General features: G+C 42.5%; 58 protein-coding genes (1 of these 58 running past the window's edge). 41 read left to right on the forward strand and 17 right to left on the reverse strand.

Annotated features, from left to right (window positions below):
* Positions 1-347: 347 nt before the first annotated feature.
* From AC0YOD_RS22275 to AC0YOD_RS22295, 5 genes are all read left to right on the forward strand, one after another.
* Positions 348-1,781 (forward strand): stalk domain-containing protein, encoded by a 1,434-nt coding sequence (locus AC0YOD_RS22275; protein ID WP_475801530.1) that lies wholly within the window; start codon positions 348-350, stop codon positions 1,779-1,781.
* Between the two features lie 439 nt (positions 1,782-2,220).
* A complete protein-coding gene (locus AC0YOD_RS22280; protein WP_475801531.1) occupies positions 2,221-2,760 on the forward strand; it encodes an RNA polymerase sigma factor in 540 nt (179 codons plus the stop codon).
* Positions 2,750-3,673, forward strand: coding sequence for a hypothetical protein (locus tag AC0YOD_RS22285; protein ID WP_475801532.1), 924 nt, complete (start codon positions 2,750-2,752; stop codon positions 3,671-3,673). Before AC0YOD_RS22280 ends, AC0YOD_RS22285 begins: the two co-directional genes overlap by 11 nt.
* A gap of 244 nt (positions 3,674-3,917) precedes the next feature.
* The gene (locus AC0YOD_RS22290) at positions 3,918-4,376 is read left to right on the forward strand and encodes a hypothetical protein (RefSeq protein WP_475801533.1); all 459 of its coding nucleotides are present in this window, start codon (positions 3,918-3,920) and stop codon (positions 4,374-4,376) included.
* A gap of 178 nt (positions 4,377-4,554) precedes the next feature.
* Entirely contained in the window at positions 4,555-5,094 is a 540-nt protein-coding gene (locus AC0YOD_RS22295; RefSeq protein ID WP_475801534.1) for a DJ-1/PfpI family protein, read from the forward strand.
* Positions 5,095-5,652: 558 nt separating this feature from the next.
* On the opposite strand, the gene AC0YOD_RS22300 is transcribed toward AC0YOD_RS22295, so the two are convergent.
* Together AC0YOD_RS22300 and AC0YOD_RS22305 are read right to left on the reverse strand one after the other, a co-directional pair.
* A complete protein-coding gene (locus AC0YOD_RS22300) occupies positions 5,653-6,327 on the reverse strand; it encodes a DUF4097 family beta strand repeat-containing protein (RefSeq protein ID WP_475801535.1) in 675 nt (224 codons plus the stop codon).
* 282 nt (positions 6,328-6,609) lie between these two features.
* Positions 6,610-6,879, reverse strand: coding sequence for a hypothetical protein (locus AC0YOD_RS22305; protein ID WP_475801536.1), 270 nt, complete (start codon positions 6,877-6,879; stop codon positions 6,610-6,612).
* A gap of 83 nt (positions 6,880-6,962) precedes the next feature.
* On the opposite strand from AC0YOD_RS22305, the gene AC0YOD_RS22310 reads away from it, so the two are divergent.
* Positions 6,963-7,757 carry a MerR family transcriptional regulator gene (locus AC0YOD_RS22310; RefSeq protein ID WP_475801537.1) on the forward strand — a complete coding sequence of 265 codons (795 nt, stop codon included), beginning with the start codon at positions 6,963-6,965 and terminating at the stop codon, positions 7,755-7,757.
* Positions 7,758-8,285: 528 nt separating this feature from the next.
* Here the strand turns inward: AC0YOD_RS22310 and AC0YOD_RS22315 are convergent.
* Complete coding sequence (locus AC0YOD_RS22315) at positions 8,286-9,143, reverse strand: SDR family NAD(P)-dependent oxidoreductase (protein WP_475801538.1); 858 nt, start codon at positions 9,141-9,143, stop codon at positions 8,286-8,288.
* Positions 9,144-9,317: 174 nt separating this feature from the next.
* On the opposite strand from AC0YOD_RS22315, the gene AC0YOD_RS22320 reads away from it, so the two are divergent.
* From AC0YOD_RS22320 to AC0YOD_RS22330, 3 genes are all read left to right on the forward strand, one after another.
* Positions 9,318-9,824, forward strand: a complete 507-nt coding sequence (locus AC0YOD_RS22320; protein ID WP_475801539.1) for a MerR family transcriptional regulator — start codon at positions 9,318-9,320, stop codon at positions 9,822-9,824.
* Positions 9,825-10,042: 218 nt separating this feature from the next.
* Entirely contained in the window at positions 10,043-10,495 is a 453-nt protein-coding gene (locus AC0YOD_RS22325; protein WP_475801540.1) for a hypothetical protein, read from the forward strand.
* A 129-nt stretch (positions 10,496-10,624) separates the two neighbouring features.
* The gene (locus tag AC0YOD_RS22330; RefSeq protein ID WP_475801541.1) at positions 10,625-11,008 is read left to right on the forward strand and encodes a hypothetical protein; all 384 of its coding nucleotides are present in this window, start codon (positions 10,625-10,627) and stop codon (positions 11,006-11,008) included.
* Positions 11,009-11,115: 107 nt separating this feature from the next.
* Here AC0YOD_RS22330 and AC0YOD_RS22335 read toward each other — a convergent pair whose 3' ends face one another.
* From AC0YOD_RS22335 to AC0YOD_RS22345, 3 genes are all read right to left on the reverse strand, one after another.
* Complete coding sequence (locus AC0YOD_RS22335; protein ID WP_475801542.1) at positions 11,116-12,072, reverse strand: ABC transporter permease; 957 nt, start codon at positions 12,070-12,072, stop codon at positions 11,116-11,118.
* Positions 12,065-12,985, reverse strand: a complete 921-nt coding sequence (locus AC0YOD_RS22340) for an ABC transporter ATP-binding protein (RefSeq protein ID WP_475801543.1) — start codon at positions 12,983-12,985, stop codon at positions 12,065-12,067. Before AC0YOD_RS22340 ends, AC0YOD_RS22335 begins: the two co-directional genes overlap by 8 nt.
* 751 nt (positions 12,986-13,736) lie before the next feature.
* The gene (locus AC0YOD_RS22345; protein ID WP_475801544.1) at positions 13,737-14,579 is read right to left on the reverse strand and encodes an NAD-dependent epimerase/dehydratase family protein; all 843 of its coding nucleotides are present in this window, start codon (positions 14,577-14,579) and stop codon (positions 13,737-13,739) included.
* A gap of 52 nt (positions 14,580-14,631) precedes the next feature.
* Between AC0YOD_RS22345 and AC0YOD_RS22350 the strand changes: the two genes are divergently transcribed.
* The 7 genes from AC0YOD_RS22350 (at position 14,632) to AC0YOD_RS22380 (ending at position 21,724) form a co-directional block, all read left to right on the forward strand.
* Positions 14,632-15,543, forward strand: a complete 912-nt coding sequence (locus AC0YOD_RS22350; RefSeq protein WP_475801545.1) for a helix-turn-helix transcriptional regulator — start codon at positions 14,632-14,634, stop codon at positions 15,541-15,543.
* A 126-nt stretch (positions 15,544-15,669) separates the two neighbouring features.
* Positions 15,670-16,227 carry a DEAD/DEAH box helicase family protein gene (locus AC0YOD_RS22355; protein WP_475801546.1) on the forward strand — a complete coding sequence of 186 codons (558 nt, stop codon included), beginning with the start codon at positions 15,670-15,672 and terminating at the stop codon, positions 16,225-16,227.
* Positions 16,228-16,379: 152 nt separating this feature from the next.
* Positions 16,380-16,931: a CPCC family cysteine-rich protein gene (locus tag AC0YOD_RS22360; RefSeq protein ID WP_475801547.1), complete on the forward strand. Its 552-nt coding sequence runs from the start codon at positions 16,380-16,382 to the stop codon at positions 16,929-16,931.
* Between the two features lie 68 nt (positions 16,932-16,999).
* Positions 17,000-17,461 (forward strand): GNAT family N-acetyltransferase, encoded by a 462-nt coding sequence (locus AC0YOD_RS22365; RefSeq protein ID WP_475801548.1) that lies wholly within the window; start codon positions 17,000-17,002, stop codon positions 17,459-17,461.
* A 405-nt stretch (positions 17,462-17,866) separates the two neighbouring features.
* The gene (locus tag AC0YOD_RS22370) at positions 17,867-18,907 is read left to right on the forward strand and encodes a cation diffusion facilitator family transporter (RefSeq protein WP_475801549.1); all 1,041 of its coding nucleotides are present in this window, start codon (positions 17,867-17,869) and stop codon (positions 18,905-18,907) included.
* Positions 18,908-19,238: 331 nt separating this feature from the next.
* Complete coding sequence (locus AC0YOD_RS22375) at positions 19,239-19,880, forward strand: hypothetical protein (RefSeq protein WP_475801550.1); 642 nt, start codon at positions 19,239-19,241, stop codon at positions 19,878-19,880.
* Positions 19,881-19,894: 14 nt separating this feature from the next.
* Positions 19,895-21,724: a cyclic nucleotide-binding domain-containing protein gene (locus AC0YOD_RS22380; RefSeq protein ID WP_475801551.1), complete on the forward strand. Its 1,830-nt coding sequence runs from the start codon at positions 19,895-19,897 to the stop codon at positions 21,722-21,724.
* A gap of 109 nt (positions 21,725-21,833) precedes the next feature.
* Here the strand turns inward: AC0YOD_RS22380 and AC0YOD_RS22385 are convergent, their stop codons facing one another.
* The 3 genes from AC0YOD_RS22385 to AC0YOD_RS22395 form a co-directional block, all read right to left on the reverse strand.
* Positions 21,834-22,955 carry an ABC transporter permease gene (locus AC0YOD_RS22385; RefSeq protein WP_475801552.1) on the reverse strand — a complete coding sequence of 374 codons (1,122 nt, stop codon included), beginning with the start codon at positions 22,953-22,955 and terminating at the stop codon, positions 21,834-21,836.
* Positions 22,956-23,885, reverse strand: a complete 930-nt coding sequence (locus AC0YOD_RS22390) for an ABC transporter ATP-binding protein (RefSeq protein WP_475801553.1) — start codon at positions 23,883-23,885, stop codon at positions 22,956-22,958.
* Between the two features lie 279 nt (positions 23,886-24,164).
* Positions 24,165-26,255: a beta-galactosidase gene (locus AC0YOD_RS22395; protein WP_475801554.1), complete on the reverse strand. Its 2,091-nt coding sequence runs from the start codon at positions 26,253-26,255 to the stop codon at positions 24,165-24,167.
* Positions 26,256-26,412: 157 nt separating this feature from the next.
* Here AC0YOD_RS22395 and AC0YOD_RS22400 point away from each other — a divergent pair, with 157 nt between their 5' ends.
* Positions 26,413-27,261, forward strand: coding sequence for a helix-turn-helix transcriptional regulator (locus AC0YOD_RS22400; protein ID WP_475801555.1), 849 nt, complete (start codon positions 26,413-26,415; stop codon positions 27,259-27,261).
* Here the strand turns inward: AC0YOD_RS22400 and AC0YOD_RS22405 are convergent.
* Both AC0YOD_RS22405 and AC0YOD_RS22410 read right to left on the reverse strand, forming a co-directional pair.
* Positions 27,258-28,130 (reverse strand): VOC family protein, encoded by an 873-nt coding sequence (locus AC0YOD_RS22405; RefSeq protein ID WP_475801556.1) that lies wholly within the window; start codon positions 28,128-28,130, stop codon positions 27,258-27,260. The two genes, AC0YOD_RS22400 and AC0YOD_RS22405, sit on opposite strands and share 4 nt — an antisense overlap.
* A 183-nt stretch (positions 28,131-28,313) precedes the next feature.
* Positions 28,314-29,501, reverse strand: coding sequence for an acyltransferase (locus tag AC0YOD_RS22410; RefSeq protein WP_475801557.1), 1,188 nt, complete (start codon positions 29,499-29,501; stop codon positions 28,314-28,316).
* A 221-nt stretch (positions 29,502-29,722) separates the two neighbouring features.
* Between AC0YOD_RS22410 and AC0YOD_RS22415 the strand changes: the two genes are divergently transcribed.
* The 4 genes from AC0YOD_RS22415 to AC0YOD_RS22430 all read left to right on the forward strand — a co-directional run bounded on the left by AC0YOD_RS22415 (position 29,723) and on the right by AC0YOD_RS22430 (position 33,070).
* Positions 29,723-30,673, forward strand: a complete 951-nt coding sequence (locus AC0YOD_RS22415) for an EamA family transporter (RefSeq protein WP_475801558.1) — start codon at positions 29,723-29,725, stop codon at positions 30,671-30,673.
* A gap of 122 nt (positions 30,674-30,795) precedes the next feature.
* Positions 30,796-31,575: an amino acid ABC transporter substrate-binding protein gene (locus AC0YOD_RS22420; protein WP_475801559.1), complete on the forward strand. Its 780-nt coding sequence runs from the start codon at positions 30,796-30,798 to the stop codon at positions 31,573-31,575.
* 80 nt (positions 31,576-31,655) lie between these two features.
* Entirely contained in the window at positions 31,656-32,315 is a 660-nt protein-coding gene (locus tag AC0YOD_RS22425; protein WP_475801560.1) for an amino acid ABC transporter permease, read from the forward strand.
* A 14-nt stretch (positions 32,316-32,329) separates the two neighbouring features.
* Positions 32,330-33,070 carry an amino acid ABC transporter ATP-binding protein gene (locus AC0YOD_RS22430; protein WP_475801747.1) on the forward strand — a complete coding sequence of 247 codons (741 nt, stop codon included), beginning with the start codon at positions 32,330-32,332 and terminating at the stop codon, positions 33,068-33,070.
* A 127-nt stretch (positions 33,071-33,197) separates the two neighbouring features.
* Here the strand turns inward: AC0YOD_RS22430 and AC0YOD_RS22435 are convergent, their stop codons facing one another.
* On the reverse strand, positions 33,198-33,908 hold the full coding sequence (locus AC0YOD_RS22435; protein WP_475801561.1) for a DUF421 domain-containing protein: 711 nt from the start codon (positions 33,906-33,908) through the stop codon (positions 33,198-33,200).
* A gap of 211 nt (positions 33,909-34,119) precedes the next feature.
* Here AC0YOD_RS22435 and AC0YOD_RS22440 point away from each other — a divergent pair, with 211 nt between their 5' ends.
* The 11 genes from AC0YOD_RS22440 to AC0YOD_RS22490 all read left to right on the forward strand — a co-directional run bounded on the left by AC0YOD_RS22440 (position 34,120) and on the right by AC0YOD_RS22490 (position 46,877).
* A complete protein-coding gene (locus tag AC0YOD_RS22440) occupies positions 34,120-35,253 on the forward strand; it encodes a sugar ABC transporter substrate-binding protein (protein WP_475801562.1) in 1,134 nt (377 codons plus the stop codon).
* A 119-nt stretch (positions 35,254-35,372) separates the two neighbouring features.
* On the forward strand, positions 35,373-36,863 hold the full coding sequence (locus tag AC0YOD_RS22445) for a sugar ABC transporter ATP-binding protein (protein WP_475801748.1): 1,491 nt from the start codon (positions 35,373-35,375) through the stop codon (positions 36,861-36,863).
* Complete coding sequence (locus AC0YOD_RS22450; protein WP_475801563.1) at positions 36,860-37,849, forward strand: ABC transporter permease; 990 nt, start codon at positions 36,860-36,862, stop codon at positions 37,847-37,849. Before AC0YOD_RS22445 ends, AC0YOD_RS22450 begins: the two co-directional genes overlap by 4 nt.
* A 243-nt stretch (positions 37,850-38,092) precedes the next feature.
* Entirely contained in the window at positions 38,093-39,139 is a 1,047-nt protein-coding gene (locus tag AC0YOD_RS22455) for a LacI family DNA-binding transcriptional regulator (protein ID WP_475801564.1), read from the forward strand.
* 49 nt (positions 39,140-39,188) lie between these two features.
* Positions 39,189-40,265, forward strand: a complete 1,077-nt coding sequence (locus tag AC0YOD_RS22460; RefSeq protein WP_475801565.1) for an ABC transporter substrate-binding protein — start codon at positions 39,189-39,191, stop codon at positions 40,263-40,265.
* 102 nt (positions 40,266-40,367) lie between these two features.
* Positions 40,368-42,014 carry an ABC transporter permease gene (locus AC0YOD_RS22465; RefSeq protein WP_475801566.1) on the forward strand — a complete coding sequence of 549 codons (1,647 nt, stop codon included), beginning with the start codon at positions 40,368-40,370 and terminating at the stop codon, positions 42,012-42,014.
* A 12-nt stretch (positions 42,015-42,026) separates the two neighbouring features.
* Entirely contained in the window at positions 42,027-43,112 is a 1,086-nt protein-coding gene (locus tag AC0YOD_RS22470; RefSeq protein ID WP_475801567.1) for an ABC transporter ATP-binding protein, read from the forward strand.
* Positions 43,113-43,117: 5 nt separating this feature from the next.
* Entirely contained in the window at positions 43,118-44,035 is a 918-nt protein-coding gene (locus tag AC0YOD_RS22475) for a ComEC/Rec2 family competence protein (protein WP_475801568.1), read from the forward strand.
* A complete protein-coding gene (locus AC0YOD_RS22480) occupies positions 44,032-44,850 on the forward strand; it encodes a Cof-type HAD-IIB family hydrolase (RefSeq protein WP_475801569.1) in 819 nt (272 codons plus the stop codon). Before AC0YOD_RS22475 ends, AC0YOD_RS22480 begins: the two co-directional genes overlap by 4 nt.
* Before the next feature lie 96 nt (positions 44,851-44,946).
* Positions 44,947-45,456, forward strand: a complete 510-nt coding sequence (locus tag AC0YOD_RS22485) for an MgtC/SapB family protein (RefSeq protein ID WP_475801570.1) — start codon at positions 44,947-44,949, stop codon at positions 45,454-45,456.
* 71 nt (positions 45,457-45,527) lie between these two features.
* Positions 45,528-46,877 (forward strand): C2 domain-containing protein, encoded by a 1,350-nt coding sequence (locus AC0YOD_RS22490; RefSeq protein ID WP_475801571.1) that lies wholly within the window; start codon positions 45,528-45,530, stop codon positions 46,875-46,877.
* 69 nt (positions 46,878-46,946) lie between these two features.
* Here the strand turns inward: AC0YOD_RS22490 and AC0YOD_RS22495 are convergent, their stop codons facing one another.
* Together AC0YOD_RS22495 and AC0YOD_RS22500 are read right to left on the reverse strand one after the other, a co-directional pair.
* On the reverse strand, positions 46,947-47,111 hold the full coding sequence (locus AC0YOD_RS22495) for a hypothetical protein (RefSeq protein WP_475801572.1): 165 nt from the start codon (positions 47,109-47,111) through the stop codon (positions 46,947-46,949).
* A gap of 55 nt (positions 47,112-47,166) precedes the next feature.
* Positions 47,167-47,328, reverse strand: a complete 162-nt coding sequence (locus AC0YOD_RS22500; RefSeq protein ID WP_475801573.1) for a hypothetical protein — start codon at positions 47,326-47,328, stop codon at positions 47,167-47,169.
* A gap of 392 nt (positions 47,329-47,720) precedes the next feature.
* Here AC0YOD_RS22500 and AC0YOD_RS22505 point away from each other — a divergent pair, with 392 nt between their 5' ends.
* The 8 genes from AC0YOD_RS22505 to AC0YOD_RS22540 all read left to right on the forward strand — a co-directional run bounded on the left by AC0YOD_RS22505 (position 47,721) and on the right by AC0YOD_RS22540 (position 54,574).
* On the forward strand, positions 47,721-48,674 hold the full coding sequence (locus tag AC0YOD_RS22505) for an ABC transporter permease (protein ID WP_475801574.1): 954 nt from the start codon (positions 47,721-47,723) through the stop codon (positions 48,672-48,674).
* Positions 48,664-49,605 (forward strand): iron chelate uptake ABC transporter family permease subunit, encoded by a 942-nt coding sequence (locus tag AC0YOD_RS22510; protein ID WP_475801575.1) that lies wholly within the window; start codon positions 48,664-48,666, stop codon positions 49,603-49,605. Before AC0YOD_RS22505 ends, AC0YOD_RS22510 begins: the two co-directional genes overlap by 11 nt.
* Positions 49,602-50,360 (forward strand): iron ABC transporter ATP-binding protein, encoded by a 759-nt coding sequence (locus AC0YOD_RS22515; protein WP_475801576.1) that lies wholly within the window; start codon positions 49,602-49,604, stop codon positions 50,358-50,360. The genes AC0YOD_RS22510 and AC0YOD_RS22515 overlap by 4 nt, the downstream gene beginning before the upstream one ends.
* A gap of 72 nt (positions 50,361-50,432) precedes the next feature.
* Positions 50,433-51,410, forward strand: a complete 978-nt coding sequence (locus AC0YOD_RS22520) for a siderophore ABC transporter substrate-binding protein (RefSeq protein ID WP_475801577.1) — start codon at positions 50,433-50,435, stop codon at positions 51,408-51,410.
* Between the two features lie 137 nt (positions 51,411-51,547).
* A complete protein-coding gene (locus AC0YOD_RS22525) occupies positions 51,548-52,300 on the forward strand; it encodes an ABC transporter ATP-binding protein (RefSeq protein WP_475801578.1) in 753 nt (250 codons plus the stop codon).
* Positions 52,288-53,049, forward strand: coding sequence for an ABC transporter permease (locus tag AC0YOD_RS22530; RefSeq protein WP_475801579.1), 762 nt, complete (start codon positions 52,288-52,290; stop codon positions 53,047-53,049). Before AC0YOD_RS22525 ends, AC0YOD_RS22530 begins: the two co-directional genes overlap by 13 nt.
* Before the next feature lie 157 nt (positions 53,050-53,206).
* On the forward strand, positions 53,207-53,668 hold the full coding sequence (locus AC0YOD_RS22535) for a divergent PAP2 family protein (RefSeq protein WP_475801580.1): 462 nt from the start codon (positions 53,207-53,209) through the stop codon (positions 53,666-53,668).
* 99 nt (positions 53,669-53,767) lie between these two features.
* Entirely contained in the window at positions 53,768-54,574 is an 807-nt protein-coding gene (locus AC0YOD_RS22540) for an alpha/beta hydrolase (protein WP_475801581.1), read from the forward strand.
* A 19-nt stretch (positions 54,575-54,593) separates the two neighbouring features.
* Here AC0YOD_RS22540 and AC0YOD_RS22545 read toward each other — a convergent pair whose 3' ends face one another.
* The 3 genes from AC0YOD_RS22545 to AC0YOD_RS22555 form a co-directional block, all read right to left on the reverse strand.
* Positions 54,594-55,547 (reverse strand): TRM11 family SAM-dependent methyltransferase, encoded by a 954-nt coding sequence (locus AC0YOD_RS22545; RefSeq protein ID WP_475801749.1) that lies wholly within the window; start codon positions 55,545-55,547, stop codon positions 54,594-54,596.
* A gap of 108 nt (positions 55,548-55,655) precedes the next feature.
* Complete coding sequence (locus tag AC0YOD_RS22550) at positions 55,656-55,934, reverse strand: hypothetical protein (RefSeq protein ID WP_475801582.1); 279 nt, start codon at positions 55,932-55,934, stop codon at positions 55,656-55,658.
* Positions 55,935-55,992: 58 nt separating this feature from the next.
* Complete coding sequence (locus tag AC0YOD_RS22555; RefSeq protein ID WP_475801583.1) at positions 55,993-57,042, reverse strand: glycosyltransferase family 2 protein; 1,050 nt, start codon at positions 57,040-57,042, stop codon at positions 55,993-55,995.
* 536 nt (positions 57,043-57,578) lie between these two features.
* Here AC0YOD_RS22555 and AC0YOD_RS22560 point away from each other — a divergent pair.
* On the forward strand, positions 57,579-57,671 hold the 5' portion of the coding sequence (locus tag AC0YOD_RS22560; RefSeq protein ID WP_475801584.1) for a 5'-nucleotidase C-terminal domain-containing protein. Its footprint extends 5,520 nt past the window's final position; 93 of the gene's 5,613 nt are visible here — the first part of the coding sequence; the start codon lies at positions 57,579-57,581; its stop codon lies beyond the right edge, outside the window.

A 57,671-nucleotide genomic window follows, 5' to 3' on the forward strand; every position in this document is an offset into this window, starting at 1 on the left:
AATAGCTTTCAAGTTGGTAAGTTCAAAATATCAAAGTTGATCATTGGTGTTGAAAATCCTGAAGAAATAAGTAAAAATATTTCCGAAAGAGTGAAGTGATAATTTGTTGATGAACTGTTCTTTGAACTAACGGGGAACGATAGTTGAATAACACACATGATGAGCAGGCGCTACGGTGGCCTGCTCTTCTTATTAGGCTAACGGGCAGGATAGTTTAATAAAACGCCTTTTTTAACAGAAAAATATCTCTCTATGCAACTTGAAGGAAAAAAGTGAATCGCAACCTTTATCGATTAGGAACGTCAAACCATGTATAGACACCAATAGAAGAGGAGATAGGAAACGTAATGAGCAAGGTTATAAGTAAACTCTTATCAGGGCTATTGTTGGTCCTCGTCGTTTGTCTTAGCTTGCCTGGACAGGCATCTATGGAGCAGGCTTCTTTGGAAGTAAACTTTCAGGACGAGCAATTGGAGCGAGCTATCAAACAAGTATTACAAAAGAATGAAAATGAAGCCGTTATGCAGAAAGATATGGAATCCTTAACCGTTGTTGATCTTTCAAATCGAAGAATTAAAAGCCTGCATGGCTTGCAATACGCTTCTAATTTGACGCACCTTGATTTATCTAATAATGAAATTAATGATATTGAACCGCTCAAATCATTGACTAAGATTCGGGGTCTCGATATTTCGAGGAATCAGATCGTTTCAATCGAGGCTTTATCCTCGATGACGGATATGGGTAGTTTGCAAGCGAACTCGAACAAAATTGCGTCAATTGAGGTCGTTAAGAGTTTTCCGCGATTGCATACGTTCGAAGCGAATGATAATCAAATCTCGAGCATACAGGCTTTATCGACGGCTACACAAATAACATGGCTAGAAATGAACGGGAATCAGATTGAGAATATTGGGCCCTTAAGCAAATTGATCAAGCTAAAGAATTTGGATCTCGCGAACAATCGGATCACGGACCTGAGTTCGCTTAAACCACTGTCCAAAAGCATGATGAATCTTAACATCGGGAGCAATCGGATTTCAGATATTGGCGCACTTGAAGGAATGACTCTAATGAGATCTCTTTATGCGGAGAACAATCAAATCAAGGAGCTTGCCCCTTTGAAAAAGCTGACGAACCTGGATACCTTGAATCTCACGTCTAATTTGGTTTACAATCTGGAGCCTTTGAAACCACTTTTGCAAATAAGAAACTTGTACTTATCTGATAACCGAGTATGGAACTTGGAGCCGATTAGAAACCATAAGTTCGATACACATTATGATACAGGAGCGATAAGATATGGTTTGCAATTAAATGATAACTACTTGGACCTGGGGAATACAACCAAAACGTATCAGCTTCTTAATAAGCTTTCTGGGGAAGGATACCCTAGTAATCAGCTGAAAGCCCAACGATTAGTAATCGGCAGCACGACCGCTTACGTAGGGGAAAGTGCTTTTAAGCTCAGCACAGCCCCATTTATAACGTCGAGCCGTACTTATGTACCGATTCGATTTGTGTCTGAACGGCTTGGTTCTGAAGTATCTTGGAACCAAAGCAAAAAAGAAGTAACGATCCACAAAAACAACATGACAATCCGCTGGGTCGTAAATGAGAAGAAAGCGGTCGTGAATGGACAAACGGTTTCTTTTGATACGCCATTGCTGTTGAAGAAAGGCAGTACGTTTGTACCAGTACGTTTTGTGTCTGAGCTGCTGGAATCGACCGTAGAATATATGGCGAATCCCAAAACTGTAATCATATTCGAGAAAAAATAACTCTGCATATTCCAGCTGTTCTTACCCGCATAAATTGCGGGTTTTTGTTTTCAATTAGACATGTTCTTGGAACATGCTAATGTGGCGTCCTTTTCTACGGAACTAACAAAAAGGAAATATAGTATGAGCTTACAATGTCGTTAAACTAAACGGTAACGATAGTTGAATAACAAAAGGGCTGCCAGGTGGCAGCCCTTCGTCGTTAAATTCAGTTTTTATCAAACGATAGTCCATCAGCAAAGGTTAGTGGTATTATATTTTCTGTATATAAAGAGTATCAAAGCCACTCACCTCCACTATATTAACCCCGACTGCAAGAGGTCGGGGTTTTGCTTTTTTACACAACTTAGCTAGCTCCAAGTTTTCTTTCAAAATTACTTAGGAACTTAGGGAACTTTGGGCACTTAATCTTGTCTAATAGGTTGAGAGGAGGAAAAACATGGAATCCGAATACTTGAAATATATACAAGAAGTCGAAAGTACCGAATTGTATAATCTTATGACTCAATACGGGGACGATGTGTGGAGATATGCCTACGCATTAACCAAGAATTACGAACAATCAAAAGATATTGCACAGGAAGTCTTTATTAAGGTTCATTACAAAATGTCTACGTTTCGGGGACAATCATCTTTCAAAACGTGGTTATTTTCCATTACAAGAAACATTGCGATTAATGAGATGAAGTCTAGCTACTTTCGCAGGATTCTGTTGTTCGAGAATGTGAAGTACAAACAGAATGTTCAGTCAGCCGAGGTTGCATATATGGGGAATCAGGCGGCTGTGGAAATCCGAGAAATTATTTTGGGTTTATCACGAAAGCTACGAGAGGTTCTTATTCTGAATTTGGAGCATGAATTGACTATTCAAGAAATGGCAAAATTGCTCAATATACCCGAAGGGACGATAAAGTCCAGACTGAACAGAGCGCGTAAGGAAGTTGAAAAGAAATGGGGGAATCTGGTCGATGGAAACTGAGAAACGGAATTGGTCAGCAATGGTTAAGGCAAGTGTAGTAGGAAAAGGAGTATTCTCTGAGGAGATGAAACAAAGGGTAATTACACGGGTTGAGCAGAATCAGAGGAAGAATATGACCAGACCTCTCTTCTACATTGTTGCACCGCTAATTGGTCTTATGATCTGCATATCAATTCTACCTCTCTTTGATCAGCTGCCTTCTGCCTTTCAATTTATAAAGTTAACAGACACAGAAGCGACAATGGGTTCGGAAGCTACCTCTATTGATGAGATTGTACTGAATTATGAGCCTGCTAAGGTTCTAAGTGTCATTCCTGATACAGATAAGGCAGTTAGAGGATGGACTTTACAACGTGTAGCGTTAAACTCTATAGAAATTAAGGAATCAGTCTCCTTAGATGATTTAGGGGTATATATGGATTACACAAAATCAGAGGATGCACCAATTTCATATTTTGGATTCCAGCTTACAAACGAGGAGTTTTACGAGATTGGTTATGGGAAAATGAGTGAAGTGAAACTTCAGAAAAGTGATGCTTTTGGATTGGCTGATTTTCGATTGGATGGTAAATGCGGCCCTGAGAGAAGATGTGTGTATTGGATTTCCTCAAATCAAGATGGGGTTGTAGTATATGAACAAATGGATGCAGAGCACATTTATGAACAAGATCTGGACGGTGATGAAGTAACGGAGGCTATTGTTCTGACCCATGCACAGGAAATTTATATTTTTAAAAACATAAATGGTCAGATCAATTCTGTACATGTTCAAGAGGCATTAAAGACGGAATATGCGGATACAGTAACTTTTAATCCCGACAATCAAGTATTTCAGCTAAGCAATAAGTATGAAACGAAAAGCTATCGATATGCAGCTGGAGCGGATACGCTAAGCCAATTGCATGAACAATGAGATTGATAGTACAAAAAAATAGTATCATGATGCGAAAAATTACGAATTTTTAACGCCAAAAATAAAAGGCTGATGTATTAATAAATACATCAGCCTCTTTATTTTATAATTAACACTGCAAAATTCAACAAAGGTGATTTATTCAATATCCAAAATGCTCATCTTATCGCTGTTCGTTATTGATTTGAAGAAATTTGTAATCGTTTAGTATAAATATTAGTATATGACTAGGAGGTTGATTACTTTGTTAAGGAAAATCTGTGTCATTTTCGTCTTCGTTTTAAGCACCTTGACTTTAGGGTGTTCACGAGAGGAATCAAAACCATTAGTTGTACCAAGCGAATATCAACATGCTAAGGATATGCTCGATCATTTATACCAAGAGGGGCTCAACATTCAAGAAATACATAACTCTAAGTACACTGCATTTTTTAATACGAATCCAAATTACTCGATGTACATTAAAACAGATAGTGGCATATTCGAGCTTGTACATCTTGAACATAAGAACGGTAAAGAAATTGATATTGTAGAACAGGAAGCTAATGATAATGGGAAATATAAATATGTAGTTTCAGAAAATGGTGAAGACCAACTATTAATACTAGGTTCAAAAAACTATTTTAATAAATCGGACGAATACATTACTATCGCGAGAGATAAAGATTTAAATGATAAAATTAAAAAAGCTCTAAACAATTAATAAACCTGATTGTATATTCGGGAATTGTAGACATTGGCTCACAGTTTGCTACGTTTAGCTGCTCCCCTTCGTTATTAAGATAACGGGTAGTTTAATTAATGAAAGAAAGTGTACTTTTACGTATAATTGAAATACATTGTATCGTTAAACAGAGATATTTGGTAGGGAGAGAATTTTAGTGAAAAAAACAGCTGTTTTATTATATCCTCAATTCAGCGAATATGAATTAACTGTAGCGTTATCCATTCTAATGCAAGGAAAGAAACCAGTTGTTACGGTTGGATTAAACAACCAATCGATAAAAGGTGAGTCAGGGTTATCATGTGTAGCTGATGCTACTGTTGATGAAATTAACTTTGAAGAAATAGATAGCCTCTTGTTACCGGGTTGTATGGATATTACGTCGCTATATGAAGAAGAAAAATTATTTGATTTCATAAAACAAGTAGCTACTAAAGAAACGGTGATTGCAAGTATATCTAGCTCTCCATTCCTATTAGCAAAAGCAGGCGTTTTAATAGGTAAAAAATATACTGTAGGGATGACAAAAGAAAATATGGAGAAGTCTGGCGTATTCGAAATAGAAAATTACTCAGAAGATATGGTAGTGCAAGATGGAAATATAATTACAGCAAGAGGACGAGGGTTTGTTAGATTTGGGAACTATTTAGGAAAAGCTTTAAACCTTGAATTTGATGAAAGATGGTATCAAGAATAACGTAATAGGCTTCTTAACAAAAGGTTAGTTTAATAAGGAATGTAAAAGTATTTTTAAAAGCAATAAGAAGTGCTGATCATTAAGCTAACGGGGAACTTTAGTTCAACAAACAAGGCGCAGTTTGCTACGGTGAACTGCTCCTCTTCTTTATTAAGCTAACGGGCAGGATAGTTTGAATATCCAATATACGGTATTATTTTAAATATATCAATAGTAGTACTTTTTATATGCATCGGATACATTCAGTTCCAAAGGACGGTTCAAGACAGTCAAACAAAATCATGAAGGTATAAGCCGCTGTAATGCGGCTTATACTTTTTTTTGATGGAAGTCACGATTAAGCTTAATTTTGGTCCTCGGGTACATCATAAGATAATCGATTTAAGAGTCGGATCAACAATTTTATCAAGGTGATTTTCCATTACAAGAGGGATTTTTTATCGGTCATAGGCCGTTGGAATAGTCGAAGAGGTAGGACCAGAAGTTTCAAAAGTGAAACAGGGGTTATTCCTTTCAATATTGTATCTGACTTCATACGAGCTAATATTTAACTACTGGCTACTCAGAAAATTGTAAGGTAATATCGCCGTTATTTGTATAAGCAGATAATTTTTTTGAACCATTCTCTTTATTGGCAGGCAAATTGCTATCTCCTTTCTTTACCTTGCTTAAGATCGTGAAATCATCATATGACCCTAAGATTGAACCGCTAATATTTCCGTTTTTTGTTTCAAGGGTTATAGCCGTCCCTACATTCAATTTGTCCAGTTGGATATTTCCGTTATTTATGTTTACTTCCACTGTCCCTAAAAACACGATTGTTGGTAATACAATACTTTCATTTGATGTTTTTAAAGTCAAATTTTTTAAAGTTGCATCAGGTATCCATACCTGAATAGTTCTGGTTACTTGCGAGCCTTTTCCTCCGATATAGTCGTTCCATTCCTTATTACTGTCACTTACCATTGACAGTTCTTTATCGTCAGATAGATCAATCTTGTAAAAATCTTTCTCATTTTCATAGTAAACAATATGAATTTGTTCATCTTTAGATTGGAGGATATTTATTTTTTTGTCCTTTACATCAATTGTTAAGGTATCAATCTTTTGGGCAGGGATGATGTAATTTTTTTCCTCCATGGAATTGGAGTCGGAGGAACATCCTGCCAATGATATCAATAGTGTCACCAATATGCCTATAGTAGTTAGTAATTTTTTTGCAGTACTTTTCATTATAAAATGCTCCTTCGTTAAATCATTTTTCTTTTTAATATAACCAGTCCTACGAATGCCAATCCTAAGCTGCTATGCAGACAAATTCCGATATGCAACAAAGCATTAGAGTTGAACATAATGATCGTGAAAAAGTCTACCCAAATATGTTGCAAGGGTTGGATTGAAATAAATACACAAAATGATAGTCACTAAAGTAGGATCTGTCAGCCAACCATACCAATATGACTGCATAGACAGCAATCCATGCAGGAATATAGCCGTCAATAGCAAAAAGGCAAACTACTGAAGAAATGCAAGGATAACACCATTTTCCCACCAGCGGCAAAGTTCAAGCAGATTGACTATGATTTGTGTCTTATTGATGGGGTCAACTACCAGATGGATAAATGTATTCACCATTGATACCAAAACTGCGGTAATAGCATAGGAGTAAATACCACAGGTCTCAATCTTTAACGTAAAGTCCTTAAGGACAAATGCTTTTTGATAATCCTTTGATACATGATTTAGTTCTATCATGTTTGCCTTCCTCTCTGGTAATAAATTCATTTTTGTATTTCGTTGCGTTTATCAGTCGCATATGTTTTAATCATCATAAACTTTTGTGTTACAAAAAGGTCAAGAGGGTAGATATGAACAACTATTTTACAATTAAGCAAGCAGCAGAGATCGTAGAGATGACCAGTGAGACCTTACGGCATTATGATCGTATTGGATTAGTCAAGCCATGCCATAAAGATGAATTGTCGGGATATCGATACTATTCCGAGCAGGAGCTCGTAAAGCTGCAAACCATTGAACTGCTCAAAGCAATGGATCTTACTTTAATGGATATTAAAGATATTTTGCAGCAGAATGATCTCTCTAAAGTAATTGCATTTCTAAAACAGGCAGAAAAAAGAGCAGACGACAAAATTGCTCGTCTGCAGTATGCAAAATCGAAAATTAAACGTGCCTATCTACATTATGAAAATAAGTTCCACAACGGTTATAGTCAAAGTGAAAATTACTTTGTCAGACACATAGAGGAAAGGGTAATTATGCTTTCGAATAAAATGGAAAGCCCCACACTTAAGAATTTATGGGACTATCACAGACATTTCTATCAACAAATTGAAACGTCTCTACATTCACAATTTCTGTTTGAAGATATGGCGGGAATGTTCACGACTGAAGGAATAACACGGTTATTTGCTGTTTGCTTGAAATATCCGTCTTTAGAGGAACTGACTGTTCTACCAGAAGGGGACTATCTGTGTGCAAATTGTACCGAAGAGAATAAGAATGCTGTATTACAAAATTTACTTGAAAGGGCAAAGACGGAATACGATGTGTGTCCAGATTTTGTTCTTCATAACATTATTGTGACTGGAATATTGCAATGGGATTATCAGATACAACTGTTCATTAAGAAACGCACATGTTAGATTAAATACAAAGGAAAAGGTTTAGGAAAAGAAAATTGTTTGATTGAAAGTCGCTAATTTAGCGGCTTTTTTTGATTAAGGAATTACGTTTCTTGCCCCTGGCTGAGGACAAGAACGTTATACTTCCCCGATTAGAAAAATATTTAACTATAGTTCAAGCCTTTGAAGAGGACTTTAAGAAATCTAATGATTGTAATGTAATTGCACATGAGATATTGAAGGCAATACACGAACGAGGATTAAGCTAACGGGAAATGTCGGAGGACAAGAATATGAGCCGATTAATTACCGCGTAAATCGCGGTTTTTTTGCTTTATGGGTACATATTCTTGGCAATGTGCAAAGTCAAGAATATGTACCGAATGCCGAAAAACGCCAAGAATGTATACCGATTGCTGACAGGAGAGGTGTTTTTATGGAATCCATCGGAACTGACTTGAGACGATAGTTGAATATCATAACTTTGAGCAGGCTACCAAAGCCTGCTCATTTTATTAAACTAACGGGCAGGTTAATACAGCCGTAAGGTTAAAAATTACGTTGTAAAAATTCGTGTTCGTAAATCATATTAATCCTTTCCAAAACGTTCGGCGCTTGATCTTTAAATTTTATTTCGGCAACCTGACCTTTCAGCAAAAATACGCCGGTCTCATTATGGTGTTCCCCGAGAGCACCCTCATACAGCTTGTCCGCGCCATGGGTAGGAGGTGAGAAAAACAGCTTCATCAACGGTATAACCAATATGGGCAGTCCGGATTTTTTTCCTTTTCTTAGCGTATTATTGCTACCCGGGTCAACACTGCGGATCTTGATGTCGTCCTTGGCAAGTTGCGACGCGATGGCCTGAGTCCACAGCGAAAGCGCTAGCTTTGAAGTGGCGTAAGGACCAATCAGCTTGCGGAAGGTTTTGGGGCGCTCTAGAATTTCGATATTAAACTCTTTCGTAAACTTTAGCGCTGAAGATGAGGTATTGATCACCGTTTTTAAGCTACCGCTTTTTATGAGTTCCTTCAATTCCATAAGAATGATATACGGAACGACCGTCAACAGCTCATAATGCTTTTCGCGTCTTTGTTTCGAATAGCTCAGCTCAGGAAAGGACCCGCCGGCGTTGTTGAATAAAATATCGATCCGCTGTTCCTTGTCTTTTATCTCTTCCAAAGCCCTTCTCAAGCTGGCATAATCGGCAAGATCAGCCGTTTTATAAATTCGAAGCCATCCACTTTTGACGGCTTCTTGGATTCTCATATCGTCCGTCGGAAAGTCGGAACGGTTCAAAGCAACCACCTGCCAGTCCTCCGACAGCAATTTGCGGGTTAATTCCAACCCGATCCCGGCGCTTGCGCCCGTAATCAATGCTATATTTTTATGTTGGTTCTTGTTCATAGTACGTCTCCTCCTGATATCGATATATACCTGATAGTGAACACTCTATAACTTGGAGTCGACTCCAAGTCAAGGCGCAAAAAAAAGTTTTTGTCCTAATGATAAGAGACTTGACTTGGAGCCAGCACTAAGATGGTATAATACACAAAATAACAATTTCCGGGAGGGAACAGGATGAAGGAAGAGCAAACTTTTACGATAAAGCAAACCACCGAGCAAACCGGAATTTCTGAGGATACGATCCGTTATTACGAAAAGATCGCGCTTCTGCCCCGTGCAGACCGGAAGGATAACGGGCACCGCATCTACCGGCAGGAGAACATCAATACGATCCGGCTGATATCTTGCCTGAAAAAAACGGGAATGCCGTTGGATGAAATTCGGCCTTTTTTGGCGGTTTCCGCCGATTCTGATCCCGCGGAATATCCCGAACTGGTGGAACACTTAAGGAGCCACCGGGAAAATATCGTCAGCCAAATAGCCTCGCTGCAGCAGGTCGTCGATTTTATTGACATGAAGTTGGACGAGGGGAGATACCGACGGGACTGCTCTGATGAAAGTCAGGTCGGCGTGTCAGAGAAAACGATGGGAGAACCGAAACCAAAATCTGTCTCAACCGTTGAGATGAGTTATTTTTCCGTATCGGCCAAAGCGGGCAAGTCATCGTCTTCCGCAAGATAAGCTCGCAATAACAAGGGGGAGTACCAGCGAAGCTGACACCACCGGCAAACATTTGTAAATATCTGTTTGAAAGGGTTATTGTTTGCGATGCGCGGCGGCCAGTTTCTCGCACAAACTGCTACAGAGCGTTGAGCTAACGAGACACGATAGCGCAATAAAATGCAAGGGAAGCCTGTCAAAGGCCGGTTGCTTATTCCAATGAATATGGAGGGAAGACGTTGTCTTTAGAAATGCGAATTACTGGTTTGTGGTCCTTAGATGACTTATTTGCTCCGGGCGCTATGGAGGATGTTATTGTTACTTTCCTCCCCAGTGGTGAAGGTTGGTTGTACTTTGCTCATCCATGCCAACATATTGTGGAAAAGTTCAAATGGGTAATCGATGAGCGCGATTTACTTCACATTAAAGGAACGACGACAACAATGTTCTATGATGTAGAAGAAGGCGACGAGTTAGCGCTGGATAGCTTTTTTGATGAAAGATCCGATTTGGAAATCCTCGATGTAAAGGTAGATATTAAGAAAGAGATTACTCCCCGCGGGGAAAATGAGGTGATTACATTTTCAAAACCATTGTGGTTTACAGATAACAAATTTGCTTTAGTACATAGAGAATTCGCTCGTATTAAACCGCCTTCATTTAGTTATAGTTGGCGTTCAACTAACGGGTAACGATAGTTAAACACCAGAAGGGCTGCCGCGTGGTAGATCTCCGTTACGCTAACAGGCAGTTTTCTTCAACAATAATAAACGCATGTGTGGTACAATTCGGGTTATCTTGGGAATGAGGGGGATTACAAGGTGAGAAAAATAATAATTCATCACACAGTGATTAATTCTATAGATAAAACCGGATTAATCTATACCGACTTCGAAGGTAATCAGGCTCAAATTCGATTCGATGAGTGTAGAAAGAACTGGGTTAATTATGCAAACTCATCGACTGAATTTGAAAAAACCGATTTAAAAGAAGAAGAAACAAGCTGTGTCGGTTGGAGAGATGCTTTTGACAAGACGCCATACATTGAATTCTTCACTGAACCAAGAGCTCGATTCGTTTTTCCTTACAAAAGAACATTTTACGAATGGATTCGAAAATTGCATTCACGCAAAGGTTACAAGTATTTCCGAGCTACGTGTAATGAATTAGAAGCACACGGCTGGTCAACTTTTGACTTAGGATAATAAATATTAAGATTGCTCTAACGGGTACGTTAATTGAATTAAAACAGAAGAACCTCGACACAGCTTCTTGTAAGCAGTGCCCGAGGTTCTTAGTATTGGAATGGCCCTTAAGCGGCGACGTCGCGTCTCGTAAACAGTAGCCAAGCTAAGAATTGGAATACAATGTAGTAGGCGACGAGTATCATAATCGAGAACGTCAACGTCATTTCCGGTCTTAGCGGCGACCCACCTTGCATATATTGCGTCAGGTCGATGTTGGAGAAGAGCAAATACTTGACCCAGCTATAGCCGCTGAGAAGCGCCGATAACGTATTGCCGACCAGCATGAACAGAAGCGAAAAGGCTATAGCCATCGAAGAGCTGCGGAACGCGGACGAAATCATGAAAGCCATCGTTACGTACATGAGCATTGATACGATCGAGAAAGCGTATTTCTCCAACGAATTCAAGAAATAGGAACTTTCTTGGATAACTCCGCCATCGGTAATCGATATTTTTGCTTGGCTTGTTCCTTCGAAGCCTTCGAGAATACCTCCGGCCGCGTAAGCAGACGCAAATGTCAATATGAGCAGCAGAAGCGCGAACCCAAGCGTGGCGATGTACTTGCTGATCATAATCTTCGTGCGCGAAGCCGGACCGACAAGCAGCAGCTTGATCGTGCCCCAAGTGAATTCGGCCGCAATCATATCGGCAGCGATAATGACGGTTAGAATCGTCGCTAAAATAATTAAGTATGATGATGTATCTACATAATTCCATAATGACAATTCGTTAGGATTTATATTTTGTTCCAAATTATATTCATTGAGCTTGATCTCGTTAGCGAAGTATGTTTTGTCCTCTTCCGAGAGTTCTTTGTTTTCTTGAAGCTCCTGCTGCATGTTGCTATTCCGTTCGGTCAGGTTGTTTTGCCAGTCGATCGTATTATTTTGGCTTGATTCCCACTTCATGATGCCGCTCATCAATGCGATTGTTAAAACGAGGAAGGCGATCATAAGCCATGTACGAGGACGACGATATATTTTCATATTTTCGTTTCGAATTAGATTAGACAGACTAGACAACCATCTCACCTCCGGTAATTTCCAAGAACTGTTCTTCAAGCGACTTCTGCGCCACTTGAATGCCGAGCACGTCAATCTCCGAGCTTACAAGCAGCCTGGTAATATCGGGGATGGCAGCTTTGTCAGCCGCAATTTCGAGCTGATTGCCTTTCACCGTAATGCGGGTTGCATCGAAGATGGCGGATAGCAGCTGTTGAGCGGCAAGTAAATCGCCGACTTCGATAACGATTTTCGACTGTATCGAATCGCGAGTTTCCTGCAACGAGCGAATATCAATGAGCTTGCCGGCTTGTATTATCGCAACCCGGTCGCACATAAGCTCCATTTCGGACAGAAGATGGGAAGAGACGATGACAGAGATGCCTTCTTCTCTCGTGAGCTTGCGCAAATAATCGCGCAGTTCTCGAATGCCCGCAGGGTCGAGCCCGTTTGTCGGCTCATCAAGGATGAGCAACGATGGACGATGCAGAATCGCTTGGGCAACGCCAAGCCGCTGCCTCATGCCGAGAGAGTAACGCTTAACCTTCTCGTGAATACGGTTCTGAAGTCCGAGAAGCTTAACGACCTCATTGATCCGTTCCTTCGTAATGCCTTTATGCCGACGGGCAAAATGAACAAGGTTTTGATAACCGGTCAAAAATTTATACATTTCCGGGTTTTCGACGATCGCTCCTACATGCGTCATGGCAAGCTCGAAGTGCTCGCGGACGGATACACCTTTAATTAGGGCCTCGCCCTTCGACATCGATATCAAGCCAACAATCATCCGTATTGTTGTCGTCTTACCGGCACCGTTCGGTCCGAGAAATCCGAATACTTCGCCTGCGGGTATATCGAAACTAAGATTGTCGACAATCTTACGTCCACCAATCGATTTGGTCACGTTGCGAAGCTGCAAAACGGCTTCTGTCATGCGTTAAAACCTCCTAGTATTATCATACATATGAACTATACTGGAAGTTGCTTTGTCATAAAATAGACCTTTGATCAGGATTTCCCCCCTGCTTAGGTCGAGTATGAACATTTTTCAAAGCATTTTTTAAACAAATACTTAAAAATATGCTTTTTAAAACAACTAAGGATTATTTACAACATAATGAGGTATCTCTCGAATTTGAACAGGAGGGTATAGGTGCACTGGTTTAGATAGCTCTATGCGGTGAACAGAATCATAAATTGAAGTTCTGATCATTGCCCTGACTAGACAAAACCCGAAAGATGATCACTTTTTCTAAAGTGTCTATCTTTCGGGTTGCAGTTCAGCCACGGCAGCTGCCCCTTGGTATTATTAATCTAACGGGCAGGATAGTTGTGTAGCACATTGTTGAGCAGGCGTTAAATCAGCCTGCTCTTTTTATTAAACTAACGGGCAGGTTGTGGAGAATGAATAGTTGTTTTTAACAGGATTCATTTCATCTCTCCCTGTTTGTGTAGAATTTCCGGCAGCACTTACGTTTTCTTCTTGTCGCTCCATAGCATCGCTTATCATAAGGGATCTCAAGTCCCAACCCAGCCTCAATCATGGTCATGACAAGTAGGGGTGAACATTATAGCGCTCGGGATCGAGTCCCACGGGCAGTTACGTATGACCAGCCTACCTTTATCCTCCATTTAATTGAAAAAAGGATCAACCAGAAAGAACTGGTTGATCTCATTCATTTGCATCATAGTGTACCTGCATCTCTTGCCGAATAGAAAGAAGGAAAGATCGGACGATAATTTAATTCGCTCCGTATGCGCGCTGTATCCACAATCATGTCCCAAGGATTAAATTCACACTGTTCGGATTCTGCAGAAATTTGTTCGCTATGTAGATGAAACAACTCCCTTACTGAGATCGGAGCATCGTCGGCAACATTATAGATTCGTCCATCTATTCCAGGAGTGGATGCGGCAAGTAATAGCGCTTGGCTGACATCTGCATGGTGCACCATATGAAATCGTTTGGCGGGATTCCATGCTCGCATCATCGGCAGAAATTCAGAGATATGGGGGTCGCGTTCACCATAGACAAAAGCAAGTCTTATAATGCGTAACCCTAATCCATGCTCATTATGAAGCCGCAACAGCGCTTCCTCAGCTTCTGCTTTTGTTCGAGAATAAGGCAAGGAGGGTCGCAACTCGTCATCTTCTTGGCTTGGTCTCGAATAATTCAAGGGACCGTATACCAAATTGGTACTAGTAAAAACGAACCTTGGCACATCTGCCTTCAAAGCCGCGCGAGCTAAAGCTATACTTGCATCGATGTTTGACTTTCTCGCGATGTTCTCGTCTACTCCGCGGAACTGTGCAGCCAAGTGCACCACGACATCTGTACCCCGAAGAGCGTCGACCAAATTGCCCGCCTGAAAAACATCTCCTTCTAATACTTCAGCGCCTTGCTGTTGAAACAAATCCGCATTTGAAGCGTTTCGAACCAAGAGTTTGACATGATGACCCCGCTGCAGCAAACGCGGAACAAAGCGGCTTCCTACTTTCCCTGTTGCTCCTGTTACAAAAATGTTCATTTTCCAATTCCTCCTAAGTTTTGCTGATGCTATACTGGCATTATGACAGAATGTGAAATCGGCTTCCTTCCTGTCTTTATCGTATGATTGGCAGTGTCAGGATAAGGAGGAATGGTCAATGGAAGTTATCTCGTCCAAAATCTCGTTAGGTGAATTTTTGCGTTCGCGTCGAAAACGTCTTACTCCAGAGGAAGTAGGGTTACAAACCTATGGACGACGTCGGACGCCAGGGCTTCGAAGAGAAGAAGTGGCCCACCTAGCCCATATCGGAACATCGTGGTATACCTCTTTGGAACAGGGCAGAAATATAAATCCATCAGAGGATGTACTTAATAACATAGCAAATGCGCTGAGATTGAATAAGGATGAACGTAACCATCTTCATCTTCTGGCAAGTCCGGTTAAACAGGCAAAAGTGGAAGATCATGAACTGAATGTCGGTTTGGAGCGGATGGTATGGGCTCTTGAACCGAATCCTGCTTTTATCTTGGGAAGAAGTTGGGATTTGCTACTATGGAACCATGCATCAGAGATCGTATTTCGACTACCAACATATTCAAAGAATATGCAGCAGAGACCCAATTGGATGAGACGGTTTTTGACGGATTCCTCGCTTAAGTCGAACAATGAGGATTGGGCGGCCAAGGCGTACGTCATGATTTCACGCTTTCGTGCGGATTATGCACACTTCCCTAATGATGTGAGGTTTAAGTTGCTTATTGAGGAATTTATGCAGGTTAGCGAGCTATTCCGGGAGGTTTGGCCACGACATGACGTACAGGTCATTGCTGACTGTCACAAGCGATGGAACGACTCTCGTTTTGGAGAGATGGACTTTGAACATGTGACCTTGCAACCGCCGACCGATCCGGAGATAAAAATTATGATTTATACCGCATCTATGGATTCAGCTGCGCGTTTACAAGGTTTACTGGGCATTACAGATAACGCGGAGAAAAAGTGAACAAACAAGGAGCAGTTGCTGCCGCAGCAACTCTCTTTCTTTTCTAAGCTAACTGGCAGTTTAGTGCAATAAAACTTGACCAATTGTAGTACTATTATTAAAATAACTTCGAAAAGTGGTGATATCATGAAATTTGTTTTGATATTTGGTCCTCAGGCAGTAGGTAAAATGACAGTGGGGCATGAACTGGAAATGATATCTGATTTAAAATTGTTCCACAACCATATGACGATAGAATTGCTGGCTCCTTATTTTGGCTTCAGTAGTGAAATGTGGGGATTATCGGATAAATTCCGTCAGGATATATTTGAAGCGACCGCCGCCAGTAATATGTATGGAATGATATTCACATATGTATGGGGATTCGATTTGCAGAGCGATTGGGATTACGTAGATAAAATTTGTAAAATATTTGAGGATCAAGGTGCGGATGTCTATTTTGTTGAGCTTGAAGCCGATCTTGAGGAGAGAATAGAGCGTAACAAGACTCCCCATAGACTTGAACATAAACCGACAAAGAGAGATATCACATTCTCTGAACAGGATCTAAAACAGACAATGGAGCAACATCGATTGAACTCGTTAGAGGGAGAAATTAAAAAAGAAAACTATTTGAGAATAAACAATACGAAAATCAACGCTCGTGAAGTTGCTGAAATCATAAAAAATGGATTCGCTTTATAACGATTCTTGTTAAACTAACGGGGAACGATAGTTCAATACTGACAGGGCTGCCGCATGGCAGCCTTTTGTTCAACTAACGGGCAGGATACTTCAATGAATTAGCAGAAGTATAGTTATATAGGCTTGAAGTATGTTGAGTGAGGTGTCACCATTTGGAACGTGAAGAAGCAATTCTCCATATTATTAAAAACACTATTGCCAATATGACCAACACAGAACGATGTGAAGTGTTGTTAAACTGGTGGGGAATAGATCAAGGAGATTCTTTTTTCAATAATCTACCGGATTCTCTGAAGTATGAAATATTGAATACTAGTGAACCACCTGGGTATGTAATGGATGTGAAATATAATCCACTTATTATCGAAGCCCTAAAAGTTAAATATATTGGAATTAAGAATGAATATTTAGCTGAAAAAGTTTCGGAGATATTAAAGTCGAATTATGTGGTAGAGGGAGCGAATGAGGAGCTGTTACCTTGTCCATGTTGCGAATATAAGACGCTACCCAAAAGAGGTGAATATGAAATTTGCCCAGTATGTTTTTGGGAAGATGATGGAAACACAGACCTACAACATTTTAGTTCGCCTAACCACATGACCCTTGCCCGAGCCCATGAGAATTTCACTAAATTTGGTGCAGCGGACGAATCTTCGTTAAAGTTCCTAGAAGTGGATAGATTTAAGTTCTATAGCACGGAGTGATCATTCAACTAACGGGACACGATAACTGAACAAACCAAGCATCGGTTAGGGTATAAAGGAGTCTACATATGATTAGAAATATAGATATTAGTAACAAAGAAATGGCCCGAAATGTTCTTAATATCCAGATCCCATCATATCAAGTTGAAGCTCAACTTATTAATTTTTTTGATTTACCTCCATTAGGGGAAAATGCTGAAAATCTTCAACAGAGTGGCGAGAATTTTATTGGTTATTATATTAATGACGAATTAGCAGGAGTTATTTCATATAAAATAGAAGCTAATATTTTGGATATTCATCGTTTAATGGTTGCCCCTAATCACTTTCGAAAAGGAATAGGTAGAATACTACTACAGTACATAGAAAAAATTGATAATCATATTCATGAGATCATTGTTTCAACGGGAGCTAATAATAACCCAGCTAAAAACCTTTATATTGATCAAGGTTTTAGTGAAATTGGGAAAATGGAAGTAACTAAAGGCTTATTCATGTCCAACTTTAAAAAGAAAATGAAGGAAATATAAGAGCTAAAACATCAAGAAGAACTCCATATTCCTTTAATTAATTTGACTGATAGAGCGGTTGCTTTGGCAGCCGTTTTTTATTTATTAAGCTGTCTACTTCGTATTCAATAAACCGGCGTAGGTGCTAAATATTTATTTTTCATCCTATAAGAGGTGCAGAGATGCGCTTCTTTTTTTGTTTTCTGTTTTAACAGATGGGGTTAAGGAGAATACAGTTAGGACAATCCTAGAGAAAAATATGGAGAAAATGATGCTTACGTCGAGCCAAATAAATCGTATACAATCAAACGTTGCAAGAATGGAAGAGATTACATATAATTAACATATGAGCATTTATTCATATGTTATAAGAAAGACAAATAAACGATTGAGATTTATTTGTTCAAATGAACGGGGGAAAGCAATATGAGCAGAAGAAATGCTAAGGGGCAAGACGGTAAGGAATTTGAGCATGAAAGTAGTCATGATGATCTGCATGACCATGCAGATCATCAGCACGACCATAACCATCACGATCACAACAACCACGACCATAATCATTCGCATTCGCACTCTCATCTTGGGCACCATCATCATGGTCCGAACAATAAAGCGGGATTGCTAATTGCACTTATCATTACAGCAGGCATTATGGTTTTGGAGTTCGCAGGTGGCTTGATAACTAATTCATTAGCTTTGTTATCGGATTCGGGTCATATGCTTAGCGATACCGCAGCACTTGCGTTAAGCTTAGCGGCGATGTGGTTCGCAGCTCGTCCATCTTCACCGAATCGGACTTATGGCTTTCATCGTTTTGAAATCTTGGCTGCTTTATTAAACGGCGTTACGCTGTTTGTTATTGCGGCGTTCATTATTGCTGAGGCAGTGAAACGTTTTGGAGAACCGCCAACTGTAGCTAGCGGTCCTATGATGATTATCGCGGTGATTGGTTTGGCAGCTAATATAGCAAGCGCATGGTTTCTTATGAGAAAAGGCGATGTAAAGGATAATTTGAATGTTCGCAGCGCCTATCTGCATGTGATAGGGGATGCCATTGGATCTGTTGGAGCCATCATTGCGGGGATCCTTATGTCTCTGTTTTCTTGGTATATTGCAGATCCTATTATAAGCGTGGTCGTAGCTCTTCTTATTTTGAAAAGCGCTTGGGGGATCATTAAATCAACCGTCCATATTCTAATGGAGGGAACACCATTGTCCGTTAATACTGAACAGGTTAACAAGGTTTTGCTCAGTATTGAGGGGGTAAAAGACGTGCATGACCTTCATATATGGACAATAACGTCTGGTCTTGATTCACTAAGCTGTCATCTCACAGTGGAAGATCATGTGGATTGTCAGATCGTGCTGCAGGAAGCGGTTCAGCATATTGCAGATCAATTCAAAATAGAGCATACAACCATACAGATTGAGAAGTCGCAGCTAAAGCATCCCACATTCAAGGTGTGACGGATAAGAAAGCTTGCCATTCTTGTATCTTCGGACTGTTGCTGGATTGCCGGTTAAATAATTAATGCAAGTATTGGTATTTCGCATAAACTCCCTATTTTTTCAAAAATGTAATCATGGTTACAGAATGAAGGCCGGAAAAATAATAAGATAGGTGTAGTTAAAGATGATAGTGAAAAAACCAGATAGTAGGAGGTAGTTAAGTTATCAAAATAGCAATCGACGTCTTTGGCGCAAGTGCTAGGTAATGGATCAATAGAGTTACGAAAACTATTGACTCCAATATAAGGAAATAATATGCTAAATAAGCATGATGAGAGGAAGTTTGCAAATGAACATGAAGAAAAAGATATTATCTGTTAGCGGTATATTTATTGCAGGTGTACTTATCGGTTCGGCCCTCATGTATAATGATTCGTTCTACCATACGGTCAATGACGCGCTAGGCAGAGGTGCAACGCAGAATTCGATTGCATCAGTTGGCAATGTGGGCGGAGTAGAGGCGATTAACGTAAGCAGCATGGATCTTGAAACGGCATTGAAGGCAGTTCAAGATCAGCGATCGCAATTACTGGAACAGCAGTTGAAGGATCAAATCTTAGCAGTGCAGAATAAGAACGATGAGATAGCCAAATTAAATGCCTATCAGTCTAAACTGAATGAGCTAAAGACAAATTTTCCGGCCGATGCAAAATCTGATTCCGCTATAGATGACATACAGAAAGAAGCCTTAAGAAAAGCAATGGAAGAAGCCGGGATGAATACTGCAGACACACCGAAAAGTAAAGGGGAACTCGATGCGTTAACGTCACAAGTAAAAGGTCAAATTGACGCACAATCGAATTCGCAACAAATGGATATGCTTCGTTTGCAAAGTCTGAGTAATAAACGAAATGAAGCGTTTGACGTAATGACGAACTTTATCAAGAAGATGCAGGATTCCAGAAGCAGCATTATCGGCAATATGAGATAAGGGAAGTTGAGCTGATGTCCTCCGAAGACGTATTTTCTTTTTTGCAAGAGCACCCTCTGTTGCGTGGTATCCCCGAGGATGAGCTGCGGATTGCGGCCAGTTCTGTTCAATCTATAGATTTCATAGACGGACAATCGCTCCTTGTTGAAGGAGAAATGGGTACGGAATGTTATTTTATTCGGTCGGGTAACGTACAAGTCTCATCACGTAATTTGGTCGGGAAGTCCATGCTACTAGCCGAGCTCGGACCGGGGGCATTAGTCGGAGAAATCGGATTGCTGCAAAACGAACGGAGAACTGCCCGCGTAACAGCCATTGGTAACGTATCGGCTTTGTGCTTAGATCGTCAGTTATTCGAATTATTTGCCGAAAGCAGCCCGCTGTTTCATGAGAGCATGCTGTTAACCGTCAGCATTCGCATGATCCATCGGAAGCTTCGCAACGCTTCGATATGGTCGGTCATTCCTGACGCTGAGCTTCGCGGTTTAGCGGAAGTTACAACAGTTCGAAAAGTTGCGAAAGGTGAAACCATCGTGGCGGTAGGAGCGCTTACTGATCAGTTTTACATGGTCAGCAAGGGCAGATTGGAAGCTTGCGGAAAGAGAAGCAAAAGGAAGATTCTGCTCGAAGGTGATTTTTTCGGGGAAGCCATGCTATTGACCAATACACCTTCAGAAGTTGCAATTACGGCATCGGAGGATAGTGAATTATTGGTGATGGGAAAGAGTGAGTTTCTGTATGTGCTGCGTTATTACGCACCGATACAGAAGCAGTTTATGGAGATCCTCCACATCCGGACTCCACATCTGGTTTCCAAAGTTAAATATGAGTTTGGGGGAGAGCAAGCCCCCCTCTCCGAGGTACGCAACTCCATACTCCCGAAAGCCAGGGAGCGCTGGATTGACGTACTTCTTTGGCTTGGCGGAGGCTTCATCGCACTGTCCCTGCTGGCTCTATGCCTGAATAACAGTTGGCTGAGTGTTGTGGTTTTGATTGTAGGAGGATTCGTAGGCCCGGTAACATTCGTTGCTTATATTCGAGACCACCAGATATTAGGTTTTCGACTGACGCGGTTAAGCTTGATTTTCGCAGCTTCCGCGATGTTCGCGGTTCCTGTGGCGTGGTTCCTGGAGAGAGCGTTGCTAGTTGGAATCAACGACGGCGGCTTGGATTTCGCACAGTTTAGATTGCCGCTTTCTGTATCATTGATCGAGGAAAGCGTTAAAGTTCTCGTGTGCATCGCGCTTGTCCGGACGAAGCAAATACATTTTCTGATGGATGCGATTGTGTTCGGAGCGGCAGCAGGCATGGGATTTGCCGCGTTAGAAAGCATAATCTATGGATGGTCGCATATGGAAGAGGCATCTTCAGTGGGAATGTTATCCGTTCTCTGGATCAGAGCTTTATTGTCACCATTCGGCCATGGAGCGTGGACGGCGATAGCGACAGCAGGAATCTGGTTCGGTGTAGCGGCAACGAAGTCGAAAGCCTTTGGCAGCGCGCGTGTTGTGTACAAGGTTGGAGGCGCGATTCTCCTGCTTCTCATTGTCATCAGTTTGCATGCGCTATGGGATTACCGTTTTTCCAATGGCTGGACAAAAATTGGGATGATGGTTGTTATCGGTTGTATCGATATCATCCTGTTATACGTCCTTATCCGTATCGGTAGAAGAGAAGAGATTCAAACTCTTGCGACTATGAATCCCTATGTGCAAGAGCATCTGAGACATCCTAATCCGGACGATACGACCGATGGTGAGCTTCATTGCAGCGGATGCGGTACCTTATCTCCTAGAAGTACCAGATATTGCGCTCGTTGTGGAAACGCCTTGAGAATCAAATAAATGGATCAGAATGATGATTGATCAATAAAGCAGCGGTAGTCTAGGACAAGTGTATTTGGCCTAGACTACCGCTGTTTCTACTATTGCATAGATGAGGTTAACCTTAACCTCATCGTGTCGCTGTAATCGCTTTGGATTTGTATACCTGTGAAGCAACAAGGAAGGAAACAACACCCCAGAGCAGCATGATGCCAATTCCCATCCAAAAGTTACTGGAAAAGACACCGGTCGCATAAATGAGACCATCTCGCATGCCATCTACAAAATAGGTGAGTGGAAGCATTCCCGTAACCGGCTGCAGCCATTGTGGCAATGATTCAACGGGAAAGAATACACCGCTGAGAAACATCATGAGCATACTGGCGATATTGGCCATGCCCATGTAAGCATCCGTCGTTTTACTGAATGATGAGAATAAATAACCTAGTGCGTTAAATACGATTCCACCTGCAAAAAAGGCAATAACCAAGCTGAATACATTAATATGCAGATTAGCTCCGAATCCAAACACACCAATGAGAGTGAGCATAATAATTTGAAGAATTCCGAGCATAAGCCGTACGAGCATGCCAGCCAACCCATAGAGTCCCATATTGGCAGGTGTCATTCGAAGTCTTTTCATTAATCCGAGCCTTCGCATCTCTACAAGACTTACCATACCGAATAATCCACCTTGTGCGACAGAAAGACCTATCATGCCTGTAAGGAGAAAATCGGCATAATTCAAGTTTTCAGCCCCAGGGGAAACGGTATCTTTTGTTATGCTGTAAGTAGGAGTTGCACCCGCAACAGCCCAATTGGTTTGTTGAATGAATTGATCTAAAATACCAGATATGGCTTGTGCGGCAGCTCCTTGCTCATTTTTTTTGTTGACGATGAGCTGTAAGGTAGAGGCATCGTTGGACTCGGGAAGAATTATGAGCGCATCGATATCTTCCTTCTCTACCCATTCCTTTCCAATCTCTTTGCTGACGGGCTGCTGCTCTTTGAATTCAAACATAGGCAGCTGTCGCAATTGCTCAAGAAGCATACCCGATGCAGCATTTGGCTGCGAATCCACGACAGCGATTGTAGCTTTGAAGCTGCCGCCCGAATTCCCTCCGAAGATAACCATGAAGATGACCATCAATATAATGGGAAAAAAGATATTCCAAAACCATACCTGCTTCTCACGGAACATCATTTTGAGCTGAGCGGAAAACATTTTGGAAAATTGCTTCATATTGTTCATTTAGTCCCTCCATTCCTTTCCGGTGAAGGCTATGAATACATCCTCTAGACTCATTTCGCGAATTGAAATTTGTTCGACGCGGAAGCCACGGTCTTTCGTAAACCCAAATAACTCATAAAGCGTTTCCTCCGGCTGTGTTGTCCATAACTGAAGAGAGGCACCTTCACGGTTTGTGCGAACGACAGCTGGGTGGAAGCTGGCAAACGTCTCCGTTTCAATCGCTGCTCCTTCTCCATCAAGCAATGCCAGTCTAACCTCTCGTTCATGCGTAAGACGATCGATGAGTGCAGCTGGAGTATCCAAGGTGATGATCCTTCCCTGATCGACAATACAGACGCGGTCGCTCAGTTTCTCGGCCTCTTCCATATAGTGAGTGGTAAGTATGGTTGTTTTTCCGAGTGCCTTCAGCTTAAGTATAATATCCCAAATGTTGCGTCTTGCCTGAGGATCAAGTCCAGTTGTCGGCTCATCAAGGAAGATAAGCATAGGGTCATTTATCATAGCGAGACCGATTGCAAGCCGCTGTTTCTGACCGCCGGACAGCTTCTTAACCTGCTTAGCACGCTGATCGGTCAAGTTGATCATTTCAAGGACTTCTGCGGTTGGGCGTGATTTTGGATAAAAGGTTGCGAATAGATCAAGATTTTCTTCCACAGTCAACAAATCAAATAAGGCGCTCGATTGCGGTTGGACGCCAATGGCAACTTTTATTTGGTCACTATGTTTGGTCCAATTCAAAGAACCGAACTTTATCTGACCTGAATCTGGCGATTGAAGGCCTTCAATCATTTCAAGTGTAGTTGTTTTGCCGGCGCCATTTGGCCCAATGATGGTGAATATCTCACCTGCTTCTACCGAAAAGCTGATATCCGCGACTGCGGTGACAGAGCCATAAGCTTTTCTCAAATGACTAACTTCTAACACGGGCATAAGGCTGGCCTCCTATTGGTTGAAGATTGGCAGATCGCTATTTGCGGCTGGGTTTTATTGAGTGAGGATTGACTGTAGATTCATTTTAAAACAAATCTATTTTATGTGAATACCGCCCAGAGCATGCTTTCGAATCGGTCTGCAGAAGGAGAAGCCGTTGCGTTTACAGCTAGTGTTTAAGTGAAAGAGAATAGAAGCTTAGTTATGAGAAAAAAGCCCCCAGCCTTTATCGATAATCAAGTTATCGAATCGGTTAGGGGCTTATCACTTCTTATAGGATTAGCTTAATATCATAACACCGTAGCCTTCAAGTGTTATGCTGCCGCTTAATACTCGTCCGGTTAGCAGATCCGTTTTCTCTTCGCTTATCTTCAATAGCGCAGACTGTTCGCTGTAGTTAAGCAGGAAGTGAAGCGGTCCATCGGCATCCTCACGAATGGCAAGCTCGACTTCCTGCGGGAGAGACAACCAAGCATCCGTTGGGGAGAGTAGCCCAAGTCGTTCGATGACTTGAGCAGCGGAGTCCTCGTTGAACACCGCGCCGAAATACCAAGCCTCACCCTTGCCAAAGCGGTTTTTTGTAACGGCAGGCTTGCCTGCGTAGTAGTCAGATGCGTAATGTGCAATAACTTCAACAGAATCATTTTCAACTTGCAGCACATCATTGAAAGCATCGGCAGCAGTTAAAATGTCAGCTCCTGTTGAAACCTCAGCATTTGCCAAGGTGTCGTTTATGTTGTTCCACTTCATAAGCGTTTCAGGCCGCGTTCCTTTGACCATCGTAAATTCTTCGACGGAAATGCCGCACAGCCCAGCTGCTGCGCCCGGGAAAGGACGCATATAGCAATGTCCGCGCTCATCCTTATAACCAGTGCGGCAGCCGAAAATAATAATGCCGCCATCACGTGTATACTGCTCTAGAAGAGCGGCTGTCTCATCACGCATAATGGCTGGGTGAGGATAAACGAGCACCTTATAGCGTTTCAGATCTTCAATCGTCGTACTGCTGCGCATATATAAGGTGTCGCTTGGAATATGACGGCGTGTTAGTGCTTTGTACCAAGCCTTACCGCTTTGCCAAGAGAATGGGCCATGCCATACATCATATTCGCCATCCCACTCATTGTCATAATCACGCAGCAGAGCGATTTCTGCTTTGTATTGTGTCGAAGCGATTCGGCTGCCAGCTTGAGCCAGCTCTCCACCAATTTGTCCAGCTTCGCGTACACGTCTGTTCGGTTGGTTATGGTAATCATTAATGCCATGCCAGTAGATTTCATTGCCGAAAGTCGCTGTCCGCCAGCGGAAGTATAAGACCATGTTGGCTCCGTGGGCGATGGATTGATAAGTCCATAAGCGCATTTGTCCTGGTTTTGGCGAAGGCATATCCATGCGATTCACCCAGCCGCCTGGTCCAGCTTGCTGCTCCATGATGCAGAAGTTAGGTGAAATGGATCGAACAGCGCCAAGCGTCTGGCTCCAGCCTCTGTCTGCCAGTGGATTTAGTTCATTTTTATCGTAATAGATCGTTGAGAATTGCGGATAAGAATCATAGCTAAAAAAATCGAGCAAGTCATCATGCAGCTTATGGCTGTCCAAATGTCCAAATAATCCATTTGTCGTTACCCATTGATTAGGTGCAACCTCCCGCAAAATATCGCCCTGAACCTTCGCATAGGAGATCGTATTATCGGATACAAATCGTTTCTCATCAAGCGCTTGATGCGGATTCGGTTGCTTGTGAGCAGGCGTTGGGCGAGGCAGAAAAACCTGCTCCCAATCCGAATAAGTTTGACTCCAAAAAACAGTACCCCATGCTTCATTCAGCTTATCCAGCGTACCGTATTTCGCCCTCGTCCATTCGCGGAAGGCATCATGGTCTGCTGGCGCATAAAATTCGCTGATCTCACAGTTGAATTCATTATCGATCTGCCAGCCGATAACAGCAGGATGATCCTTATAATGCTCGGCCATCTTACGAGTAATGATAGCGGAGAGATCGCGGTATTTCGTACTGCTATAGTTGTAATGACGACGCAGACCATGCTGCAAGGTGACACCATCCTGTGTGACATTCAACACCTCGGGATAACGATGAGTTAACCATGCTGGAGGCGTAGCAGTCGGTGTACCAACAATAACCTTTAACCCATATTTATGTGCAAGCGCAAGTGTGCGATCGAATAGATCAAATGAGAAGACACCTTCCTCGGGCTCGAAAATCGACCAAGCAAATTCGGCTACACGAACGATGGAGAAGCCGAGTTCCTTCATACGGCGATAATCGTCCTCCCATAAGCTCTCTGGCCATTGCTCCGGGTAATAACAAACGCCAAGATGAAAATCCTTTAGTGCGTCAGGATGCTTCATTATTTACTCCTCCTATGAATTATTGATCTAATATGCAAATATATTGCGAACCATTGTCTTATTTAATTATTGTAAAATCAATAACTCTCTTCGTAAATAACAATATCCTGCGAACTATGATACAATATTGCGAACTTGAAAAGTAAGGAGATTGGCTATGAAACAGCATTATATCGTTCCGAAGCCTTCCTATTCTCACTATGTATGTTACCCTGATTTAATCGGCAGGTATCAGCAATTTCCGCAGCATGCTGAGCGAAGAGAGCATGGACAATTAAAGCATTATAATTTGCATTTGATATTCAGCGGAAGCGGTTATGTTATAAATGGAAGTGGAGAGCGAATGCAACTGGGAGCAGGAGATGGGTTTCTATTTCCGAAGCATGCTTTTCAGCAGTATGGCGCGAGCGTGGAAGATCCTTGGGATGTGCGATGGATTCATTTTGAGACACAAATCCCGTTGCCTATGCTTCGAGAAGCAGATGATTTTGGAAGCTGGTTGTTTACCTACTCCAATAGTGAGCGGTTTAAGGAGCTTATGGAGGAGATGTATGTATTATGCAGTCCCTTCGAGACGAGCAGTGAACCGCGGTTATCAGCACTGCTTTATGAGATATTAGCGCAGCTGATGCAAAATACGGAACGGCTGGAGGGTTCTTCGGCACTGGAGAAGCAGAATGCTATTCGCATGGCTGCGGATCAGATAAGGAATAAAAGCGAGGAAGCATGGAGCTTGGAGAGAATGGCGGCACTTTCGGGCTACAGTACTTATCATTTTCTGAGGCTGTTTCAGAGTGTTATGGGCAAAACGCCAAATCATTATGTCACGGAATGCCGAATCGCAGCAGCCAAGCTGCTGCTTGCGACTACGGCATTAACCGTGACTGAGGTTGCAGCGAGATGCGGGTTCGCACAAGCCAGTTATTTTATACGCGTATTCCGAACTGCTGAAGGTTTATCTCCGAAAATGTACCGAACCATCTACGGACAAAATGCGCTTCATTAAGCGGATTGTAAGCCCAGACGGATCGCTATGCCCGTAGGATCATGAACGACAAAGATGTCCTCTTGCTCATCAACGGAGACGTCTTTACTGCGAAGATGTGTAAGCACCGATTGGCGTGCTTCTTCATTTGGAAATAAGATCGTGAAGTACGCTAAGCCAACTGTCTGAGCGGAGGGCAGCTGAGCGCCAACGCCAGCCCATATATTCATCCCAATGTGATGGTGATAGCCGCCAGCGGATACGAAGAGAGCGGAATTTTGAGCGAAGTTGCCAACGACTTCAAAACCAAGAGCTCCTTCATAGAAAGCACGAGAAATCCGCAGGTCGCCAACATGCAGATGAATATGCCCCATAACCGTATCGGACGGCAGGCCTTTCCACTCGATCCCCTCGCTCAGAGCAAGCAGGTTATCCCAATCAAGGGGATCAGTTGCCATTACATAGTAGCCATCAGCATCACGTTCCCACTGATCCCGCGGGCGGTCCCTATAAATTTCAATGCCGTTATTGTCGGGGTCAGCAATGTAAAGCGCTTCGCTGACGAGATGATCGGCTTGACCGATATGAATGCCTGTTGCAATCAGGTTGCGCAAAGCAAGTGATAGAGAAAGACGATCCGGCAGCAACAATGCAAAATGGTACAAGCCCGCTTGATTGCGTCTTTGCGGTATAGCTGCCTGTGGAATTTCTTCCAATAGAAGCAGTGGGGATTTTCCATCAGCGGTTAAGGACGCTGTGTGTTCTCCAGCTTCATGCTTTAGCAGCTTCAATCCCACAACTTCTTCATAAAAACGTATAGATCTCTCTAGTTGACTCACCTTAAGTTTAACTTCGCCTAGTGCTATTTGTGGATCTATGTGTGAAGCCATTCCAATCACTCCTTCTATCTTGTTTGAACTCACCTATCTATTATTACTTACTTAAAATAAATAACTTACTTTTAATAATAAACGGTATCGGAACGAAGAGCAATCATTTTCTCGCTATATAAACGAAATCCATTTTGGGATAAAACAAAAAAAACGTCTCAAAATGAGACGCAACAGAGTCATTTACGCTTGAGCGTTCAAGCTCTGTTCTTTTGTAGCGGCAGGTTTCTTCTTGGTCGGAAGAGGTCCAAATAGAATCCAGTGCCACTTAAATTTTGCACTTATCGTTACGATCAGCCAAGGTATGAACAGCGCAACTAAGAAGCCGCCAGCTGCCCAAATATGATAGAGAAGAGGCTTTCCGCTGGCATCTGCTTGTCTGTACAGATATAGTATGGCTGGATGAATTAAATAAATACCAAACGAAACCGCTCCGAGATGAATGAGTGCTTTGACCGCTTTAGCATTCCACTTGGCATATACCCAATAGGCGAGTTGAATAAGTACAATACCAGCGGTTAAACAACGAACCTCGTCGATAATCTCCAGCAAATTTGAATCTATATTAAGCTTATTATGTAAACGTAAATAATAATAGGTATTCACTTCAATCATGCTTGATGTAATAAACAATGCCCATAAAATAATCCAGGCTGTTATTTTTGGAGGCGTTGCATTTTGCTTCGAAATTTTGATCCAATCAACCAGCTTCATATAATAGATGCCGAGAAATGCGCCAGCTGCAAAATACAACATATACGTAAAGGAATAGCTGCCGCGGTTGTGCAGCATCAAATCAGGCGCTATTTTGAAAATAAATAACCATTGTATGAAAAGACCGATCCAAAGAAAGTGTATGCCAAGTGATTTAAAACGTTTGACAGCATAAAGCAAAAAAGGAGCCAGTATATAAAACTGAAGAATAATGACGACAAAATAAAGATGCGTATAAGTTTTACCTATAATGAGAGTATCGAAAAATTTCTTAGTCGTAAAATAGCCCAAAAATGTCCCAACATCTGTGAAACCATAGGTTGCAATTCTGGTTAGTCCATAATAGAGAAATGAAAAGACGAGAAAAGGGATAAGCGTTTTGAAGATTCTTTTTTTGTAGAAATCACCGAAGGTTTTGAGTGTGAATGGTTTATCGTAGTAGTTGTAAAACAAAACAAAGCCGCTTAAAAAAACAAAAACAGGCACTGCGAATTTGGGGAATGTATTCAAGAAAACGTAGAACGGGTAGAGAGTGGATAAGTGATCGTAACCTCCTATAATCGCTGAAGTGGCATGAATCATGACCACTGCCATTATGCCAAAGGCTCTAGCGATTTCAAGCTCGGGCAGGTACGGTCTTTTTGCAGCCTGTGCCATCAAAATCCCCTTATTCGATTGGAATGAGTGCGGTTTATTTTCTAAAAAAAGCCGCTAGCGTTATTATAAGATTTTTGTTAAATATATACAATCTATTTATTTTTTGCAATTTAGAAAATTTACACTTATGGAAATTCCCTTCTTTTGTGGCAGACAAATAGAGCTCCTCTTGTTATGATTGGATCTATTATGCTAATTATGGAAAGGGGATTTCACCTCTTATGTGGCTTACTTATTCGGTGTTTGCAGCCGTCTGCTTTGGGTTGCGCGGCATTCTTTATCATTGGACGAGTCAACAAAAGCTTAGTCGGAATTTATTGCTCTGCGGAACCTTTACGATGGGAGCGCTTATCTGCGGACTATGCGCCCTTATTTTCTCTTCCAATTGGACACTTCCGGCACTTATTGGCATTCAAATGGGTCTGTTTTCATTCGGAGCCAATGCCAGCATGTTCAAGGGTTTTGTAGTGGGCAAAGCTTCGCTTGTTGCGATTTTGACGGCATTGCCGTCAGTCGTAGTCGTTATTGTTGCATTTGGACTTTGGGGCGAGAAGCTGCACCTGATGCAGCTAGTTGCCTTTATCGTTATTGTGGGGGGCGTCCTGCTTGTTCGGCTATCTAATGATATATCGTTAAAAAACCTCCAAGGCGCACAGTGGGGCTTGCTTGCTATGATTCTGTTTGCAGCGAATGATCTATCAGGCAAATGGTCGACTATTATGGAGGCAGAATTGTTTCCAACGATGTTTTTTATGTTTATAACCGGAGCAAGCTGCTTTGGGATTTGGTGGATGCGTGATTTGAAGCTGGAACGAAGTCGACAGGAGCGAATGCCGCAAACGGCAGGCTCAGCTTTATCCTCTCGCACCGTGCAGGTATCACAGCACGCATCTAAAGAGATGGAGGAAGCAAGATCGGTTAAGTGGAGCAGTAAACGTACCTTTTTCGTCGGCATGGCTGTCGGGACAACAAATGCATTTGGCATGATGCTGATCGTGACTGCTTTTGATTTAGGCAAAGCTGGCTTGGTATCTGCTGTTACGGCGCTTAACGTACTTATTGTTCTACTATATACACGATTTGTGGTGAAGGAGAAATTCACAAAAACCGAAATTACGGGCATCTCTCTAGCATTTTTTGGCATTCTATTAATGAGACTTTTTGGAGCTTAATTTTATGCTGGAATCATCGCGACAACATTCGACATCTTTCTAGTAAATATGATATTATACTACTTTGATAACATGGTAACGTAGTAAAGCAGATTGGACAACACGAGGGGGACACAGAGATTATGAAACGTTTTGCAGCAATGATTCTAGTTATCTCGGCAGCTATCGCAATTTTTACAGGATGCTCCAGTTCGAAGAATGCCAACGGTGATGTAAACAAAATCGTCATCGGCATTGATGACAAATTTGCACCGCTAGGATTCAGGGATGATAAGAATGAGATCGTTGGTTTTGATATCGATTATGCCAAAGCAGCAGCAGAAAAAATGGGTGTGACTGCAGAGTTTCAACCTATTGATTGGAAAACAAAAGAATCCGAGCTTAATAGCGGTCGTATAGATTTGATTTGGAACGGCTATACCATTACTGATGAGCGTAAAGAAAAGGTATTATTTACAAATCCATATTTAGAAAATGCACAGGTTGTTGTAACTTTGGCGAAATCAGAGCTTACGAAGCTTGATGACTTGACTGGAAAAACGGTCGGCATTCAATCTCTTTCTTCAGCATCGGATGCACTGAATGCTAACCCTATTCAATCCAAAATAAAAAAAGTTACGGAATACAGCGATAATGTTCTTGCGCTTAGCGATCTGAAAATTGGACGCGTAGACGCAGTCGTTATTGATGAAGTCGTTATGAAATACTATATATCCAAAGAAGAAGGCAGCTTCAAGCTTCTGGATGAAGCACTGGCACCTGAACAATACGGAGTCGGTGTGAAGAAGGGCAATGAAGCATTGCTTGAAAAGCTGAAAAAAGCGCTGGATGAGTTGAATCAAGACGGTACAGCGGCTGAAATCTCGAAAAAATGGTTTGGTGAAGACAAGATTCTTAAATAGAAGGAACGTTAATTGAGTGATGATAGGGCAAAACGGGTTTCTCATGAGAAATCCCGTTTTGTTTTTTGGGGGAATATAGGATGTTTTCAGAGTATTACAGCTCGATGATTAAGCCCATGCTTGAAGGGGCACAAATGACGGTATTATTGTTTCTGATCGCCATCGTGGCGTCGATTCCGTTAGGATTCGGGCTGACACTAGCTGTAAAAAGCAAGTATAAATCAATCGCTTGGCTTGCAACAAGCTATATCTACGTCATGCGGGGCACTCCGCTACTGCTGCAGTTGTTAGTCATTTGCTTTGGACTGCCGATGATCCCGGTAATAGGAGAATACATGGTGCTGGATCGGTTTACTGCAGCATGCGTCGGCTTTATTTTAAACTATGCTGCCTATTTCTCTGAAATATTTCGAGGAGGCTTGCTGTCCATTGATAAAGGGCAGTATGAAGCGTCACAGGTGCTGGGCTTCAACAAATGGCAGACCATGACTCGTATTATTTTGCCTCAAATGTTTCGTGTTGTACTGCCGGCTGTGTCTAATGAATCGATTACACTAATCAAGGATACCGCACTGCTTTATGCCGTAGCCGTTCCAGAGCTGCTGCATTTTGCACAAACGGCGGTCAATCGTGATTTTACGATCGTACCTTTCTTTATAGCTGGTATTATTTATTTAATCATGACGCTCCTGTTAACCTTCCTCTTCAAATGGATGGAACGTAAATTTAAATTTGAATAAAAGGAATGGCAAATGTGGCTATTATAGAAGTAACTAAACTAAGTAAATCATATGGTTCCTTGCATGTTTTAAAGGGAATGTCGTTTGAAGTGAATAAAAAAGATGTTATTGCGGTTATCGGACCTTCCGGCTCGGGAAAAAGTACGATGCTAAGAACGCTCGTTCATCTAGAAGGAATCGATGATGGCAGTATTCAAGTGGCGGGTGATTTCCTAGTCAAAGACGGCAAGTACTCTCCTGCCAAAGAGATTAAGCGAATTACGGCAAAAATGGGCATGGTCTTTCAGCATTTTAATCTGTTTCCTCATCTCACTGTGAAGCAAAACCTAGAGCTTGCGCCGAGGTTGGTCAAGGGTGAGCTCGCAGCGGATATACAAAAAAGAAGTGTTGAGCTGCTGGACAAGGTAGGACTGTCCAATCGGGCATCCGCATACCCGTCTAATCTTTCGGGCGGACAGAAGCAAAGGGTTGCGATTGCTAGGGCGTTAATGATGAATCCAGATATATTACTGTTTGATGAGCCAACCTCTGCATTAGATCCAGAGCTAACTGGTGAAGTGCTGCAGGTTATGAAAAGCCTTGCTGAGGAGCATATGACAATGATTGTGGTTACGCATGAAATGGGCTTCGCTCGTGAAGTGGCAAACAAGGTCATGTTCATGGATCATGGTGAAATCATTGAATCTGGTCATCCAGATCAGCTCTTTTCTAATCCTCAGTTTGATCGGACCAAAGCTTTCTTGAACCGCACTTAGGGAATAAGCTGACGCAAAAAAGAAGCCTTTCCATTTGAGGAGGGCTTCTTTTTGCTCTGTCAGTATGCTATTTATTTGGAACTAATGATATTTTACTTATAAATAGGATGCTAAAGACTGTTCCTCTTTAATGAAGCATTTCTCTACCCGCTGACTCCATAGGGCTAATATGAATACCCTCTTCCTTTCGCCACTCGGCGTAAAATATATTTTTTTCATCGCTGTAACCGTGAGTTTCCAGCTCGTTATATAACCATTGCTTGTCGAATCCGCTGTCATGAAGATTGCCCCATAAAACCTTGCCATCTATTATAAGGGAGACGGGAAGATAGACATGCCCTTCAGGAAGCTTGAGATCCTCCTTATTGGGCTGTTGATACTTGGAGTAGAGCAGCAGGCTGATCTGACCGTTCACCTCTAAAATGCCGTATTTAACCTCGCGTAAGGAAAAAACGCTGCTTTGTCGCAATAGGCTTAGCAGATCTCCAACCTCCAGCTTGTTTTTCCTTAGCGCCTTGCGGTCAATGATTCCGTCACGAATAACAATGGAAGGATTCCCAACTAGCAAAGCGCGAGTTGATTTATATTTTTTGGTGACCTTCTCCACAACAAGCAAGAGAAGTGTCCATAATCCAATCGCATATAAAAAGTGGAAAATTCGAATGTTGTTATCATAAATCGTACTTCCTAGAAACTCACCGAGCACGAGCACAAATATGAAGTGAAAAGGCGTGAGCTGATTGATGGCCGTTCGACCGGTTAATGTAATTATTAAAAATAAGGATATAAAACCGATAATTACTTTAATAGAAAGCAGCCCGAGATGAATAGTTTCCAATTTATACGCTCCTCTATACTGAAATGAACATGGGATCGTTCTATGCTATTCATGGTCATATGTCGGATAAGATATACACGGAGTGGATGGATGAAGCATGTTGAGTTGTTTTGAAGGAAAAGATGTTTAAATTTGTATTGACCATTTTTACTAAATCCTATAGGATTACTATTAATAATGTTTTTATCTATCAACTAGGGGGAATAACAGAATGAAAAACAGAAAAATACGTATTTTGTTCGGCTTATTGATGGTATTCGTAATTGTTATTACAGGATGTGGCCAAACAAATGGTGGAAACACGAACGGTGTCGATTCCAATAAAACGGGCAGCAAAGAGGTTGAAAATCTTCCTGAAGCAATCGCAGCAAAGAAAGAAATCAAACTAAAAGTGATTCGCAAAATCGGCGGAGATGATCATACAGCGCAGTTTTTAGCAGGGGCAAAGCAAGAAGGAGAGTCATTAGGATTCAAAGTGGATACCTTCTCAGCAAACGGCGATACAGCTAAATTTCTAGATGCGCTAGACCAAGCCGCTGATAGCGACTACGACGGTGTTGTCATCTCACATGGTGAAGATCCTGCAACAGTAGCGGCTGTTCAAAAGATGAGAGATAAAGGCATTGAGGTCGTAACCTTCGATTCTGTTGGCGAGCTTGCAAATGTATCAGGCGTGACGTTAACCTCGCAAGATGATGAAGCTCTTGCTCAATATGCGCTGGACCAATTGCTTAAGGAGCAAGGCGAGGATGCAAAAATTGTTTATCTGTGGGTAGATGGCTTCCCTCCAATGGTACGCCGCAATAACGTATATAAGGATACACTTGCAAAACACACTGGGATTAAAGAATTGGAGCGTTTTGGTGTAGCGACTGATAACACAACCGTTGAAACGCAAAATGCGGTTGCAGCTATGCTTACGAAATATCCAAAAGGTGAAATTGATGCCATTTATGCGACATGGGATGCATTCGCTATTGGAGCGGCAAGAGCATTAATTGAAGCAGGTCGTACGGAAATCAAAATTTATGGTATTGATGTATCAAATGCGGACTTGCAAATTATGCAGGAAGAGAACAGCCCTTGGGTTTCGACTGCTGGTGTTGATCCTAAAATGATTGGTGCAGTTAACGTGCGCTTGCTGGCCAAAAAAATAGCTGGTGAAGAAACGCCAGCTACGTATAGTCTTGAGGCAGCGCTCATTGATCAAGAAAGCTTGAAAAAAGCTTCTGAACCGGTAAATATGGTCACTCTAGCTGAAATTGTTCCAGGCTGGGGCACAACGGATGCATTTTTAGAGGATTGGATGACAAGCTTGAAAGCCGTGCACGGCAAATCAAAATAATGCTAAATTAGAAATGGTTCTTATCATACTGGCGCCCTTATCCATTGGATAAGGGCGCTGTATCCTGTTTAGAGAGGAAGGTGCGTCTGGTGAGTGATTCGGTGGCAAGCCGATTAGAGATGAAGGAGATTTCGATTACTTTTCCAGGAGTGAAGGCATTAACCAATGTAGACTTTCATACGGTCGCAGGTAGAGCTCATGCATTGATTGGAGCGAATGGTGCGGGAAAATCTACTCTTATGAAGGTACTCGCTGGTGCTTATGATCATTATACGGGTCATATTCTGATCGACGGCTTGGAAGCGAATATTCGCACGCCGAAGGATGCTAAGGAGTATGGCATTCAGGTCGTTTATCAAGAGGTGGATACCGCATTAATTCCTAATCTTACAGTTGGTGAGAATATCATGCTGGAGAGAACTGTGCATGATATGAGAGGCCGACACTGGGTTCGTTGGAAGCAGCTTCACCAATCGGCGCAAGCCATTTTAGAGAGAATGAATGTAAGGGTTCCAACTAAGAAGCTTGTTCAGGATTTAACACTAGCTGAGAAGCAAATGGTGCTTATTGCCCGTTCAGTCGCTATGAAATGTCGTTTTCTCGTATTGGATGAGCCTACTGCTCCGCTGAGTCAGACGGAAACGGAACAGCTATTCCGCTTAATCCGATTGTTGAAATCGGAAGGGGTAGGCATCATTTTTATATCTCATCGTCTGCCAGAGCTTTTCGAAATATGTGATGATATTACGATTATGAGAGATGGGCAGCTTGTTGTAAGAGAAGAGATGATAAATGTAGATCACCAGCAGGTCGTTGAATATATGCTGGGAGCCAAAATGGATGGTCAGTTTCCCAATATGGAACGTACGATTGGTGAAAAATGCTTTGAAGCGAAGGATATTCATGACAACGGCAAAGTAAATCATGTCGATTTCCATATCCGCAAGGGTGAAATTGTGGGGCTGGCAGGCTTAGTAGGCGCGGGGAAAACAGAGCTATGCAGAGCGCTGTTCGGCGCTTCTGCTTCTTCTACTGGAAATATCTATTATGACGGACAAAAAATAAATAATAGTTCTCCTCATCAAGCGGTACGCAGCGGGCTTGCGCTCGTGCCTGAGGAAAGACGGCGTGAGGGTGTCTTTGTAGAGGACACGGTGTCCCTTAACCTGACTGCGGCTAATTTGTCCAAGTTTACAAGATGGGGATCATGGCTTAGCGCCGCCAAAGAAAAAAAAGCATCCGATGAGATTATTCGAAATCTGGGCATCAAAACCCCAAATGCCAGTGCTAAGGTTAGAAATCTTTCTGGGGGCAATCAGCAGAAGGTTGCCATTGGAAAGTGGCTGCTAGCTGATGCTGATGTCTATATTTTTGATGAACCGACCAAGGGTGTCGATGTTGGTGCAAAGAGAGACATTTATGAGCTGGTGGCTGAACTTGCGGCGCGCGGGAAATGTATTTTATACGCATCCAGTGAGTTATCTGAAATGATAGGCATAACGGACAGGATGTATGTCATGTATGACGGCGGTATTATAAAAGAGCTCGAAACGAAGCGGACTAATGAGGAAGAAATCTTATTGTACAGCACGGGAGGCATATTATCATGAATGCGGCTGGATCATTGAAAAACAAAAAGGTGTTTCACTTTTTTGATTTTTTGTACAAATACGGAACACTTATTACAATCGTTTTGTTAATAGCTTTTTTCGGAACGGCTACAGATAACTTTTTGAGCTCATCTAATATTATTAATATTTTACGATCCATTTCAATCGTTACAATTATCGCAATCGGTCTGACTGTTTCTTTAGCGGTAGGGGGCTTTGACTTGTCAGTCGGCTCAACAGCTTCACTAGCTAATGCGCTGGTCATTTCTATGTATGTCTGGCATGGACAATCCGCTGGATTAGGTATCGCGATTACGATTGGGTTCTGTCTGGTTGTCGGTTTGATTAATGCCTTTCTCGTTATTAATTTTAAAATTCAGGATATGCTGATGACGCTCGCAACGATGTTCATATTTCAAGGCGTTGCACTAACCTATACAAGAGGGGCGACGATCTCCCAAAACATGATTATGCCTAATGGAGATTTCGCAACGGGACAAATTCCTAAGGTATTCGGAAAAATTGGCCAGGTTCCTTGGATTATTGTCATTATGCTGGTTGTTGTTCTAGCGGTTCATATCTTTCTTAATTACACAAAGCATGGCCGTTACCTTTATATGATTGGGGGCAATCCTGAAGCGGCTAAGCTGTCGGGTATCGCGGTAAGCAAATATCGTTTGATTGCCTATTTAGTGTCAGCACTATTTGCTGCAATAGGGGGAATTGTGCTCGGTGCGCGCATCATGAATGCCGAGGTCAATGCAGGCGGCCCCTATCTCATGGATGCCGTAGCAGCTGCATTTATCGGTTATTCTGTGCTTGGCGCAGGCAAGCCAAACGCTTTTGGTACTTTTGCAGGAGCAGTGTTGATCGGTATTTTATCAAATGGCCTCATTATGCTGTCCGTTCCTTATTATGCGATGGATATTGTGAAGGGCTCCGTGCTTGCTCTAGCGCTAGCAATTACGTATTACAAGAGAAGATAAAGATTACCCTATCTCGTTTTTAACATTAGGCGGCTATTCTGAAAGTAGAAATAGAGCTAGATTAATCTAGCTCTATTTCGTATGGCAGAGGCAATATAAAGGTCAGTTTAAGCGGATGATTTTTGAAAATATTCTTCATAAAAATTTAATGATTGAAAACGATTACACAATGTTGTATTATAAGCTCAAACGTTCCGGTAACGTTCCCGGTAACGTTACCGGAACGTTGGCAAGGAGGCCTCTGTGACAAATATTAAAGATATCGCTAAGCATTTAGGCATTTCAGTTTCTACCGTATCAAGGGCTATCAATAATCATGCAGATGTAAGTCAGGAAACAAAGCTTCAAGTAATGGAAGCCATTCGTGCTCTCAATTACCGGCCTAATGCAATCGCGAAAGGTCTGATTCAGAAGAAGACCTTTACGATTGGTTTAATGATTCCCGACATTTCGGATCCATTCTTCTCTTCATTGGCCAATGCAGTGGAAGAAACGTTATTTGAATACGGGTATCAGGTGGTATATGGCAATGCGAATCGTAATCCAGACAAAGAAAAACAGTTTATCTCCAATGCGATTTCTAGACAATTTGACGGACTGATCATCACGCCGGATTTTCTGGATACTGAATTAATTGAGCTAATCGCTGGTTTGAAGATGCCTGTAGTTTTCTTGAGAAGAAGAACACCGAATGGCTTGTCGATTCCTTTTGTTGATGTGGATCATTATCAGGCCGCTTGTACGGCTGTTAATTATTTGATTGAGCTGGGGCACAAAGGAATTGGTTTCATCAGCATGCCGGAGAAATCATTTACCGGGTCCGAAAGGTTGAGAGGATTCAAAGATACGATGCGGGATCATGGACTCCAATTCGAGAGTACAGATGTCGTTCTTGGGGGTCGAACGATTGAGCACGGCCGGGCGGCTATGAATAGGTTGTATCAGAGCAATCCTAATTTGACGGCTATTTTTGCCGCGAATGACTTGCTTGGAATTGGTGCGCTGGAATGGCTGGCTGTTCAACAGATTTCCGTTCCCGAAAAGCTTTCTGTAATGGGCTTTGACAACTTGGAATATGCCGACCTCCACTGGATACAGCTGACAACCATGGAACAGCCGCGTGAAATGATGGGGAACAGGGCAGCCAAGTTGCTGCTGGACATGATCACGGATAAGGACAACAACAAGAATAACTCCAAGAACAACAACAACGACATAGACATCGCTCCTCCCTCCGAATTGATCGAAGCAAGACTTATTGAAAGAAAGTCATGTAAGCGATTGGATTAGCTAATAACGATAAATGTGGCGGTCAACTTATGGGGAGGACTGAGTATTTATGGGGTTTAATAGAAAAGTGTTCGGTGTGTTTACATCGTTTATACTCGTAAGTATTTTATTATTATCAGGTTGCAGCGGAAACGATAATAACAGTGCTGGAGTAGATGGTAAAACAGGGGGATCTAAAAAAGGATCTGGCAAGCTTGTTGTTTACTCTGCTCTGAATGAGGATGATACGGTACAAATTCAGAAGCAATTCAAGGAAGATACTGGAATTGAGATTGAATATTTGCGCTTGAATAGTGCCGGAGAAGCCAGCACAAGGGTACAGGCCGAGAAGAACGCTCCAAAAGCCGACATTCTAGTCGGCGGCTCAGCCGAATTTTACAATCCGCTTGCCGATCAAGGTATTCTAATGAAGTACAGTTCCCCGAACGCTAAAGATCTTAACACCATGTTTAATGACCCCAACGGATTCTATCAAGGCTGGTATATGGGGGTTTTGGCTGTCGCACTTAATAAGGAGCGTTTTGACAAGGAATTAGCTCCTAAGGGCATCAAAGAGCCGAAAACATGGGAGGATTTGTTAGACCCCGCTTACAAAGATGTTTTGATTATACCCAATCCCGCAACTGCCGGAAGCGGCTACATATTTACTGCAACCCAAATTTTCCGCTTAGGTGAAGATAAAGCATGGGATTATATGAAGGCTCTTACTGCCAATGTACATCATTATGTTGCTTCAGGCGGAGATGTCGTCAACTTGGCTGCAACCGGTGAGTTTGTAGCTGGCATGCACTGGGCTCATGATATTATAAAATCCGGTAAGAAGGGTTATCCGATTCAACCTATTATTCCTGAGGAAACAGCTTTTGAGATAGGTGGAGCGGCTATTATTCAAGGCGGAGCCAACAGTGAGAACGCGAAGAAATTCATAGACTGGCTGTTGACGAAAGAAACCCAAGAGATGAGCACAGAGATGTCCAGCCGTTATTCCGTTCGTACGGATGTCGCTGCACCGGAAGGAATGCCTGCCATTGATACGCTGAAGTTAGTCGAATACGACCGTGTTAAAGCGGCTGAGATGAAGGAAGCGGTCATTAAGAAATTCGGAGAGGTGAGCGGGGGTAAATAATTACCCTAGGCTCCCAAGAGGATTTAACTTTGCGCAGAGCAGGATGACTGATATTGCCTGCTCTGTGCAAGGGGCAGTCCTTCTGGAAAGGTGTGAACATCATTGAATTCAACAATCTTCAAAGACATGTGGTTAGAGTTTAAAAAGCTGCGGAATGAACCGCTATTAGCCTTAGTCATTGCTGCCGTCGTGCTCATTACTGCTTTCTTCGTGCTATGGCCGATCATAAAAGTAGTAAGTGCGCCGAGACTGTCGGACTACGCCCAGCTTTTCACTAATTCCCGTTGGACGAATGCGGCAATCAACAGCTTGACGATGACCTTCTTGTCGACAATTTCCTGTACCTTTGTCGCATTTATATTTGCTTACTCTATTTCTCGGCTAAATATACCATGTAAAGGGCTGTTCAAGTTCATTACGATCTTGCCGATCGTGTCGCCCCCTTTCATCGTAGCCCTGTCCTATATCTTATTATTCGGGAGACAAGGCATTATATCCAAACATGTGCTAGGAATCAGTATTGATGTGTACGGCTGGCACGGACTATGGATGGTACAAACGATAAATTTCTTTCCTTTTGCCTATGCAGTTATTTATGGTGTGCTTAGGTCAAATTCCACAAATCTTGAATATGCGGCCTATAATCTAGGGGCAACTCGTTGGCAGGTATTCAAGGATGTATTTCTACCGCTGTGCAGACCTGGTCTCGCGGGTGGAGCCTTAATCGCGGCAATGAATATATTAGCTGATTTCGGTAATCCCATTATTATTGGAGGGAACTTTTCACTGCTACCGACAGAGGCTTATATGCAGATGTCTGGTTGGTTTAATTTGCCGGCTGCTGCGATGCTCTCTACTACCTTGCTAGTGCCAGCTCTTGCACTCTTTATTTTAAACAGAAAATGGGTAGGGAAGCGCTCTTATGTTACCGTAACTGGGAAAGAAACCTCACTCGAGCCTTATCCGGTTCCTAGTTATATTAAGTGGAGTTTATTCAGCTTTTGCATGTTTGTAACCGTTGTCATTTTAGCGGTTTACGGTGTTCTGTTCTTTGGGGCCTTCACTCAAACATGGGGGTATGACTGGTCTCTTACATTGAAAAATATGAGTTATGTTTTATTTAAAAAGCAAGAGGTTATCAATAGCCTTAAATTTGCTCTCATGGCTTCCGTAGGAGCAGCATTCTTGTCAATAATTTTGGCTTATATTGTACAGCGGAAGCAGATTGGCATTAATCGGTTTATCGATTTCTTAGCTATACTGCCGGGTGCTGTACCGGGTGTATTCTTAAGTCTTGGTTTTGCAATGGGGTTTAGCGAATCACCGTTAATGTTGTCGGGAACTTCTATCATCATGGTTCTAGCACTCATGTTCTGGAATCTACCAACCTGCTACAGTGCGAACCTTGCTTCTTTACAACAGATTGGCCATTCCCTGGAAGAGGCGTCGACGAATCTCGGTGCGGGCAGCTTCAAGACCTTTCGAAACATCCTTTTACCTCTATTGAAGGAATCATTTATTTCTTGCATTGTATTGTCCTTTTTGAGATCGATCACTTGCTTGAGCGTCATTATTTTTATCTATTCGGCCAAAACCTCGGTCGGTACTGTCTCGATCCTAGGTTTGGTCAGTAACGGCGAGTGGGGAAGTGCGTCAGCATTCACCGTAGTATTGATTTCGATTGCCTTTACTGTCCTGGGAATCGCCAAGCTGATATTCAGGCGGCAGGGCAAGAATTTAGAGATTTAAACGGAGGGAATTATGAGCGTAGCCGAATCTATCATCAAGATTGAGAACGTGACCAAGACGTTCGGAAAATATAAAGCCATTAATGATATTTCTCTTGAAGTTCCTAAGGGCAGCTTTACTACTTTACTTGGTCCCAGCGGATGCGGCAAAACAACGCTAATGCGGATGATTGCGGGCTTCCATGAACCGGATGAGGGGAATATTTTTATTAACGGTAAAAGAATCAATGACATTCCAGCTTATAAGAGAAATACCCCTCTGGTATTTCAGGAGTATGCACTGTTTCCTCATATGTCGGTCTATGAGAATATATCGTATGGCTTGAAGCTGCTAAAGCTGCCAAAGGCAGAAGTTAAAGATAAAGTGAATGAAATGCTGGCTATGTTCGGTCTTCAAGGCATGGAGAATCGGTTCCCAAAGGAAATGAGCGGAGGGCAACAGCAGCGAGTTGCATTTGCTAGAGCTCTCATTACCGGTCAAAATATTCTTCTTATGGATGAACCATTGAGCAACTTGGATGCCAAGATGAGGGTCGAGGTTAGAAATGAGCTAAGAGAACTGCAGCAGCGCACAGGTGTCACTGCGATCTTTGTTACACATGACCAAGATGAGGCTCTTTCCTTGTCTGACCGGATAGCGGTCTTCAACAAAGGCGTAATATGTCAGGTAGGCACTCCGTGGGATATTTACTTTAAGCCAAAAAGTAAGTTCGTAGCAGACTTTGTTGGAGTAGCGAACTTTATTGACGGGGAAGTCATCGGCTTCGCGGAAGAGGACATCGTTGTCAAATGCAATGATCACGTATTTAATGTCAACGGGACCGATCATAGCGTTAAAGTAGGCGATCTAGTGACGCTTATGATTCGCCCGGAATGTATTTCAGTTGAACCTGGAGCAAGAGAGCAATTAAGTGAGGGATACAGCTGGAGAGGCAATATTCAGAAAAGCAGCTTTCTCGGCAGAATGATCCGTTACTGGGTGGACTGCGGGCCGCTTCAATGGATTGTAGACGATTCCAGTCCAAGCCAAGTGTTAGACGGATTTGTGAATATTAGGCTGGATAAAAGCCGAATTCATCTGTTGACTGCAGAAAGGTGATGTCCGTGAAGCCTATACTCTATGCGCTAAATGTTGGACGCGGCGATAGCTTTTTTATTGAAATTCCAACAGCTGAAGATCCCTATATCATTTTGATAGATGGGGGAGATCGGCTGGAGGACGAACGAGCGAGTCCGATTCATTTTTTTCGTAAAAAGGGCTGGCATCAGATCGATCTGATGATTTTGACACATTTGCATCCGGATCATCTTCATGGATTGCTTGATATTGCCTGTCATGTTCCCGTGGTAGAGGCCATTCTGCCTTATCCCAAGCTTAATCTAGTACTGGAGCAGCTGAAGCATGCGAAAGCGATTCAGACTAGGGAGCTGCTGCGAATGTATGAGGAGCTTCAAGCGCTTCTCGCCATACAGAAAACACGAATAACTACGCGTCCTCCATTTGGTGAGCAAACCGTTTGGACATTTGGCGATGTAGCTCTAAGACATGTAGAACCGATTGATATTTGTGATATGGAGGCCTATCAGACCTTGCAAGAAATTAGCAGTTCGAACGCCGATAAGCATGAGAAGTTGCTAGTGAGATTTGATGGGCAATCCAATGCAGACAGCAGCGTGTTTTTGTTGGAGCATAGGGATGGAACGCAACTGCTGCTGCTCTCAGGTGATGCGGTTTTAACGAACTGGGAACGTATTTTAAAACGAGAGATGCTGCACCCCCATGTATTTAAGGTCGGTCATCACGGTATCATGGATGCATGGAATGAACAGCTTTTGCTGGCATTATCGCCTGATTGGGTGCTAATTACGAATAATAAGGGAGAATATGAAATCTTTCGGGATGCGTGGGAAAGGCTTGTGCAATCTTCAAACTGTCAGTTAGTTGTGACAGGTGCGGAGACGAATACCCGCTATTTGAAATCCCATCTACCACAGAGAGCGGAGAGGATTGAATTGGAATGAAACCGTTAATACGGCCTTATCGAATGGTTGTGACCGATATTGACGGAACCCTTGTGGATTCGCAACAAGAGATCAGCGAGCAGAACAAAGAGAAGATACGCGCTTTTCAGAGTCAGGGGGGAATTGTGACGCTGGCAACCGGCCGTATGGAGGAAGCGGCGTACCGGTTTGTGAAAGAGTTGGGCATTATGCACCCTGTTATTCTTTATAACGGTGCCAAAATTGTAGACTTTAGCACAAGTCAATGTCATTACGAAGCCGTTCTTACAGCAGAGGTTATTAGCGCAGCTCTCGAGCTTTTGAATAAGCACCCTTTGAATATGATTTTCTACTCAGAGAGAAAACTTTGGGTTCGCGAGATCAATTCGGTCATAACGGACTATATGAATAAGGATCGGGTAGTTTGCCATCCTTGGAGCACGCCGGACTTCTTGCTCGAAAGCAAGGTAAACAAGATATTAATGATTCAAGAGGACCAAAATTTCACTGCGGCAATGAACGTATTTCTGCCGATGGTCGGCTCAGCATGCGAACTGGTGACATCAGAAGCAACTTATCTAGAGATACTGCCGAGCAGTGTGTCTAAAGGCAGCGCGTTAAAGCTGCTTGCTAGCCAATTGGGCTTGGATATTGGCGAGATTATTGCTATAGGCGACCATATGAATGACTTGGAGATGCTTCAAGAGGCAGGCATGGGGGTGGCGGTTGAGAATGCTCATCCTAAGTTAAAGGAGCATGCGCAATACATCGCCCCATCCAATCTGGAACACGCGATAGCGCATGTTATTGATAAATACTGCTTAGACAAAGCTTAGAAGTCGAGCTGTAAAATGTGACGACTGTTCATTTGCCCATGGCGCTGCAGCAGCATGTGAACCGTTTGAGAGTCTGCATTAGAAAGGAAGCGCATCATGAGCGTAATAGATCAGCATTTAGGTGTATGGTTAGGTGATTACGAATGGCTGTTGCGCATTCTTGTCAGCGCTCTGCTAGGGTTTATGATCGGTTTGAACCGCACCCATAAGCATAAGCCTGCGGGAGTTAAAACGTACATGTATGTAGCAACAGCTTCCGCACTGATTACGATTGTATCCATTCAGAGCGTGACTATGTACGCAGGCATGAGGGAGCATACGATGATGGATCCCATGCGGCTCGCGGCGCAAATCGTTACAGGATTAGGTTTTATCGGGGCTGGAGTTATTTTGAAGGATGGAGCAAGAGTAGTCGGTTTGACATCAGCAGCAATGATTTTCTTTGCGGGGGGCATTGGAATTGCGATTGGAGCGGGCTTCTATACCATCGTCTTGTTTTCACTTATCGTGACCAGTCTTTTAATGAAAATGGGAGAAGAGATTGAAAGAAGAAAAACGAGGCAGCGGAATCCCTTGAGTGAAATTACGATGGAGACAGCGGATTGAAAGAAAGATATCATTTGAATCTATGTATAAATGCTAAGAAAACATTCATTAATTAGAGGAGGATTACTATTTTGATGAAAAAACTAGTATCTGCCGTTTTGATTGTTACCTTATGCGTATGTCTTTATCCTATTCACGACCGTGTGAATGCTTCACCGTCTTATTCAGGGTTAGCTGCCTACTGGGCGCCGACAATCTATCAGGATGTAAATGAAACCTACAGTGTTCGCGCTGACTTTATGACTAAGTTCAATTACGATGGAGATTGGAGAGGGGATAACAACTGGGAGAATCTCAACAACTATCCGATACTGCCCTCTGTCTATTACTCGGTTCGTGAGACGTTAACTCATTATTTTATCGAATATGATTTCTACTATCCGAGAGATGACGGTCCGATCAATCTGGAAAAGCATGAGCATGATCTGGAAGGCAGTATTTTTGTCATCCGAAAAGACGGCTCCACCTATGGTTCGCTTCAACTAATGGAGACACAAGCCCATAATCATTGGTATCAGTATTCGAATGATTCATCCATATCATCCGGCAGTGAAAATATCGATGGTTCCATTCTATTAGATGGGCATAGGGCGAAGCTGTATATATCCGCAAACGGAATCGGGACTGATGCCGGTCACGGGGTGAAGGCATACGATGGCAGCTCTGCAAACGGAGGAGACGGGATTGTTTTCAAGTATCAGAATGGAACCTCTGTTATGCCGACGGATACATCAGGCAGCTATACGAAAGTATATGATTATGCGCTGACCTCAATGGATGAGATTTGGGATCGACGTTATGATACTGGCGGAGCGGGACATACGTTCAATACCTTCGGTTATTTCCACGGAGATACGTATTCCGATAGTTCCTGTACACTGCCATGGACGAAGGATGATCCGGATGACGGTCCGCTTTATAAAGGGATTTACTGGTCAGACCCTGCTTTCTTCATTGATACTCATCTGAACGGCTTGGGTAATTTTTCGCATACGTATCTGTTTAACCCTTATTATTCTCATAAAATAACGCTTTTGAACGTGACTAGTAAGGCTAATAAGGACCCGCTTAACGATGAGAGTGACGTATACCTCAAAGTCAGCGTGAATGGGCAGGGGCATATTGACAATAAGCATTGGAAAGATAATCAGGCTCCGCTAAACGTAACGAAAGAGATTTACTGGGGCTACGAGCAAGCCGAGTTTGGTAACCAATATTCGGAGCCGTTTAATACGATTTATATCGCAGAGCCTAACAATTCGGTTGTAAAAATTGAAGTGCTGGACAAAGACGGTACATCAGGTGATGATACGATGGGGATACTTACCACCAATCCAGCTCCTGGAGTAACGGTAACGTGGACGAATACGCTCACTTCCACTGGAGAAGCTGCTGTTTCAGCAACTATAACGGCTAACTGAAACTAGCTGATAGCCTAGCAGCAAAAAACCTGACCAAACATGGGTCAGGTTTTTTGCTGTTCCTGTATCTTATTGTTGCTGGCCGGGGCGAATACGGACTACACCAATTTCTGATGCATTGATGGCAATGGCGTTTCCGCCTTGTCCAATGCGTGCGTGGGCATTTTGCTTCACGTTCACATCTGTCTTGCCGTTACTCCATTTCACAGTGTGTTTTGAATGATTTTTTCTCATGATTTCACCCCCTCTCATACATTTCAGTATGGATTAGGTAAGGGATGAGAATAGATTAGCGACGACCTTGTTTTTTATGAATGAGAACATTTACTGCATTGCTTGCCAAAACATTGCCTTGCTGTGCGCTTGCAGCTGCCGATTGATGGATGTTAATGATGAGATAGTTGTTTTTGCCGATACGATATCTAAGGGTTTGAATTTTAGAGCGAACCATATGTTACCTCCCTAACTAGCCTTGGTTGAAGCTTAATGTAGCATATGATAGTTTTTCAGATTAGGTATCAGCGAATATCACCGTCAAATTCATCAATTTATTCCTCTTTATTTTCATACTACCCTTTTACAATAGAAGGGCAGAGTAGATAGAAGGACAAGTAAAGAGCAGAACTTCGTGTTCACGTTACCGTCACATCTAAGTTGTCAGTAGAAAAATCCATTGCGATTATAGAAAAATCCATTCCGATCCTGTATATATCGTGTAAGATAAGAAATGTTGCTGATAATGGTTATCAATTGAATGGCGATAAACCACGAACAGCGTATTTTTTTAACCAGTATTGAGAATGATTATCTTTGTTATTATCCATGATGATTCGAGGAATTAGTATGAAGCTATGGTATCTCATTATTATTCTTTTTGTATTATCGATTACTTCCCTGTTTATCGGGGTTAAGGACATATCTCCATTTGATCTGTTTAGTCTCACTGCTGAGCAGTGGCAAGTGTTATCTATTAGCCGGTTTCCTCGACTAGTCAGCATCATTTTGGCAGGCTTTGGGATGAGTGTTACAGGCTTAATCATGCAGCAGCTAAGCCGTAATAAATTCGTATCGCCAACAACTGGGGGAACGGATGATTCAGCTAGACTCGGTATACTGGTTGCCTTAATGATTTTCCCATCCGCCACTACATTTGAGAAGATGCTTGTTGCTTTTGCCTTCGCATTAGCAGGCACATTCATATTTATGAAAATTCTCGATCGTCTCAAATTCAAGGATACAATATTTATTCCATTGGTTGGGTTGATGTTTGGTAATGTAATTAGCTCGGTGACGACATTTTTTGCTTACAAAAACGATCTCATCCAAAATATTTCCTCCTGGCTCCAAGGCAGCTTCTCGCTCGTCATGAGCGGACGCTATGAGCTGTTGTATGTAAGCGTTCCGCTGCTCGTGCTGGCATACCTGTATGCCAATAAGTTTACGATTGCCGGGCTTGGCGAAGAGTTCTCGACCAATCTGGGTATGAATCACAAGCTTATCGTGAACATTGGTCTTGTCATCGTAGCCTTGGTATCGGTTATCGTCATATTGACGGTAGGCACGCTTCCATTCCTTGGCTTAATCATTCCAAATATCGTGACACTTTACATGGGCGATAATTTGAAGAAAAATCTAGCGCATACAGCGGTGCTTGGCGCCATATTCGTTCTTGTCTGCGATGTAATCGGTCGCTTGATTATCTTTCCTTATGAAATACCGATCGGTCTCACCATCGGCGTCATAGGAAGCGTTATTTTTCTTTACTTGTTGATGAGGAGAAAGGCATATGAAGCTTAAACTGAGTTTTCTTGCGGTGCTGGCCGTCGCATTAATAGTCGTGTTTCTTTTCATTCATCTTGGACCCAACTGGGACTATGCATTGCCAAGACGATTGAGGAAGGTGCTGGCGATTGTCATTACCGGAGGTGCTATTGCTTACTCCACGTTGATCTTTCAGACCATAACGAACAATCGAATTTTGACACCAAGCGTTATCGGACTGGATTCACTGTATATGCTCATTCAGACTTTTGTTGTTTACGTCTTCGGTTCCATGAGTCTGCCTAGTACGAACAAACATCTGAACTTCCTTATATCGGTAGGATTTATGATTGCATTCGTAGGATTGCTTTATAAGCTGCTCTTCAAAAGAGAAGGTAGAAATCTCTACTTCCTGCTGCTGATTGGACTTGTGCTCGGAACGTTGTTTGGAAGTATGTCGACGTTCATGCAGGTGTTGATTGACCCGAATGAATTTCTTATCATACAGGGGCGGATGTTTGCCAGCTTTAATAATGTCAACACAGATTTACTCGTCATTTCCATTGTTATTATCGCTTTAGTCGCTCTTTACAGCTTGAGGTTGACCAAGTACTTGGATGTCATGTCACTTGGCAAGGAGCATGCAGTTAATCTAGGCATTCCGTATGATTACATAGTCAAAAGAATGCTTGTTATTGTAGCGATCTTGATCGCTGTATCAACTGCCTTAGTAGGACCGATTACGTTCCTCGGACTGCTCGTTGTAAATGTAGCCTATCAATTCATGCGTACGTATCGGCATAGCATCCTTATTCCAGGAGCGATACTTATCAGCATCATTGCGCTGGTTGGCGGTCAGTTGATTGTAGAGCGAGTGTTCACGTTCGAGACGACGATAAGCGTCATTATTAACTTCATCGGCGGAGCGTACTTCTTATATTTGCTGCTAAGGGAGAAGAAAGCATGATAGAGGTCAGAAATGTATCCAAAGCATACGGGGGCAAGCCCGTCATAGAAGGAGTATCTCTCGAAATTCCTAAAGGTAAGATTACTTCATTCATAGGTCCCAACGGTGCTGGCAAGAGTACACTGCTATCCATGATTAGCCGTTTACTGACGAAAGATAGCGGAGATGTTCTTATTGAAGGCAAAGAGGTAACGGAGTGGAAGAGCAAAGATCTTGCTAAGAAAATATCGATTTTAAAGCAGTCTAATCATATAAATTTGCGTTTAACAGTCAGAGAGCTTGTAAGCTTCGGACGATTCCCTTATTCACAAGGGAAGTTAACGAAGGAAGATTGGACGAAAGTTGATGAAGCCATCGCTTATATGGATTTGGTAGAGCTTCAGAGCAAATACCTTGATGAGCTGAGCGGCGGTCAAAACCAACGTGCTTTCATTGCAATGGTCATCGCTCAAAATACGGAATATATTTTGCTGGATGAGCCGCTTAATAACTTGGATATGAAGCATTCTGTTCAGATTATGAAGGTACTGCGCAGACTGGTCGAGGAGCTTGGAAAGACCGTCATACTCGTTATCCATGATATTAACTTTGCTTCTTGTTATTCCGATTACATCGTGGCGTTAAAGGATGGAAAGGTCGTCAAGGAAGGTTCTACTGAGACGATTATCGATAGCGCCGTGCTCAATGACATCTACGATATGGATATTCCGATTGAGCTTATCAATGGAAACCGTATCGGTGTTTATTTTACTTAAAAAAGCAAGTCCCTACTTACGGTTATTCAAACAATTGATCATACAAAAAAACTAATAATAGGAGTGATTAGAATGAAAAAGTCTTTACCAGTATTGGCCATTCTAGTAATCTTTGCAATGGTAATGGCAGCATGTGGAGCAAACAATAACGGAAATACAAGCGGTGCGACAAACGCTCCCAAAACAGACACGCCTGCAACAGACGCACCAGCAACAGAAATTACGGTTAAGCATCAGCTTGGTGAAACGGTTGTTCCTGTTAATCCGAGCAAGGTTGTCGTATTCGACTACGGCGTATTGGACACGTTAGATAAACTAGGTGTTGAAGTAGCGGCGGTACCACAAGCTAACGTGCCAGCGTACCTAGAAAAATACAAAGATGCTAAATATGTAAATGCAGGCGCATTGAAAGAACCGGATTTCGAGAAAATTAACGAAATCGCTCCTGATTTGATCATCATTTCAGGTCGTCAAGCAGATGCATATGAAGAGCTTAACAAAATTGCGCCAACGATCCACATGGGCGTAGATACAAGCAAATACATGGAATCCTTCACAAGCAATGTGAAAACACTTGGTCAAATTTTCAGCAAAGAAGCAGAAGCTGATGCAGAGCTTGCTACAATTAATGATTCCATCAAAGCTTTGAATGACAAAGCAACTGCAGGCGGCAAAAATGGTCTTATTATTTTGGCTAACGAAGGCGCAATCAGCGCTTATGGTAAAGCTTCACGCTTTGGTATCATTCATGACGTGTTCGGCGTACCTGCTGTTGATGAGAATATTGAAGTATCGACACACGGCAAACCCGTAACTTACGAATATGTAGCTGAGAAAGATGCTGATTATTTGTTCGTTGTTGACCGTAATGCAGTAGTAGCAGGCGAAGGCGATGCACATTCTTCAGTTGAGAATGCTCTTGTAAAAAATACAAAAGCGTACAAAGAAGGCAACATCGTATACCTTAACCCAGAATTCTGGTACCTTTCCGGCGGCGGACTTATCTCTGTAGCTGAAATGGTCAAAGAAATCGATGCTGCAATAAAGTAATAGCTTTATCGCTTTAGGCTAACGAGGCCAATTTAAAGGCTGACAGTCCCTTCCGCAATTAGCGGCAGTGGGCTGTCAGCCTTTTATCTGCTTTTGGTAAACGATATAATGGACAATGAGTGGAAGGAGGGCCGTGTATGAAACCCGTGCTGCAATTGCAACAGCTTGCAAAGAAACTTGAAGGAAAAGAGAATAGCCCCTTATTCGCTAATATTACGGCTGAAATTTTGGAGCCTGCTGTCATAGCTTTGCTTGGCGTGTCAGGGCAGGGCAAGAGTACGCTGCTTCGAATACTTGCGGCTCTCGATCATGCAGATGAAGGCGATATTCGTTTACATAATGAATTACAAAGCGAGACGGATCCACAGTTGTGGAGAAAAAGGGTTTGCTATGTTGCACAGCAGGCAGTCATGCTTCAAGGAAGCATTGAACATAATTTGAAGACGGTTAGCCGTCTCCACCGGATTCCTTATGAGAAAAAGCTCCTGAAGCATTTGCTGCAGCGTCTGGGGCTGGATCATTTGGAATTGAGCAAAAGCGCAGAGGATCTATCAGGAGGGGAGAAGCAACGCGTATCTTTGCTGCGTTCCTTACTGCTGCATCCGAAGGTGCTTCTTCTTGATGAGATTACAGCCTCGCTTGATAGAAGCAGCAAGCAGATGGTTGAAGAGGTTATAAGAGAGTGGCATCATCAAGAAGGAACGACGATGATTTGGGTTACTCATGACGTCGAGCAGGCGAGAACGATGAGCCAAACGGTATGGTTTATGGGTGAGAGAACGTTGCTGGAGCAAAATGCGACGGATGCTTTTTTTGAGAATCCGAAGACGGAGCTCGCACGAAATTATATTCAAGCACCAGCTTATAAGGAGCAGTCATGTCTATCTTAGCACTTACTTTCACGCTGTTATTCGTGATGATCACTATGCTATTATCCGTATGGCAAAAGCTTGGACTTGAGCGGGATATTGCTACTGGTACGATTCGTTCTGCTGTACAGCTTTTGCTTGTTGGTTATGTGTTGCAATTTATTTTTAATACGAGCAATCCTATTTTCATCGCATTGATTTTGATTCTAATGATTACAATCGCTTCCTACAATGCTGGCAAGAGAGGCAAGGGGCTGAAGGGCATCATATGGAAAATTGCGATTGCGATTACGTCAACAGAGCTTCTCATGATGGGGCTGCTGCTTGGCTTTCGTATTATTGAAGCGACACCGCAGTATATCATTCCGTTAAGCGGGATGACGATTGGCAACGCGATGGTTGTGTCGGGTTTGTTTTTGAACCAGATGAGAAGAGAGGTCAGCGCTTCGCGGGGTGAGATTGAGACATTGTTATCACTGGGGGCCTCAGCAAGGCAAGCCATTCAGGATGTAATGAAAAGATCGGTTAAATCAAGCATGATTCCAACGATTGACGGAATGAAAACGGTTGGTCTTGTCCAGCTTCCAGGCATGATGACAGGGATGATAGTCGCAGGGGCAGATCCCATTGAGGCTGTACGATATCAAATTCTAATTGTATTTGCATTTACCAGCTCGGCAGCTGTTACTAGCATCATTTTATGTCTAATCAGTTATCGGCTTTGGTTTACGAAGGATTCACGTATTCGGAATATAGAGCAAAAGAGCTGAGTGAAAGAATTCACTGATACGAATGATAAAAATATGGAGTCGTAAGTAATAAGTAACCTACAACAACTAATATGCAATATGTCATTTGCTTTTCCACATGAAAACCATCGCAACAGGGTAAACTGACAGAAGCGTGATGACTGGAGGTTGAACGGCTGTGGCAAACAGAGCATTAGGGACGGCGCTTATAGCTGTAGGTGCTGCGCAGCTGTTGAAGCTGCCCTTGCATTATGCAGAGACAGGGGAGTGGGATACTCGAAAGATCATTGGATCTGGCGGTATGCCTAGCTCGCATTCCAGCGGCGTAACCGCACTGGCAGTCTATACAGCGACGAAATACGGAGTTAGGACACCAGAATTCGCTATATCCGCTATGCTTGGCATAATCGTTATGTATGACGCTATGAATATTCGCAGACATGCGGGTGAAATTGCGATGCAAGTCAATGATTTGGATGTAGATGTGGAGAAGCTGGCGGGCGAGCATCCCGGTATTTATCACAGACGCCGACGTGAGAAGCTTAAGGAAAGTTTAGGGCATCAGCCGCGAGAAGTATTAGCGGGTTCCTTGCTTGGAGCTGTTCTCGGATTTGTTGGAGCCATTTGTTCTTCAAAATAATAAACATCATCCCACTGGCATATTGCTAAGTGGGATTTTTAGTATTATGTTGAACCTATATCGATATCATTCAGTTCATATAATAGGGGGAACGGTTAGATGGGAATACAGGGAAGGGAACATTTGTTGTGGGAGAATGGAGCACCTTATGCAGCGGGGATTACAGCGGAGGATCAACCAGCAATTACAGCATATTTAGCGGAAGGAGACAACCGTCCATCCGTTATTATATGCCCGGGCGGGGGATATGCGGGTCGGGCTGATCATGAAGGTGAGCCGATTGCAAGGTGGTTGAATGCACTAGGTATATCAGCATTCGTTGTCAGATATCGTGTAGCTCCCTATACATACCCATGCGCTCTATTAGATGTACAGAGAGCTATTCGGACAGTAAGGCAGGAAGCGGATCGCTTCCGCATTGATCCTAAACGAGTAGGGCTGCTTGGCTTTTCAGCGGGAGGGCATTTAACGGGGAATGCAGGGACGAGCTATGACCTCGGGAATGCGCTGGCTGATGACAGGATAGAGAGACAATCCTGCCGTCCAGATCTGCTTGTACTTTGTTACCCGGTTATTACAATGATGGATCCTTACACACATGAAGGATCCAGAAACAACCTCCTAGGCGAAAATGCTAATTCCGAAGCCTTCAATCATCATAGCAATGAGAAGAATGTAACGGCGGATACGCCGCCAACCTTTCTCTGGCATACAGCGGATGACGGATCTGTGTCTGTTGAGAACAGCTTGATGTTCGCATCAGCGCTAAGTAAGCATAACGTGCCGTTTGATCTCCATGTCTATACAAAGGGAAGACATGGCTTAGGATTAGCTGAAGAAGAGGAGCATACAAAGGGCTGGACTGACGTATGCGCGAAATGGTTAGCTTACAATAATTTTCAGTAAAGACTCTCATATTGCAAGACTAGGAGCAGACGATAATATGTCTAATGAAATTGCCCTTCCGAGTCGTGCAACGATCAAGAATAGTGAAGCCAACACTTGCAAGCATCTCATCGATTGGATCTACGGAAATAATAACGGCCTTATCGGCAATTCGTCTTGTATTCCGGATTAGGGCTAACTGATCCTCTGGCGTCGTTCTCGAGAAGTGATTATAAGGCAGATCGAGAACGGCTGCATCATAATGCCCGGAAGCTTCAGCTATATCCCCGCATATGACTTCAGTCTTATAATTAAAATGCTCGATGTTCTCTCTAGCTCCGCGAACGATAAAGTGATTAATATCCCGTCCAACAATATCGATGCCCATAGATAACGCCTCGACAAGTACGGTTCCAATGCCGCAGCACGGATCGATGAGTTTCATGCCTGCCGGTTTCGGTGCGGCGATATTTGCTGCTGCGCGAGCTACGCGAGTGCTTAGTGCGATAGAATAGCTGCGCGGCTTATGCATATGCTCAAGCCATACCGCTTTGCTTTTGACATAGTTGCCGAAATACCAGCGTCCTCCCAAGGTGATAATGCCGTATATAAAGTCGGGATTGCGCACATCGGCCTCAGCGTCAATATAAACACCGATTTCTCGTTCAATGCTGCGAGCCTCTTCGAATTCGATCTTATGCTCGGGTGCCAAGTCATTCATTTTGACAAAAATAACTTTAAAGGTCGCATCAAATAACTGAATTTGCTTAACCTGCTCGCATATATCACTTAACGTGTCCCCATGATAAAGGACCTCGATTCGCTCTTTCAAAAAAGGACTGCGATCAGGATGGATATCCTCCCCGCTTATTAGAATGCCAGAATCGGAGTCTTCTCCAAAAAAAGCTCGCATTTCTAATTGGCATAATTCCGTTTCTTCCAGTCGATAGCCATAGGTATAAATAAACAACGGTAATTGCTTTGTATTTTTCAGAGTAGTCTCATCCTTCGATATATATAATAGAAGCTTCTATTATACATCAAACATCAGGAGTGCGTATGAAGCTCGATTGCAAGTACTTATTACGAGTGGTAAATGGACTCAAGGACCAAAGATTAAGGTGCCGACAAACATCCATATGAATAGAAATAAGAAGGCGAAAATATTAAGCAGAAGCAATATGATATCTGTTTTGGAGCCGGTTTTGTTGATTGCAATGATTGCAAATACAATGCCAATTGGCGGTAAGATAAATGAAGAAAAAATGCCAAGACCGTCAAACCGTTGACCGTTTTTCACGAAAAAGCCGTCTATTGCAAGTAAAATAATAGTCGTGGCAAAGGTTACAATCGAAACCGCTCGAATGGATTTTATCGACATGTATTCAACTCTCCTGTCTCCTCTCACTTGTCACGATAGTCTGCTCTAATATTTAGGGTTATGACATCGATTCCTTTTGAGGATCTGTCCGTGCAGGGTATGATGGGGTGGAACGAAACTCCCAATTATACAAGAGCGATGAGAGCTTGAATTTCAATGCCAAATAATAAAAATACTCCTTCATGCTGCTGCATTTGTACATGAAGCCGATTTCCTTCGTGCTCTCCGTAAACATGTCGTAGCGTATGAGCTTTGCCCATTCTGACTTGCTTATGCAACAAGGACTGTTTTTCGCATTTCGCACTAACATGCCGTAAATGGCATTGATATAATACTGGGCCATATCTCTTCTGTAATAAGGGTAATCGAGCAAGCCGAAATGAGCGGAAATCTCTTTCCTTAAATGATATTGCAGGAGTAAGCTCTTCTCTAAAGTTGGCTTATAAAAGGAGCTCATCAAACTGTCTCCGTTATTTACTGTATAGTAGTACAAAGGGTCTGGAATCGCAAGTACACGCTCTGACTTCAGCAATGCCTCCAAATGAAAGATTGTATCCTCTCCAATAAACAACTCCTCATGAAATTGAATACCGCTATTGAGAAGCATTTCTCGAAGGAATAGGCTTCGCCAAGTGAAGCATAAATCATTATCGGAATGAACAGAAGGAGAGCTAAGTATGAAATCTCGTCCGTTCATAGGCGTTTGATGTTTAAAATGAGGACTGATGACGATATTGTTCGGGACCGTTTGGTAACCGCTCACGACAATATCACAAGCGTGCTCCTCTGCAGTGTTAAATAGCGTGACGAGAAATAATTCGTCTATTACGTCATCGGCGTCCAGAAAAGCTATATATTTACCCGAAGCAGCCCGTAAACCTATATTTTTGGCAGTGCTTGCGCCGCAGTTGGGCTGATGCAGTACTTTAATTCTATTGTCTTTGGCTGCAGCTTCTTGGCATAGTCTTCTGCTTCCATCGGTTGAGCCGTCATCGATAAGAAGAAGCTCGAAGTGATGAAATGGCTGAAGAAGAATGCGGTCTATGCATCGATTTAACCATTTTTCAGCATTATAAATCGGTATGATTATACTAACAGCATAGTCCATCGTCATCACCTCTTTTATCTTATGATTATGATTACCTATGAAGGTATCATAACATATTCGTTATAAAGAACAACCGTAATTAGGTTTTTACACGTTCATTGGCAGATATAAACTAGTCCTTAGACTTGAATCAAATTGGTGCAAAAGACTTAATGTTAGATATGTGGAATATTATTCGGGTGATTAGGACAGATTATTACGTAGAAATTTCAGGACTTTCTACTAATTGACAGGGAAAACGTTCCAATGTATACTCTTCATTATAATTCATGTTAGTTTACATTACATTTATATGCGGTGGCTCAAATCGCTTTGGGCCCGAAGCTGATTTCCCTTTACTTTCAAATGCAAATAGTCTGTTTTTCGGATGTTATGCATGGTTTAAGGTAGAGGGATTTTTAATGCCACCCATGAACAAATGTGCATGTTTACTAGAACTTAATTTCAAATTGATATTGCGATTACAAAATTTAGTTATTCTATTCAAGGTTATTCATTTTATATCATTTATAGTTTTAGAGAGGAGAAATAAGAGAATGCAGAAAATGTTTAAACGTATAAAGAGACAAACCTGCATGCTGTTGGCTGCGCTTCTGTTAGTCGGAGGAACACTTGGCAGTATTGGTGCT

Source organism: Paenibacillus sp. J31P13, assembly GCF_056269295.1.

Coding starts and splice junctions, on each gene's coding strand:
- AC0YOD_RS22275 (WP_475801530.1), top strand. CDS start 348: ATGAGCAAGGTTATAAGTAAACTCTTATCAGGGCTATTGTTGGTCCTC.
- AC0YOD_RS22280 (WP_475801531.1), top strand. CDS start 2,221: ATGGAATCCGAATACTTGAAATATATACAAGAAGTCGAAAGTACCGAA.
- AC0YOD_RS22285 (WP_475801532.1), top strand. CDS start 2,750: ATGGAAACTGAGAAACGGAATTGGTCAGCAATGGTTAAGGCAAGTGTA.
- AC0YOD_RS22300 (WP_475801535.1), bottom strand. CDS start 6,327: ATGAAAAGTACTGCAAAAAAATTACTAACTACTATAGGCATATTGGTG.
- AC0YOD_RS22305 (WP_475801536.1), bottom strand. CDS start 6,879: ATGAATTTATTACCAGAGAGGAAGGCAAACATGATAGAACTAAATCAT.
- AC0YOD_RS22310 (WP_475801537.1), top strand. CDS start 6,963: ATGAACAACTATTTTACAATTAAGCAAGCAGCAGAGATCGTAGAGATG.
- AC0YOD_RS22315 (WP_475801538.1), bottom strand. CDS start 9,143: ATGAACAAGAACCAACATAAAAATATAGCATTGATTACGGGCGCAAGC.
- AC0YOD_RS22320 (WP_475801539.1), top strand. CDS start 9,318: ATGAAGGAAGAGCAAACTTTTACGATAAAGCAAACCACCGAGCAAACC.
- AC0YOD_RS22340 (WP_475801543.1), bottom strand. CDS start 12,985: ATGACAGAAGCCGTTTTGCAGCTTCGCAACGTGACCAAATCGATTGGT.
- AC0YOD_RS22345 (WP_475801544.1), bottom strand. CDS start 14,579: ATGAACATTTTTGTAACAGGAGCAACAGGGAAAGTAGGAAGCCGCTTT.
- AC0YOD_RS22355 (WP_475801546.1), top strand. CDS start 15,670: ATGAAATTTGTTTTGATATTTGGTCCTCAGGCAGTAGGTAAAATGACA.
- AC0YOD_RS22365 (WP_475801548.1), top strand. CDS start 17,000: ATGATTAGAAATATAGATATTAGTAACAAAGAAATGGCCCGAAATGTT.
- AC0YOD_RS22370 (WP_475801549.1), top strand. CDS start 17,867: ATGAGCAGAAGAAATGCTAAGGGGCAAGACGGTAAGGAATTTGAGCAT.
- AC0YOD_RS22375 (WP_475801550.1), top strand. CDS start 19,239: ATGAACATGAAGAAAAAGATATTATCTGTTAGCGGTATATTTATTGCA.
- AC0YOD_RS22380 (WP_475801551.1), top strand. CDS start 19,895: ATGTCCTCCGAAGACGTATTTTCTTTTTTGCAAGAGCACCCTCTGTTG.
- AC0YOD_RS22385 (WP_475801552.1), bottom strand. CDS start 22,955: ATGAACAATATGAAGCAATTTTCCAAAATGTTTTCCGCTCAGCTCAAA.
- AC0YOD_RS22390 (WP_475801553.1), bottom strand. CDS start 23,885: ATGCCCGTGTTAGAAGTTAGTCATTTGAGAAAAGCTTATGGCTCTGTC.
- AC0YOD_RS22395 (WP_475801554.1), bottom strand. CDS start 26,255: ATGAAGCATCCTGACGCACTAAAGGATTTTCATCTTGGCGTTTGTTAT.
- AC0YOD_RS22400 (WP_475801555.1), top strand. CDS start 26,413: ATGAAACAGCATTATATCGTTCCGAAGCCTTCCTATTCTCACTATGTA.
- AC0YOD_RS22405 (WP_475801556.1), bottom strand. CDS start 28,130: ATGGCTTCACACATAGATCCACAAATAGCACTAGGCGAAGTTAAACTT.
- AC0YOD_RS22410 (WP_475801557.1), bottom strand. CDS start 29,501: ATGGCACAGGCTGCAAAAAGACCGTACCTGCCCGAGCTTGAAATCGCT.
- AC0YOD_RS22415 (WP_475801558.1), top strand. CDS start 29,723: ATGTGGCTTACTTATTCGGTGTTTGCAGCCGTCTGCTTTGGGTTGCGC.
- AC0YOD_RS22420 (WP_475801559.1), top strand. CDS start 30,796: ATGAAACGTTTTGCAGCAATGATTCTAGTTATCTCGGCAGCTATCGCA.
- AC0YOD_RS22425 (WP_475801560.1), top strand. CDS start 31,656: ATGTTTTCAGAGTATTACAGCTCGATGATTAAGCCCATGCTTGAAGGG.
- AC0YOD_RS22440 (WP_475801562.1), top strand. CDS start 34,120: ATGAAAAACAGAAAAATACGTATTTTGTTCGGCTTATTGATGGTATTC.
- AC0YOD_RS22445 (WP_475801748.1), top strand. CDS start 35,373: ATGAAGGAGATTTCGATTACTTTTCCAGGAGTGAAGGCATTAACCAAT.
- AC0YOD_RS22450 (WP_475801563.1), top strand. CDS start 36,860: ATGAATGCGGCTGGATCATTGAAAAACAAAAAGGTGTTTCACTTTTTT.
- AC0YOD_RS22460 (WP_475801565.1), top strand. CDS start 39,189: ATGGGGTTTAATAGAAAAGTGTTCGGTGTGTTTACATCGTTTATACTC.
- AC0YOD_RS22470 (WP_475801567.1), top strand. CDS start 42,027: ATGAGCGTAGCCGAATCTATCATCAAGATTGAGAACGTGACCAAGACG.
- AC0YOD_RS22480 (WP_475801569.1), top strand. CDS start 44,032: ATGAAACCGTTAATACGGCCTTATCGAATGGTTGTGACCGATATTGAC.
- AC0YOD_RS22485 (WP_475801570.1), top strand. CDS start 44,947: ATGAGCGTAATAGATCAGCATTTAGGTGTATGGTTAGGTGATTACGAA.
- AC0YOD_RS22495 (WP_475801572.1), bottom strand. CDS start 47,111: ATGAGAAAAAATCATTCAAAACACACTGTGAAATGGAGTAACGGCAAG.
- AC0YOD_RS22500 (WP_475801573.1), bottom strand. CDS start 47,328: ATGGTTCGCTCTAAAATTCAAACCCTTAGATATCGTATCGGCAAAAAC.
- AC0YOD_RS22505 (WP_475801574.1), top strand. CDS start 47,721: ATGAAGCTATGGTATCTCATTATTATTCTTTTTGTATTATCGATTACT.
- AC0YOD_RS22510 (WP_475801575.1), top strand. CDS start 48,664: ATGAAGCTTAAACTGAGTTTTCTTGCGGTGCTGGCCGTCGCATTAATA.
- AC0YOD_RS22515 (WP_475801576.1), top strand. CDS start 49,602: ATGATAGAGGTCAGAAATGTATCCAAAGCATACGGGGGCAAGCCCGTC.
- AC0YOD_RS22520 (WP_475801577.1), top strand. CDS start 50,433: ATGAAAAAGTCTTTACCAGTATTGGCCATTCTAGTAATCTTTGCAATG.
- AC0YOD_RS22525 (WP_475801578.1), top strand. CDS start 51,548: ATGAAACCCGTGCTGCAATTGCAACAGCTTGCAAAGAAACTTGAAGGA.
- AC0YOD_RS22530 (WP_475801579.1), top strand. CDS start 52,288: ATGTCTATCTTAGCACTTACTTTCACGCTGTTATTCGTGATGATCACT.
- AC0YOD_RS22540 (WP_475801581.1), top strand. CDS start 53,768: ATGGGAATACAGGGAAGGGAACATTTGTTGTGGGAGAATGGAGCACCT.
- AC0YOD_RS22550 (WP_475801582.1), bottom strand. CDS start 55,934: ATGTCGATAAAATCCATTCGAGCGGTTTCGATTGTAACCTTTGCCACG.
- AC0YOD_RS22555 (WP_475801583.1), bottom strand. CDS start 57,042: ATGGACTATGCTGTTAGTATAATCATACCGATTTATAATGCTGAAAAA.